We start from the raw sequence: 55,719 nt of genomic DNA, 5'->3' as shown, positions 1-55,719 counted from the left end.
GACCCGGCGTCGACGCGTCCGACGGCGTACAGCGCGCCGAAGGACGGTTCGCGCTGTACACCTCGCCCGACCCGTCGGACGGGGACGCCGCGGCCGATCCCCCGACTCGGCCCGTGTCCGTCACCCGCGCGCACAAACCGGCCGCGAAATCGGCGGTGCCTGCGCCGCCAGTGGCCGACGAGCTCGACTACGAAACGCTGACGCTGGCCCAGCTGCGGGCCAGATTGCAAACGCTCGACGTGGACGAACTCGAGGCCCTGTTGGCCTACGAGGAGGCCACCAAGGCGCGTGCACCGTTCCAGACGCTGCTCGCCAACAGGATCACTCGCGCGACGGCGAAGTGACCCGAGCGGTGCCGGCTCAACCGGCGAATTCGGCCGAGAACCCGTTTCCGGTTCGCGCGGTGGCCATCCGGATCGCGGGCTGGATCGACAAACTGGGCACGGTGTGGGTGGAAGGCCAGTTGGCCCAGATCAACATCCGGCCGGGCGCCAAGACCGTCTTCATGGTGCTGCGTGACCCCGCGGCCGACATGTCACTGACCGTGACCGCCCCACGGGACCTGGTAGACAGTGCACCGGTCAAGCTCGCCGAAGGCGTCCAGGTCGTGGTCTGCGGCAAGCCGAACTTCTTCACCGGACGCGGCACATTCTCGTTGCGGCTCAGCGAGATACGCGCGGTGGGGATCGGCGAACTGCTGGCCCGCATCGAGCGGCTGCGGCGGCTGCTGGACGCCGAAGGGCTGTTCGACCCACGACTCAAGCGGCCGCTGCCGTTCCTGCCCGCCACGGTCGGGCTGATCACCGGGCGGGCCAGCGCCGCCGAGCGGGACGTCACCACGGTGGCCGCCGCGCGGTGGCCCGCGGTGCGATTCGCCGTGCGCAACACCGCCGTTCAGGGGCCCAGTGCCGTCGCCCAGATTGTCGAGGCGCTGCGCGAACTGGACACCGACCCGGCCGTCGACGTGATCGTGGTGGCCCGTGGTGGCGGCAGCGTCGAGGACCTGCTGCCGTTCTCCGACGAGACGCTGTGCCGCGCGATCGCCGCCTGCCGCACCCCGGTGGTCAGTGCGGTCGGTCACGAGCCCGACAACCCGTTGTGCGACCTGGTCGCCGACCTGCGCGCGGCCACTCCCACCGATGCCGCCAAGAAGATCGTCCCGGATACTGCGGCAGAGCAACACCTGCTCGACGACCTGCGCCGGCGCAGCGCTCAGGCGCTGCGCAACTGGGTGGCCCGCGAACAGCGCGTGCTCGCGCAGTTGCGCAGCCGTCCGGTACTGGCCGAGCCCCTGGCGGCACTGACGGTGCGCGCCGAGGAGGTGCACCGCGCCCGGTCTGCGGTCCGCCGAGATATCACCCGCCTGATCGGCGCGGAGACCGAACGCGTCGGCCATTTGTCCGCCCGGCTGGCTACCTTGGGTCCGGCGGCCACCCTGGCCCGCGGCTACGCCGTGGTGCAGACGATTCCGACGGAGGGTCCCTCGGCTGTGCTCCGGTCAATCGACGACGCTCCGGCAGGCACCAAGCTGCGGGTGCGGGTTGCCGATGGCGCCGTCGCGGCGACCAGTGAAGGACCAACCGATGGCCGATAAACCGGAGAAGGTTACACCCATTAGTCAGCTTGGGTACGAAAAATGCCGAGACGAACTGATCGAAGTTGTGCGCCTTCTGGAGCAGGGCGGGCTCGACCTTGATGCGTCGCTAACATTGTGGGAAAGAGGCGAACAACTGGCAAAACGGTGCGAAGATCACTTAGCTGGAGCACGCAAGCGAGTGACCGATGCATTGGCTGCCAGCGAGCCGGAAGATTCTTGAAATCGAAACCGGTTTTGAAGTTTATGTCCGAAACTGGAACACGTTTCAGTTATCCTCGTCGGCATGGCTGACATTTCTGGAACATCGCCGACCACCCAGCTGGGCCGGATCCTGGTCACCGGCGGCTCGGGGTTCGTTGGCGCCAACCTGGTGACCACCCTGCTCGATCGTGGTTACCAGGTGCGGTCCTTCGACCGTGCGCCCTCGCCGCTCCCGGCCCGACCGGGGCTGGAGGTGCTCCAGGGCGACATCTGCGACCCCGGCATGGTCGCGACCACGGTCGACGGCATCGACACCGTCTTCCACACCGCGGCGCTCATCGAGCTGCTGGGCGGTGCCTCAGTGACCGACGAGTACCGGAAGCGCAGTTTCGCCGTCAACGTCGACGGAACCAAGAACCTGGTGCACGCCGCGCGGGCGGCCGGGGTGAAGCGGTTCGTCTACACGTCGTCGAACAGTGTGGTGATGGGCGGCCAAGCCATCGCCGGCGGTGACGAGACGTTCCCCTACACCGACCGGTTTAATGACCTCTACACCGAGACGAAAGTGGTCGCCGAGCGATTTGTGCTGTCGCAGAACGGGATTGATGGCCTGCTGACGTGCGCGGTACGCCCAAGCGGCATCTGGGGCTGTGGCGATCAGACGATGTTCCGCAGGGTGTTCGAAAGCGTGCAGGCCGGCCACGTCAAGATCCTGGTGGGCCGCAAGGCCGCCCGACTGGATAACTCCTACGTGCACAACCTGATTCACGGCTTCATCCTGGCCGCTGAGCACCTAGTGCCCGGCGGCACCGCGCCCGGGCAAGCGTACTTCATCAACGATGCCGAGCCAGTGAACATGTTCGAGTTTGCCCGACCAGTCGTCGCGGTCTGCGGACATCGCCTGCCCCGGTTGCGGATATCCGGCGCCGCGGTGCGCGCGGCGATGTCGGGCTGGCAGCGGCTGCACTTCCGGTTCGGGCTGCCCAAGCCCCCGCTGGAACCGCTGGCTATCGAGCGGTTGTATCTGGACAACTACTTCTCGGTGGCCAAGGCCACCCGCGACCTCGGCTATCGACCGTTGTTCACCACCGAGCAGGCGATGGCCGAATGCCTGCCCTACTACACCGAGCTGTTCGACCAGATGAAAGCCGCCGCACCGCCGCGTAGCCGGCGTTCGAAAGTTGGTGTCCAGCCGGCTGAGGCGACGCTGTAATCATCGCTCGGGTGTGATTGCGCGGCTCGCCCCCTCGCCGCATCGTCGCCGCGGCGCCTGATTGCCCGGCTCCTCCTCAGGCCGTTCCGGCCTGCATCGTCGCCGCGCGGGTGTACCCCCTTGTCGCGCCGCGAATATCGAACTGCAAACATATTCCGCGTCGGCACGTTGCGAAATACACTTTTCGCGAGCTGGGAGGCGCATGCGCGCCAGCGACGATGCAGAGCAAAGCGAGGAGGAGGAGCGGCGCTCAATGTCCGAGACTGTGCTGGTCACCGGGGCGTTCGGACTGGTCGGGTCCGCGACGGTGCGACAGCTGCGCGCCGACGGCCGCCGCGTCGTCGCTACCGACCTTGACATACCGGCCAACCGGAAAGCCGCGGCGGCCCTCCTGCCACCCTCCGACGTCCGGTGGGCCGACCTCACCGATCCGGAAGCCGTCACAGCGCTGCTGCATGCGGTCTCGCCCGCGGCGATCACCCACCTTGCCGCGATCATCCCGCCGGTGTGCTACGCGCGGCCGGCGTTGGCCCGCCGCGTCAACGTCGACGCGACCGGATTTTTGATCGAGGCCGCGAAAACGCTGCCGTCGCCGCCGCGATTCGTTCAAGCCTCCAGCGTGGCCGCCTACGGCGCCCGCAACCCACACCACATCACCGATGTGCTTACCGCGGATACCCCGCTGCGGCCATCCGACATCTACGGCGCCCACAAGGTGGAAGCCGAGCAACTTGTCCGCGGCTCCGGGCTGGAATGGGTGGTGCTGCGGCTGGGCGGCGTGCTCACCGCCGAGCCGCGGTTCGACCTCGACCTGGACACCATTTACTTCGAGGCCTCGCTGCCGGTCGACGGGCGCATCCAGACCGTCGACGTGCGCGACGTGGCCCGCGCCTTCGTCGCCGCCACCACCGCCCCGGTGATCGGCGAGACGTTGCTCATCGGCGGCGACGACTCGCACCGCCACGTCCAAGGTGATATCGCCGCGGCCGCCGCTGCCGCGATGGGCTTGGTCGGCGGGATACCTGCCGGACGCAAAGGCAACCCGGACAGCGACGCCGACTGGTTCGCCACCGACTGGATGGACACCGCGCGCTCGGTGGAAGCGCTGAAATTCCAACGGGTTTCGTGGGCGCAACTGCTTGCCGAGACAGCCGACCGGATGGGCTGGCTGCGCTACCCGGCGCGGCTGGTGGCTCCGCTGGCCCACGCGCTGCTCAAGCGTCGCTCGCCGTACTACCGCTACCCGGGTCGCTATGCCGACCCGTGGGGTGTGATCGGCGCCAAATGGAATGACCCTCGACCCGATCGGAGCCCGGCATGAGCGGACCAAACGCCCGGAACGCGGTCGTCATCGGCGGGGCATCCGGCATCGGCCGAGCGGTCGCCCATGCGCTGGCCGCCGACAACTGCCGAGTGACCGTCGCCGACCGCAATACCGACGGCGCACGTGCCGTCGCCGACGAACTCGGCGACCCACATACCGCCGCGACGGTCGAGGTCACCGACGAGGACTCGGTGCGGGCCCTGTTCGAGCAGGCCGGCGCGCTCGAGGTGGTAGTCAACACCGCCGGTTTCAGCGGCGTCGGGCTGATCACCGAACTGCCGGTGGAAGAGTTCCGCTCCGTCGTCGACGTCTGCCTGACCGGCAGTTTCCTGGTGATCAAGCATGCCGCGCCGCGGCTGCGCGACGGTGGGGCGCTGGTGTCCATCAGTTCGCTCAACGGGCGGCAGCCCGCCGCCGCGATGAGCGCCTACTGCGCGGCCAAGGCCGGGCTGTCGATGCTGACACAAGTCGCGGCGCTCGAACTCGCGCCGCATGGTATCCGGGTCAACGCCGTCGCCCCCGGATTCGTGCACACTCCGCTCACCGAGCCGGCCACCCAGATTCCGGGCGTCGTCGACGAATACCTGGAGAACACACCGCTGGGCCGCGCCGGCACTCCCGAGGACATCGCCGACGCCGTGGTGTTCCTGTGCAAGGCGCCGTGGCTGACCGGTGAGGTGCTCGACCTCAACGGCGGCGCGCACATGCGGCGGTATCCCGACATCTTGAGCCACGTGATGAAGCTGGCCGCGCAATGAATTTCACTGGCAAGCACGCGATCGTCACCGGCGCCGGCTCGGGCATCGGGGCGGCGCTGTGCCGGGCCCTGGTGGCCGCGGGCGCCGACGTTGTCTGCACCGATGTCGACGGCGCCTCGGCGGCGCGCACCGCCGAGGGCCTGCACGGTCCGGGTACCGCGACGTCGGCCACCTTGGACGTGACCGACGCGGCCGCGGTGGCGGCGGCCGTCGACGCTGTGGTCACCCGCACCGGGCGCCTCGACCTGATGTTCAACAACGCCGGAATCGCTTGGGGCGGCGACACCGAACTGCTCACGCTGGACCAGTGGAACGCCATCATCGACGTCAACATTCGCGGCGTTGTGCACGGCGTCACCGCCGCCTATCCGGTGATGCTGCGGCAGGGGCACGGCCACATCGTCAACACCGCGTCGATGGCCGGGCTGACCGCGGCCGGCCAGATCACCAGTTACGTGATGACGAAGCACGCGATTGTGGGGCTGTCGCTGGCGCTGCGCTCGGAGGCCGTCTCCCGCGGGGTGGGCGTGCTGGCCGTCTGCCCGGGCGCCGTCGAGACGCCGATCCTGGACAAAGGCGCCATCGGGGGCTTTGTCGGCCGCGACTACTACCTGCGCGGCCAGGGCATGAAGACCGGGTATGACCCCGACCGTCTGGCCCGCGACACGTTGAAGGCGATCAAGCGCAACAAGGCGCTGCTGGTCGCGCCGAAGCAGGCCTACGCGTCATGGGTGTTCGCCCGGCTGGCGCCAGGTCTACTACAGCGTTTCTCGATCCGCTTCATCGCCGACCAGCGCAAGCGGCAAGCTAGAGCAGCCGCTGCACGCTAACGTTCATGACGGTAGAGACGCGGAGGGCCGGTGATGAACACGGAATTTACCCTCACCCAGAAACGGGCCCTTGCGGTCGTCACCATTATCAGCCTGCTGTTCGCTGGGTACTTCCTCCGCAATTACTTCGTCCTCATCGTGGTGGCCGCCGTCGGGGCGTATTTGTTTACGCCGCTTTTCAATTGGTTCGGCCGTCGGCTGAATACCGGCCTAGCGGCCACTTGCACGCTGCTCTCGGCTCTGGCCGTCGTGATCGTGCCGGTCGGCTTGACGGTGCTGCTGGCGATCGTCCAGCTCTCTCGGATGGTGACTCATGTCGCGGGCTGGGTGCAGAGGACCGGCCTTAGTGGGCTCGGCGACAAGAGTCTCCATGTCGTCAACCAGCTCTTGGCACGGGTGCCTTTCCTGCACATGACGGTCACCGCAGAGTCGCTCAGACAAACGATGGTGACCGTCGCGCAGAAAACGGGTCAGTGGGCCCTGCACTTTCTGCAAGACACGGCCGGCGGTCTCCCCGGCGCGGTCACCGCAGCCATCATCTTCCTGTACGTGTTTGTCGCACTGCTGACCAACCGCGAGAAACTGCTCACCTTGATCCGCCAACTCAATCCGCTCGGCGAAGACGTCACCGATTTGTACCTGCGGAAAATGGGCTCCATGGTGCGCGGAACGGTGATCGGCCAGTTCGTCATCGCATTGTGCCAAGGGATGGCCGGAGCCGCGTCCGTCTACGTCGCCGGATTCCACCACGGGTTCTTCATATTCGCGATTCTGTTGACGGCGCTGTCCATCATTCCGCTGGGCGGCGGTATCGTCACCATCCCGTTCGGCATCGGGATGATCTTCTACGGCAACATCATCGGCGGCGTATTCGTCATCGCTTGGCATCTCGTGGTGGTCACCAACCTCGACAAATTTTTGCGCCCGATCCTGGTTCCACGCGATGCACGGCTCAATCCCGCGCTCATGTTGCTTGCCGTGTTCGGGGGCATCGCGATGTTCGGCCCGTGGGGCATCGTCATCGGCCCGGTGCTGATGATCGTCATCGTCACCACCATCGACGTCTACCTGGCGGTGTATAAGGGCGTAGAGCTCGAAGAACACGACGACGACGACGACGACCACAAACCCGGTTGGCGCACGCGCTGGAAGGCACGCCAAGCAGCTAGACCAGCCGCTCCTTAAAGAACTCGACCACCCGCTTGCGCGCTTCGTAGGCCGGATGACCGTCGACCTCGCGGACCTCCAGGGTCAGCACCGAATGCGCCGCCCTCGAAAAGCCGTGTTCGTTGCCCGGGGCCGAGTTAATCTCGATCACCTCGAACGCGTCGCCGAGCCGCTCTTTGAGGGTGGCGAATCGTTCGCCCGGCGCCAGCTTGTCCTCGCTGAACCGCAGGCCCATCGCGCACACGCCGTCCTTCTTGGCACGGTCTTTGAACGCGTTCAGCTCCACGTCGCTCAGTCCAGGATCGCGGCGGTGACGCAGTGTCAGCGGCATCGGCGCCGACGGCTGGCTGAGCACCGGGGCGAGCACACTGTCGTCGACCGCGGCTGCCAGCGCGAAGCCGCCGGTGAAACACTGGCCGATCACCCCGACGCCCTTGCCCGGTGTGGATGCGTTGAGGTCGCGAGCCAGTGCACGCAAGAAGACCGACACCGGCCGCTGCTTGTTGGTCGCAAACGCTGCGAATTCCCTTGCCACACAGGCCCGCGCGACGGTAGGCACCAGGTAGCCCACCGACACGGGCCGACCCGGCTCGCCGAACAACGACGGTATGGCGACGGTGAACCCGTTGTCCACCAGGTGATTACCCAGCGCCAACACACCGGGATGAATGCCCGGTAGCTCGGGGATCAGCACCACGCCGGGTCCTTCGCCCTTGCGGTAGACGTCGTGGGTGTAGCCGCCGCCGCTGAACGGGGCAACCGACCAGCCGGTGAGGTCGGCTTCCGGTGCGGTCATAAAGTGTCCCTTCTAGCGGCGCGCCGGTAACGGCGGCTGTGATTGAGTGGCCGTCGCCAGCGTACGGAACTGGTCGACGCCACCGGCACCGGTGACCGCGACCTGAGCCGGACCGGCCGGACTGCCCAGCCGGGTGGTCCACACCGTCTCGACGCCGTCGCCCTCGTAGACGATCCACCGGGTGCCGTCGACGTCGACGGTTCCGGTGGGGTACATCGATGGGTGGATCGAGCCAACCAGCTTGTCCTCGTCGGCGTTGCCTTGGGTCAGGCTCAGGTACATGCCGGTGGGGCTGATGTATCCGACGGTCGAGGTGACCGCGCGGACCCGCTGACCGGTCGCTGGGTCGGTTCGGCCGTCTCCGATACCCCCGCGGCTGCCGGAGTTGGGCTGCCAGCCTTCGGGCAGCCGCGGCAGCCGGACCGGGAACCCCAGCGTCTGCGCATCGGCCCGCAGCGCGCCGGCCGCGTCGTACGACGGCACCGGTCCGCGGTTGGTCCCGCCAGGGGCAAACGTGCACATCCCGACCACGCCCGCCAGCACAATGCAGGCCACTACCAGAGGCGCGATTGACCAGAACATATCCCGGCCGTCCTGCAGCAGCCGTGGCTTGGCCGGCTTGACCGTCGGCTGCGGCTGCATCGTCACACCACGAGTATCCCAGCTCCGGAGCACCAACCCGCTTCTGGGACAATCAGCAACCATGAGCGCGAGTCGACGTGAAGCCCCGGACCGTAACCTCGCTCTGGAACTGGTACGGGTCACCGAAGCCGGTGCTATGGCTGCCGGGCGCTGGGTGGGTCGCGGAGACAAGGAAGGTGGCGACGGGGCGGCCGTCGATGCGATCCGCCAACTGGTGAATTCGGTGTCGATGCGCGGCGTGGTGGTGATCGGCGAGGGTGAGAAAGACCACGCGCCGATGCTCTACAACGGCGAGGAGGTCGGCAACGGCGACGGCCCGGACTGCGACTTCGCCGTCGACCCCATTGACGGCACCACGCTGATGAGCAAGGGCATGCCCAACGCCATCTCGGTGCTCGCGGTGGCTGATCGCGGCTCGATGTTCGACCCGTCGGCGGTGTTCTACATGAACAAGATCGCCGTCGGCCCTGACGCGGCTCACGTGCTGGACATCACCGCGCCGGTCGCCGACAACATCCGCGCGGTCGCCAAGGTCAAGGGCCTGTCGGTGCCCGACATGACGGTGTGCATCCTGGACCGGCCGCGGCACGCGCAGCTGATCGAGGATGTCCGCGCCACCGGGGCGCGAATCCGGTTGATCACCGACGGCGACGTGGCCGGCGCGATCTCGGCGTGCCGACCGGGCTCTGGCACCGACATGCTGGCCGGGATCGGCGGGACCCCGGAGGGCATCATCACCGCGGCGGCGATCCGCTGCATGGGCGGCGAGATCCAGGCGCAGCTGGCGCCCAAGGACGACGCCGAACGACGAAAGGCACTCGACGCCGGCTACGACCTCGACCAGGTCCTGACCACCGAGGACCTGGTGTCGGGTGAGAACGTCTTCTTCTGTGCGACCGGCGTCACCGACGGGGACCTGCTCAAGGGAGTCCGCTATCAGCCCGGCGGGTGTACCACCCAGTCGATCGTGATGCGTTCGAAGTCCGGCACCCTGCGGATGATCGAGGCCTACCACCGGCTGTCCAAGCTCAACGAATACTCGGCCATCGACTTCACCGGCGACAGCAACGCCGCATACCCCCTGCCGTAACCACCCGAGCCCGCAACAAGAAGGACCCATCTATGGCCGCCCACGCCGTCGAGAACGACACCGAATACCGCATCGAACACGACACCATGGGCGAAGTCCGGGTGCCGGCAAAAGCATTGTGGCGCGCGCAGACTCAGCGTGCAGTGGAGAACTTCCCGATCTCCGGCCGCGGACTGGAGCGCACTCAGATCAGGGCGTTGGGTCTGCTGAAAGGGGCTTGCGCGCAAGTCAACAAGAACCTCGGACTGCTTGCACCGGAGAAGGCCGATGCGATCATCGCCGCCGCCGCCGAGATCGCCGACGGGCGCCACGACGACCAGTTCCCCATCGACGTCTTCCAAACCGGGTCGGGCACCAGCTCCAACATGAACACCAACGAGGTGATCGCGTCGATCGCGGCCGCCAACGGTGTGACCGTGCATCCCAACGACGACGTGAACATGTCGCAGTCGTCCAACGATACCTTCCCGACCGCCACCCACATCGCGGCCACCGAAGCCGCTGTGCGCCACCTCATCCCGGCGTTGCAGGTGCTGCACGACGCGTTGGCGGCCAAGGCCCGCGAGTGGCGCACGGTGGTGAAATCGGGCCGCACGCATCTGATGGATGCCGTCCCGGTCACACTCGGTCAGGAGTTCTCCGGATACGCCCGTCAGATCGAGGCCGGTATCGAGCGAGTCCGCGCCACACTGCCCCGGTTGGGTGAGCTGGCGATCGGCGGCACTGCGGTAGGCACCGGCCTCAATGCGCCCGACGGCTTTGGCGCCAAGGTGGTCGAGGTGCTGGTGGCAGAGACCGGGTTGACCGAATTACGCACGGCAGTCAATGCTTTCGAAGCTCAGGCGGCCCGCGACGGGCTGGTGGAGGCGTCCGGTGCGCTACGCACCATCGCGGTGTCGTTGACCAAGATCGCCAACGATGTCCGCTGGATGGGGTCGGGTCCGTTGACCGGTCTGGCCGAAATTCATCTGCCGGATCTGCAGCCGGGCAGCTCGATCATGCCGGGCAAGGTCAATCCTGTTCTGTGCGAGGCTGTTACGCAGGTCGCCGCTCAGGTGGTCGGTAACGACGCGGCAATCGCGTGGGGTGGCGCGGGCGGCGCCTTCGAGCTCAACGTCTACATCCCGATGATGGCGCGCAACCTATTGGAGTCGTTCAAGCTGCTGACCAACGTGTCCACGCTGTTCGCTGAGCGTTGCATCAGCGGACTGACTGCGCGCGTCGAGCACTTGCGCGAGCTGGCCGAGTCATCGCCGTCGATCGTGACACCGCTGAATTCGGCGATCGGCTACGAGGAGGCCGCTGCAGTGGCCAAGCAAGCCCTCAAGGAGCGCAAGACAATCCGCCAGACGGTGATCGATCGCGGGCTGATCGGCGACAAACTGTCCGAAGAGGAACTCGACCGTCGCCTCGACGTGCTCGCGATGACCAAGGTGCACGACGAGCCGACATGATCAGCGACGAACTCCGGCAACGCCGACTGGCCACCGTCGAAGAGCACATGAGCACCGAGGTGACCAAGGAGTTCGACCGCACCCTGGCGACCTTCAACGGGCACCCTCGCTACGAGATCATGGCCACCGGCCAGGTCTTCGACGGCGACGACGAGGTGATGGGTTACTACCTGACCACCCGGACGGCGTTCCCCGACCAGCGCCACGAAAACGTTCGATACCACTTCAGCGACGACGCGGTGATCACCGAATTCGACCTGCTGGGCACCAATCTCGGTGAGTTCTACGGTCTGCCACCCACCGGCAAGGCGTTCCGGGTGCCGATCATCGCGGTGTTCTTCTTCGACGACGATCGAATCACCAACGAACGCATCTACTTCGACTCGGCCAGCCTGGTCGGCCAGATCGGTCGCGGTGAGCTGCTGGCAGTCGCCGCCGCAGGTGAGCTACCGGATCAACGCCCGACAGGAAACCGTCAGTGAGCGACTCGACGGAAGCGACTAGAGACGCGCTGGACTTCGGGACATCCGGTCGTTGGGGGATCGGTTGCACGGCAGAGCTATTGGTCCCTCCGCACGCAGACAGCATGATGCGAATCAATCGGTGACTGCGGTTGAGGTCGAGTTTCGTCCTTGAACCGTTCTGCCTCACCGAGCGGAACTGGCTGGCGGCTGGCGTTTCCCGGCGATCCCCGCGAGTATCCGGTCGAGTGCGCGCATCGCGTCGTTACGTGTGTTGTTCGGGTTTGCTGACCGACCGATGAGCATTGCAGCCTCGTTCAAGGCGCTGACTAGCATGTGAGCGAGCGTGTCGACTGGGCCGGACTCGATGGCTCCCTCCTGGATCGCGCGCTGGATACCTAGCTTGACCAATCCCAATCCGTGGCGGGTATCCAGTTCGCGCAACTCAGCCCAGCCGAGTACTGACGGGGCATCGGTGAGCAGGATCTGGCGCACGTCGTCCTGTGCGGACACCTCAAGGAACGCGCGGCATCCCGCAACCAGGCGCAGCCACGCATCAGGCTTTGTCTGTGCTGCGGCCGCCACTCGTGCGGTGACGTCTGTCGCGACCTGTTCGCATACGGCGCGGAACAGTCCGTCCTTGCCTGGGAAGTGGTGGTACAGCGCACCCCTGGTGACCTCCGCCTCTGTACAGACGTCCTGCATCGCCACGCCGGAGTGTCCGTTGCGGGCGAACATCTCCCGGGCCACGGCGACCAGCCTGGCCTTGGTCTGCTCGCCGTGCGCCGGCGTGGTGCGGTGCATCGGCCGCCGGCCTGGTTCGGTTGTCATGTCGAGGATGATGATATCGGGCTTGCGCTACCTACATACTGTACGTAGGGTGGCGATATGGATACGGTGGAGCTGACGCACGAGTCTCTGGCCTTCCCGGCGATCGCAGCCGGTCCAGCGGACGGTGACCTTGTGTTGCTGCTGCACGGCTTCCCGCAGACGGCGCAAGCCTGGAACGGCCAGGTCGAAGCGCTAGGTGCCGCTGGGTGGCGAGCAGTGGCGCCAGACCTGCGCGGCTTCGCAGCCGGAGCTCTGCCTGAGACGGTGGCCCGATACACCCAGGAACGCATCAGGGCCGATGTCTTCGCCATGGCCGACCAGCTGGGAGCCGACAGGTTCCATCTGGTCGGTCACGATCTTGGCGGCATCATCGCGTGGGACCTCGCCTGCCGCTGCCCGGACCGGGTCCGCACCCTGGCCGTTGCGTCCACCCCGCACTTGGCGCCGTTCGCTGCTGCCCTTGAATCCCGCCAGCAGCCACTGCCCCCATTCGATCTGTTCCGCCAGCCCGGGATCGCCGAACAGCTGATGCTGGCCGACGACGCGGCCGCGCTGCGCGCCTCCTATAGCGGCCTCAACCCGGCAGCCATCGACCGCTACGTCACTCACTTCAGCTCACCTGGATTTCTGACCGGGGCGCTAAATCACTTCCGCGCCTTCAATTTCGCCGACTGGCTGACATTGCCGGCCGCCCCGATACCGACGTTGTTCGTCTGGGGCGCGGATGACCCGTTCCTTGGCCAATCCACCGCTCGCGCCACGCGCGAACACGTGACCGGCACCTACACGGAGGTAGAACTCAGCGGAGTCGGACACTGGGTACCCGAGCTTGCCCTCGGGCGACTTACCGATCTGCTCGTTCACCACCTGCAAACCTCGACCAGCTGATCCACAAGCATGTAGGTCGGCAAGATGTCAACGGCCAGGATCCGTTACAACAAGCCATGAACACCAAACGCGATCAAAGTTCAACGACACCGGTATTGGTCGAGGATAGTTTCCTACCCCCATGGGTGCGCGAAATGTGGACGACTGCAACGATTGCCATCGAGACCGGTATACACGCCCCCATAATCCGAGGCGGTCGCCCACGTCGAGGAAATAATCCTGACGCCTTCCAGTCGTCGACAGCTAGTTGCCGTTGTTCGATCCGCCTAAGTTCTGGCCCGCAACATCGGTGATCGGGAAGTTGGGCATCGGCTGCGGCGACGGGGTGTTAGGCAAGGACGGAATCTCGGCAACCGGGATGTCATGCAGGTCATTGGCCGGTGGCCCGTTCTCCCGGCTGCCGTACACGCTGCCCGCTGCTCGCTGCCCGAGCAGCTGGCTGACCGTCACCAGGTGATAGTTGTTGGCTTTCAGCACCGGGATGAACTGGTAGACCAGATCAACCGTGCTGGAGTAGGTGTCGTGCAGCAACACCACCGATCCTGGCTTGATCTGAGTCATCAGCAGGTATCTGCTGGCCGCGATGTTCGAGTCGTTGATCCAGTCGTAAGGGATGACGTCCCAAAGGATTCCGGCCAGATCGATCTTTGCGGCCTGTTCATTGACTCCCGCATCGGTGAGCCCGCCGGGAGGCCGCCACAGCTTGGGCGTCACCCCGGTGGCCGCGGCGATCGCATCGTTGGCTCTGGACAACTGGCCGGGAACATCGGCCGGCGGCAGCGTCGTCATGTTGGGGTGTTCCCAGGTGTGGTTGCCGATCTCCATACCGGCGTCGACGACACGTTTGGCGCCGGCCGGGTTGGCCGCGACCTTGTTGCCGATCTCGAAGAAGGTCGCCTTGGCCTTGTTGGCGGTCAGGATGTCCAGCAGCCGATCGGTGTACGGGGTGGGGCCGTCGTCGAACGTCAACGCGACGCATTTGACTTGTGCGCAGTCGACGACATCTTTGGCGTGAGCGAACCTGACGTGCCCGGTGAACGCACCGATCGCGACGACGGCGGCGGCTGCCACCACACCGGCGACCGTGCGCCAGTACCGCCATGCAAGGGTGTCTGGTCGTCTCGGCACGGCCGGAAGCTTACCCGCGGCGAACGCAAGCGCGGCAAAGCCGGGCGCAGCGGTTCGCTGCGCGACAATCCAGGCCTAGGGCAGCGGGGCCCGGGTGATCTCCTCCAGCATCTCGGTGACCAGCGCGGCGATCGGCGACCGCTCGCTGCGCAACAGCGTGATGTGCGCGAAAAGCGGGTGCCCCTTGAGCTTCTCGACCACGGCCGCGACCCCGTCGTGACGGCCCACTCGGAGGTTGTCGCGCTGAGCGACGTCGTGGGTCAACACCACCCGCGAGCCCGCGCCCAGCCGTGACAGCACGGTCAGCAGCACATTGCGTTCCAGCGATTGCGCCTCATCGACGATGACGAACGAGTCGTGCAGCGAGCGGCCGCGGATATGGGTCAGCGGCAGCACCTCGAGCATTCCGCGCGACAGCACCTCTTCGAGCACCGCCGGGCTGGCCAGACCTTCGAGGGTGTCGAAGACGGCCTGCGCCCACGGTCCCATTTTTTCGCTTTCGCTGCCGGGCAGATAGCCCAACTCCTGGCCGCCGACCGCGTAGAGCGGGCGGAATACCACCACCTTGCGCTGGGTGCGTCGCTCCAGCACCGCTTCCAGGCCAGCGCACAGCGCCAGCGCCGATTTGCCGGTGCCGGCTTTGCCGCCCAGCGACACGATGCCCACCGACTCGTCGAGCAGCAGATCCAGGGCCACCCGCTGCTCGGCGGAGCGACCACGCAGTCCGAAGACCTCGCGATCGCCGCGGACCAGTTGAACCCGCTTGTGGGCGTTAACCCGGCCGAGCGCGTGCGAGCTGCCGGCGAGCAGCCGAATACCGGTGTGGCACGGCAGGTCTCGGGCCGCAGACAAATCGACTTCGCCGTCGGCGAACAATGCGTCGATGTCCTCGGCGGTGACTTCCATCTCCGTCATCCCGGTCCAGCCGGAGGTGACGACGTCCTGCGCGTGGTACTCGTCGGCGCGCAGACCCACCGCTCCCGCTTTGACGCGCAGCGGAATGTCTTTGCTCACCAACGTGACTTGCTTGCCCTCTGCGGCGAGGTTGGCGGCACAGCACAGGATGCGCGAGTCGTTGGTGTCGGTGCGAAACCCGGCAGGCAGCACGTCCGGATCGCTGTGGTTGAGTTCGACGTGCAGCGTGCCGCCTTGTGTCCCAACGGGAATGGGCTGATCCAGCCGTCCGTGCTCAAGCCGAAGATCGTCGAACAGCCGCAACGCCTGGCGGGCGAACCAGCCCAGTTCATGGTGGTGCCGTTTGGCTTCCAGCTCACTGATCACCACCAGCGGAACCACCACTTCGTGTTCGGCGAAGCGGGAACATGCCCACGGGTCGGACAACAACACGGAGGTGTCGAGCACGTACGTCCGTGAGGTGTCCTGTGGAACCGCCGGGAAATCAGTCACGAGCGCTCCTCGAGCTCATCGCCCGGTTCGCTGCCGCGTGCGGGCGGTGGCCCCACCGCCACCCATGCACGCAGGGCGTCATAACCGGACTGAAGCCCGTGCGGCCCGCACGGACGATTCGGCGGGGGCCGCGGCGCCAGGACCGGGGCCGGCGGTCCTGTCGAAGTCGAGACGAGAGGCGCCGCCCGGACAGCAGAGCATGTCGCTAGCCATCGAATGCGACGCTACTCCCGTCTTCGCATGTGCGCCGCACAGGCGCGCCGACGAGGCTAGCCGATGACGAACTGCCGCAACGCCGGCTCGTCGGCGACTCCCCATGCGGTGATGCGCTCGGAGATCACCTGCCGCAGCTGATCCGGGCCGAAAATGCCTGCGTCGGCGACGTTTCGCAGCTTGTCCTGGTAGGCGTCGATGTCGGCGCCGATGACTTGAAGGTCGGCCGCGCGGGCGGCAATCGCGGCGATCGTCTCGTCGCGGGTGTAGTCGAGGCAGTGCGCGACGAGGTTCGAGAAGAACTCCTCGTGTCGCTCTTCATCTCGCGCGATGTGGGCAATGAGTCCGGCCAGCACCGGTTCTTCGATCTCGGCCGCCAGGTTGTTGCAGTACACGGCGTGGGCGCGCTCGAAGAAAGCCATGAAAACCAGGGTTTCAACCTGGGAATATTGGTCGGCGCGATACCCCTTCAGCGACACGTGCTCGAAGCGTACGTGCTCGTTGGCAACCGGGTCGACCTCGCGGGTCACCACGAAGTACTCGCGTAGTGCAGTGGCGTGCAGGTGTTCTTCGGCAGTCCACCGGCCCAGCCACTGGGCCCACATATCTTCGAGAATGAAGTGCTCGACGAGTTCGCGATGATAACCGGCCACGTTGTCTTTGGTTATGAGCAGAATCTCGCACGCGTCGGTGATGACTTTGGGCAGCGTGACCTGCGACGGATCCCAATCACGCCCGCCGAGGAAGGCGAAGTTCTCGCCCTGCTCGAACGGCACGAAGTCGTGCGCGAACCACAAGTTCTCGGTGTCGAGGTAGCGGTCCAGGTTCTCGCCGACGACCGGCTCGAGTTCGAGGATCAACGCATTAGCGACAGCTTTCTGTGCCATGAGGTAACTGTAACCCGCGTACACAGGTTCCGTGAAATCCGCCCCAAGGAGGAGTCAGCGGCCGACCAGCGACCAGTCTTCCAGTCCCTCGTACAGCGGGAACTCCCTGGCCAGCCCCGTCACCCGGTCACGCAGCCCGGACACATCCGCGGAGCTGCCCGCCGCCAGGGCGGTCGCAATGATGTCGGCGACCTCGGTGAACTCGGCTTCGCCGAAGCCGCGTGTCGCCAGCGCGGGAGTCCCGATCCGCAGGCCCGAGGTCACCATCGGCGGACGCGGGTCGTTCGGGACAGCGTTGCGGTTGACGGTGATGCCGGCCTCGTGCAACAGGTCCTCGGCGGCCTGGCCGTCCAGCGGGGAGTTGCGCAGGTCCACCAGCACCAGGTGCACGTCGGTGCCACCGCTGACCACCGACACACCGGCCTTGGCGACGTCGGCGGCCAGCAGTCGATCGGCGAGGATCCGGGCGCCGGACAGCGTGCGCTGCTGGCGGTCGGCGAATTCGGGTGTGCCGGCGATCTTCAGCGCGACGGCCTTGCCGGCGATGACGTGCATCAGCGGGCCGCCCTGCTGGCCGGGGAACACCGCCGAGTTGATGGACTTGGCGTACTCCTGCTTGCCCAGGATCATGCCGGAGCGGCCCCCACCCAGCGTCTTGTGGATGGTGGTGGACACCACGTCCGCGTGCGGCACCGGGCTCGGGTGCAGCCCCACGGCGACCAGGCCCGCGAAGTGCGCCATGTCGACCCACAGCTTGGCGTCCACCTCGTCGGCGATCGACCGGAACGCCGCGAAGTCCAGAATCCGCGGGTAGGCCGACCAGCCGGCGATGATCACCTTGGGGCGGAACTCACGCGCGTGAGCGCGCACCACGTCCATGTCGATCAGATGCGTCGTCGGGTCAACGCCATAGAAGCCGTTCTCGTACAACTTGCCGGAGAAATTGAGCTTCATGCCGTGCGTCAGGTGACCGCCGTTGGCGAGGTCGAGGCCCAGCAGCCGCTCCCCCGGTGACATGAGCGCATGCAGCACTGCGGCGTTGGCCTGCGCGCCCGAATGCGGTTGCACGTTGGCGAAGTCGGCGCCGAACAGCGCCTTGGCCCGGTCGCGGGCGATGTTCTCCACCACGTCGACGTATTCGCAGCCGCCGTAGTAGCGCCGGCCGGGCAGGCCCTCGGCGTATTTGTTGGTCAGCACGCTGCCCTGGGCCTGCAATACCGAACGCGGTACGAAGTTCTCCGACGCGATCATCTCCAGGGTGTCGCGCTGGCGGCCCAATTCCTTGCCCAGCAGCTCGGCGATGTCGGGATCAACCTCGGCTAACGGGGCCGACATGAGGGATGCAGCGGTACGGGCGTCAGGTGCAGCAGTCACGGACGCCAGTCTATCGAGACGCCGAACTCGCACTACTCGGGCAGCGCCGACGGGATCAGCGGTTCGTCAAGCAGCCGACCGAACCGTTCGGCCAGGCTCACACTGGCAGGGCGGTCGTCCAGCCAGGCTCGCAGCAACCGGTATCCCTCGACATAGGTGCTGGTGTAGGCGCGCCACAGCGGCGAGGACAAGAACCGCAGCATCTGCCGGGCGCGGGTGTCGTCGACCAGCAACCAGCGTCGCAGGAACGCCGTCACCTCGTCGCCGTCGCGATGCTCGTCGTGCAGCATCAACGCCGCATCCTGACGGACTCCGGCCAGCGCCGCGGACGCCTCGGACACCGCCTCGGCGCGCTCGCCGTCAAACCTCAGCCCCAGGTCGGCGTAGATTTCGGACGCCCAGTGCCCCCATCCCGGGCCGATCGCCGCGTAGAGCGCCAGGTCGGCCAGGCCCTCGGCCATCAGGCACTGCGGGGTGTTCACCAGGAAAATGGTTTGCTCGGCCTGGCCTTTCCGGTTGACCAGCCCGGCCTCTTTACGGCAGTGCTCGGTGTGGTGCCCCGGATAGGATTCGTGCGCCACCAGCCGCGGCAGGTTCGACATCAGTTGTTTGACGTCGGCGTTGACGGCCACCGTGGAGCGGTAGTCGCCCAGGTAATAGTTGAATCCCGACCACGGCTGGTCGGTCACCACTTGATAGACAACCGTTTCGGTGTCGGGCAGCGGATACTCGGCGCGCACCCGGTCGCGCAGCGCGCTGGAGAACGCCTCGATGGACTCGGCCAACCGATCGGACGGGATCTCCTCGGCGGCGCGGTCGGCCTCCATCCGGTCGGCCAGCGGTCCGCCGCCGCCGAGGACTTCGTCGAGCCGGGCATGCGCCTGCCGGTACGTCTCCCCCTCACCTTTGGCGATGTGGACGTCGAAGTAGTCGTGTACCTCGTCGACGAAGCCGATGTCTTCTCCGGCGAACTTGCGCCCGGCGCAGGCCAGCGCACGCAGATGAGCGCCGATGTAGTCGGCGCGGGCTTGGTCGAATCCGTTGCGGCGCAGCACATCTGGCAGCGCTGCGAGCAGCCGCTGGGCCTGGTGGACCAGATCGGCCGGGTCAGGCGCGGGCTCGGCCAACACCGCTTGGCGCAGCGCCGGATCGCCGGTGAATGCATCGACGTAACCCGACTCGATCCGGTCGAAGCGCAAACCGAGCGACAGGTACTCGCGGATCAGCGCGGCGGGTTCCAGACTGAGCTCCACGCCCGCTAACGCTATCGGCTCGTGGCCCCAGCCGCCCACAGCGCGCGCAAGGCTGCAAGACTGACAGTCATGTCGCGGCTGAGCGAGCCGAGCCCCTACGTCGAGTTCGACCGGGGTCAGTGGCGCGCGCTACGCATGTCAACGCCGCAGCCGCTGACCGAAGAAGAAGTCGTTGGCTTGCGCGGATTGGGCGAGCAGATCGACCTGCTCGAAGTCGAAGAGGTCTACCTGCCGCTGGCCCGGCTTTTGCACCTCCAAGTCGCGGCCCGGCAAGGGTTGTTCGCTGCCACCGCGGAATTCCTCGGCGAGCCTCGGCAACATCCCGATCGGCCGGTGCCGTTCATCATCGGAGTGGCCGGCAGTGTGGCGGTCGGTAAGTCGACGACGGCCCGCGTGCTGCAGGCGCTGCTGGCCCGCTGGGATCACCATCCCCGGGTCGACCTGGTGACCACCGACGGGTTCCTCTACCCGAACGCCGAGTTGAACCGACGAAACCTGATGCACCGCAAGGGCTTTCCGGAGAGCTATGACCGACGGGCACTGATGAGATTCGTCACCTCGGTGAAGTCCGGCTCGGATTACGTATGCGCGCCGGTGTATTCGCACCTGCACTACGACCGGGTGGCCGGTGCGAAGCAGGTGGTTCGCCACCCTGACATCCTGATCCTCGAGGGCCTCAACGTGTTGCAGACCGGGCCCACGCTGATGGTGTCGGACCTGTTCGACTTCTCGCTGTACGTGGACGCGCGCATCGAGGACATCGAGCAGTGGTATGTCTCGCGGTTTTTAGCGATGCGCTCGACCGCGTTCGCCAACCCGGCTTCGCACTTCCACCACTACGCGGGGCTGGCCGACCAGCAGGCCGTCGTCGCCGCCCGCGAAATCTGGCGTTCGATCAACCGGCCGAACCTCATCGAGAACATCTTGCCCACCCGGCCCAGGGCCACCCTGGTCTTGCGCAAAGACGCCGACCATTCCATCAACCGGCTGCGGCTGCGCAAGCTCTAGAATTCTACAGCGCCTGCGGCGCTACGAATTCTGATTGACGCGCGCTCGCGCAGCTAGTATGCCGATGACGGTGTTCCCGACTCCGAGGGGGTGCAGTGGAAGAGTGGGCAAGCAATAGTCCCCCAGTCGGTTGGCGGTTCACACATGAGCCACACCCGATACCAGCGCGGCCACGCCGGCGGAGCCGCCGAACGGTGATCACCATTGCCGTCGTCGGCGCGGTGATCGCCGCCGTGCTGGGAGTTTTTGAACTCTATCGGTCACCAAGCTCTCCACTGAGCGGGCTGGTCTACTCCAAACAGATCGTATTGCCCTTCACCGGCCTCAACGATCCAACGGGCGTGGCGGTAGACGCGAAAGGCGACGTCTACGTCACCGATACCGGCCACCGCCGAGTGCTGATGGTGGCGGCAGGCTCGACCAGCCAGACCAAACTGCCGTTCACCGGATTAGAGAACCTGACGGGTGTGGCGGTGGACGCCAGGGGCACCGTCTACGTGACCTACCTGGCCGGCGGCGTAGGCAAGGTGGTGACGCTGGCGGCGGGTTCGAGCAGCCAAACCGCGCTGCCCTTCACCGAGCTGGCAGACCCACGGGCGGTGGCGGTGGACTCGGCCGGCAACGTCTATGTCGCCGACCGTGGAAAAAAGCAAGTAGTCAGACTAGGGGCGGGGTCGACCAGCCAGACTGTGCTGCCGTTCACGGGGCTCGAGTCCCCGCAAGGCGTTGCAGTAGACACTGCAGGCGATGTCTACGTGACCGACGACCAGATGTATGACAACAGGGTGGTGAAGCTGGCTCCCGGATCAACCGACCAGACCGTGCTGCCCTTCACCGGCCTGGACCAGCCCTATGGCGTGGCGGTGGGACCTGACGGCGGCGTCTATGTCACCGACTCCAACAGCAGACAAGTGCTGAGTCTGGCTGCGGGGTCCAGCCGCCAGAACGCGCTGCCCGTGAGAAACCTCAATGCCCCACAAGGTGTGGCGGTAGATACGAAAGGCGACGTCTACGTCACCGACGCCATACGCGCGCGGGTGCTGAAACTGCCTGCGGAATAGCCTAGTGCGCACAAGCCGATGCAAAGGCGCGCACCGCAACCTCTGACGGCGGCGCCCCGCACTGGCGGGAAGGGAGTCACGCCGGCAGTCGGCGCACTCCGAGGTATTGCAGGTAGCCGATCAGAGCCGTGTAGACACCGCTGGCCAGTGTCGCGGCGATACCCGTTGCGGTCAGCGGCAATGCACCCGCGGCCACGATGACGACCGCCGCGACGGTGAAGACGATGTTGGCGATGACGACACCGATCCCGGCGCGACGCAGGTCGGGTGCTGCGGCGAGGCCGAAAACAATGAGCCCATACAGCACAAAGAATGCACCGACGCCGTATTCAGTCAGGGAGCTCAGCCCGGACCACGAGGAGATGGGATCGGCAGCGGCGGCGATAAACAGCCCGGCCAATCCGGTCAGCGTTGCGTCGAGCCGCATGGCGAACCGCAACAGCGAGTCGGTGGAGTCGGCGAAGGGTCGGGTGGACAGTCCATAAACGGCGGTCATGTCGAGAACTCCTTGCGATGTCGGGTCGTACACCTTTGAGCGTGCCGGTCTGGGACTGCCAGATCGACGCGTAGCACTGCCAAGCACTGCCATGCGCAGGTCAACAGAGTGACCTAGGCCACGTATTCCTTGGCTAGCCGAGCTAAGTCTTATTGCCCAGCTCCTCCTCGCGCCGCTTCACGGCGCGCATCGTCGCCGGGCGGTCTTATTGCCCGCTAGCTGGAGACGGCCACCCGGCCGCGCAGATCGGCGGCGATGAGTCGGGCCGCGGCGTTCTGCCAGTTGTGCAGCGAACGTTGCGGCACCTCGGTGACGAACCACTGCCAGGCCTGCCGAGCCGTTGCGTCCAGGCCGGCGGCGGTGGCGTTCTGCGCGTACGCGCGCACGCCCACGACGTAGGGGAAATACAGGGCGTTGTAGTAGCGCCACTGCTCGGTGGTGCCGAAGTCGCCGCCGTCGCGTGGCTTGAGCCGGGCGATGCGGTCCGCCAGCAGCGCCTTGAGCTCGATAGCCCGCTCCAGCGGCTGGTCGGGCGCCCCGCGGGCGGCCAGCCGCTCGTCGATGGCCGGCAGCGCGGTCAGCGGGCTGGCGACCAGCTTGGACAGGTCGCCGTAGTGGCCCAACGCCCGACGGGTGAGCCGGGCGAAGGTGTCTTCGTCGAAGTCGTCGAGCGGATCGGCGGAGACCAGCGGCAGCGCGGATTGCGTGCGCCGCAACGTCTCCCGGTGCGCGCGCAGCAACGGCGATCGCGAGAACACCAGCCGGTCCAGCAGCCCGGCCAGGGGGTCGGCCAGCACCTGCACGGAGGTCGCGATCGCCAAGCTGGTGAACAGCAACACCGTCAGCGCGATCTGCGCGGTGGTCTGCTGGCGGGTCAACGCGATGGCGATCAGCATCTGGCCGCCAAGCAGCAAGACGACCGCGCCAGCACCGGTGAACGAGCGCAGCATGTCGGCGCGCAGCGCCTGGCCCTCGTCGAACGCGTCCCACAGCGCCACCGCCACACCCAGGCCCAGCACGTCGCAACCCGTCGACGCCAACGCCAGCCAGCTGGGCACCACGCCCAGCGGAATGATCAAGATGGCGTTGGCCAGCGCAAAGAACATCGTTGCCGTGATGACCAGCCCGACCACCGGGATCTTCTGCGCCCTACGCCGCAGCGCGGCGATCATTGCGCCCAGCGTCGACACCGAGATCACCACGCACATCACGACGTGGCCGAGCCGCAGCGGCCCGCTCACGGTGCCGGCCAGCGTCGCGCCGACCAGCGTCAGCGCACCGACGGCGCCGACCAGCAACACTTCACCGGTGCGTGCCCGCCCGCCGTCACCTGGCCGGGCCAGCTCGACAAGCACCGCAAACCAGGCCACGCCGGGAACGGCAACCAGGTAGATCTCGACGTGGCCGAGCAGCGCGGATTGCGTGACGAGCCGAACCGCATCCAGGGCCACCGCCGTCGCAAAGCTGCACAGGCCGATCGCCGAGAACGCGAGCACCGGCTTGCGCGGGTCGCGGGCCAACAGATACAGCCCCAGCCACCAACTCAGCGAAAACACCAACGCCGACAGCGCAGCCATGCTTTCAGTGTGGCACGCCGTCAGATGCCGTAGCGGCGGTGTCGCAAGCTGTAATCGCGCAATGCACGCAGGAAATCGACCCGGCGGAATGCGGGCCAGTGCGCTTCGGTGAACCACATCTCCGAGTAGGCGCTTTGCCATAGCAAGAACCCGGACAGCCGCTGCTCCCCCGACGTCCGAATGACCAGGTCGGGGTCAGGCTGCCCGGAGGTGTACAGGTTCTCCGAGATCGCGTCCACGGTGACGGCCTCGACGAGTTCCTCGCCGCTGACTCCGTTGGCGATCTCCTTGGCCAGTAGTGCGCGGACGGCGCCGGCGATTTCCTGGCGGCCGCCGTAGCCGACCGCGACGTTGACGTGAAAGCCCGCGTTTGCCGTGGCCGACGTGCGCTCGACGGCGTCACGCAGCCGTCGCGCGGGCTCCTCGCCGATCAGCTCCAAGTCCCCGACAGTGCGCACGCTCCAGCGGTTGGCGGGCGCGCAGATCTCCTCGACGACATCGGTGATGATTTCGATGAGCGCAGCCAGTTCGGCGGGATCGCGGCGCAGGTTTTCGGTGGAAAGCAAATAGACAGTAGCCATTTCGATGCCCGCCTCTTGGCACCAGCGCAGCATTTCGGCGATCTTGGCCGCGCCCATTCGATACCCGTAACTGACGTCGTCGTATCCGGCGCTGCGTGCCCACCGCCGGTTGCCGTCGCACAACACCGCGATGTGGCGTGGCAGCGCGGGTTTGGAGGCGGCCAGGCCTTGCCGCAGCCGCAACTCGTAAAGCCGGTAGAGCGGTTCCTTGAGGCGCGGCGGGATGATCTCCACAGGGATCCAGATTACTGTGGACGGCAGCGCTCACCGGCGATCCGGCCGTAAAGGCAGGGAGGGATCAAGGAGGGATATTGACCCACGAGGCAAACGTGGCCACCGAGCCTGGCACTTCTGGGCCGGCCAAGGCAGTCGAGCAGGTCGCCGGTCAGGCTTTACAGTCTGCTGCGGACGCGCTGACCAAGCCAAGGGCGCGCGGCTGGATCCATTTGGTGTCGGCGGTCGTCGCCGTCGCCGCCGGCGCTTCGCTGATATCGGTGTCCTGGCCGCTGGCAGGGCTCAAAGCCGGTTTGGCGACCTTCGTCTACACCGGAGCCGTGGTGGGGATGTTCACCGTCAGCGCCGTCTATCACCGAGTCACCTGGAAATCGGCGACCGTCCGGACATGGATGAAACGGCTCGACCATTCGATGATCTTCGTGTTGATCGCCGGCACCTATACGCCGTTCGCGCTGTTGGCGATGCCGCATGACGCGGGGATGCTGGTGCTGTACATCGTGTGGGGCGGCGCGATTGCCGGTGTGCTGCTCAAAATGTGCTGGCCGACCGCGCCGCGTTGGGTCGGTGTGCCGCTCTACCTGTTGCTCGGCTGGGTGGCGGCGTTCTACGTCGCGGCGATCATGCACGCGGCCGGGGTGGCGGCGATGGTGCTGCTGGTCGTCGGCGGCGCGCTGTACAGCATCGGCGGAATCCTTTACGCGCTGCGCTGGCCCGACCCGTGGCCGAGCACCTTCGGCTATCACGAGTTCTTCCACGCCTGCACCGCGGTAGCCGCGATCTGCCACTACATCGCCGTGTGGCTCGCGGTGTTCTACGTCGGCCACCCGGCGTGATCGCTTGAGCTAAAGCTGCGTGACATTCTCGGCCGACCAGTAGGCCTTCATCGCGGTCACCTTGCCGTCGTCACCGAACGCCATCACATCGATCGGCTCGATCAGCATCCGGCTCTCTCCGGCAATCACGGTCAACCGGAACTGGAAAGCCGCCTCATTGCCGGCAACCCGCAGCGTCACCAACTCGCATTCGCGTTCCACGTTCTCGACGGCCGAGTAGAAGCCGTGGATCGCCTGCCGGCCGACTTGGACCTCGCCCCCGACCGGGTCCTCGACGGTGGCGTCGTCGGCGAACAACTCGACCAAGTCGTCCGCGCTGCCCTTGGCGATCAGGCCGATATAGCGGTTGACGGTGTCGGCGATCTGCTCAGGGCTCGGCATGACACGCACGCTACCGTGGCGCACAAGCTTATTGCCCGACTTCTCCTCGGGCCGCTTCACGGCCCGCATCGTCGTCGGGCGCCTATTGCCCGACTTCTCCTCGGGCCGCTTCACGGCCCGCATCGTCGTCGGGCCCAAGCGCCGCCGCCAGATCCTCGGCTGTGGTAACCGGCAGGTCGCAGACCCGGCCGCGGCAGACATACGCAGCATCAGCACCGGCTACTCGGTCGCGGCCGACCAGCAGCTCCGACGACCCCGCTGCGCCGCCGACCACAATCGCCCCGCCGGGCGCGAGTCTGCGCGCGTCGGCCAGCAGCGGCGATCCCGTCGGGTCACAGGCCACCGCGATCTGCAACGGCCCGCGCACCGCGGATTCGGCGACCGCCAGCCAATGGCCGGCCGAGCGCGGAGCCCGGGCCAGTAGCGGGGAGCGTGCCTGCAGCGTGTCGGCCGCCGCCTGCCGGTAGCGGTCGGCTCGTTCCGCGCCGACCACATGCGCCGCGGTCAGCAGCGCTTCGGCGATCGAGGACGCGCCCGACGGCGTCGCACCGTCCAGCGGGTCGGCGGGCCGCAACAACAGCCGCTCGGCATCGTCGGCACTGTCGAACCAGCGGCCAGGCCGGTCGCGATCGGCGAAGTGCGCCAACGCAATATCGAGCAGGTCGGCGGCCGTCGTCAGCCCGGCATCGTCGGCGGTCAACTGGTAGAGCGTCAGCAGCCCGGTGGCCAGCATGGCGTGATCTTCCAGGATCGCGGCGCTCTCACCGACCCGCCCGCCCAGGCTGGCCCGGCGCAGCCGGCCATCCACCACGTGCAGCCCGACCAGCGCGGTCGCGCATCGCGCTGCGGCGTAGGCCAACTCGGGCGCGGCCAACGCCACACTGGCCTCGGCCAGCGCGGTGATCGCCAATCCGTTCCAGGCGGTGACGACCTTGTCGTCGCGTCCCGGCTGCGGCCGGGTGAGCCGGGCGGCCAGCAGGGCGGTCCGGATCCGGTCGAACCGGCCCGAGTCGTCGGGATCGCTCGGCAACTGCAGCACCGATGCGCCGGCTTCGAAAGTGCCCGCCTCGGTGACTCCGAAAACCGAAGCGGCCCAGCGGCCGTCGTCGCTCCCGAGCACTTCTGTCAGTAGCGTGGGCGTCCAGACGTAGGTCGAACCCTCCCGGCCGTCGGCGTCGGCGTCCAGCGACGAGGTGAACATGTCGGCCTCGGCCAACTCGTCGAGCAGGAAACGTGCGGTCTCGCCGGCGACCCGGCGCGCCAACTCATCCCCGGTTCGGCGGGCCCAATGCGCGTAGGCACGCAGCAGCAGCGCGTTGTCGTAGAGCATTTTCTCGAAATGCGGTACCACCCAGGCGTTGTCGACGCTGTAGCGGGCGAACCCGCCGGCCAGCTGGTCGTAGATTCCGCCACGGGCCATCGCGGTGCCGGTGCGCCGAACCGCATCCAGCGCGCCCGATGAGCCGGTCCGCTCATAGTTCCGTAGCAGCGCTTCGAGCAACGCCGACGGCGGGAATTTCGGTGCGCCGCCGAAACCGCCGTGCACGGTGTCCTCGTCGCGCAGAACGCCCGCGACGGCGTCATTGCAGAGCGACGCGACCACCTCCGGGCCGCCGGAGGGCTGCCCCGGAGGTGCCCCAGCCATCGATCGCAATTCGCTTGCGATGTGATCGGAGGCCTGCTCGACCTCGTCACGGCGATCACGCCAGGTGCTGCCTACCGCCGAAAGCAGTTGCAGGAAGCTGGCTTTGGGATAGTAAGTGCCGCAGAAGAAGGGGCGCCCGTCGGGCGTCAGGAAACATGTCATGGGCCAGCCGCCCTGCCCAGTCAGCGCAATGGTGGCGTTCATGTAGACGGCGTCGATGTCGGGCCGCTCCTCCCGGTCGACTTTGACGCACACGAACCCCGCGTTCATCGCTGCGGCCACCTCGTCGTCTTCGAACGACTCGTGGGCCATGACGTGACACCAGTGGCATGCGGCGTAGCCGACTGACAGCAGGATCGGCAGGTCGCGTTCGGCGGCCTCGGCCAGCGCCTGCGGCGACCATTGCCGCCAATGCACCGGGTTGTCAGCGTGCTGGCGAAGGTAGGGACTGGCCGCCCCGGCGAGCATGTTCTCCCCGGAAGATTCAGACGGGCTCATGTGGCGATCGATCGTCGGCTTCCCCCTTGGTCGGCTGATCGGCGCCGATCGTCCCGTCGTCGACGGCCTGGTCCGGGCCCGGGTTCTGCGGGTCGAAGGAATCGGGCAGGTTCCGTAGGTGCCGGTTCATCGAGCGCACCAAAAACACCGTGGCGATGAGCAGCAGCACCACCACCAGTAACCCGAACGGGCTGGCTTTGCCGAAATCCGGTCCGCTGTTGTGCGGCGCGCCGTCAGCGTGCAAGTCGGCCAGCACCCGGATGGCGGCAAGCGCAAGCTGGTTCACTGCTCCGCCTCGAGTCCGGCGAACAGATCGTTCTCGGGAAGATGCACCGGAATACGTGAGCGCGCCAGCTCGAACTCTTCGGTGGGCCACAGCCGCTGCTGCCATGCGATCGGGGCCGCGAAGAAATCCCCTTTGGGATCGATCTGGGTGGCGTGGGCCCTCAGCGCGTCGTCACGTTGACTGAAATACGCCGAGCACTCGATGCGGGTGGTCACCCGGTCGGCGTGGACATCGTGCGCGGGATCCCAGTGCTTCAACCACTTCTCGAACGGCCCGGTCTGGCCGCGCTTGGCGAACTCGTCCTGCAGCATCTGCATCCGCTGCCGCAGGAAGCCGTGGTTGTAGTACAGCTTGGGCACCGTCCACACCGGGCCCGCGTCCGCGAACCGCCGATAGTCACCGGCCGCTTCGTATGCGGCGACCGACACCTGATGGCAGCGGATGTGGTCGGGGTGCGGGTAGCCGCCGTTCTCGTCGTAGGTCGTCATCACGTGCGGGCGGAACTCACGCACCACCCGCACCAGCGCCTCGGTGGACACCTCCAGCGGGGTCAGCGCAAAGCAGTCCTCGGGCAGCGGCGGCGGCGGGTCCCCCTTCGGCAGCCCGGAGTCGACGAAGCCCAGCCAGGTGTGCTCGACGCCGAGGATTTCGGCTGCCTTGGCCATCTCGTCGCGGCGGATGTCGGCGATGCGTCCGTGCACTTCGGGCAGGTCCATCGCCGGGTTGAGGATTTCGCCGCGCTCGCCTCCGGTGAGGGTCACCACCAGCATGCGGTGGCCCTCGTCCGCGTAGCGGGCGAGGGTGGCAGCGCCCTTGCTGGACTCGTCGTCCGGGTGGGCGTGCACCGCCATCAAACGCAGTTCGCTCACGTGCTCCCTGTCCCGCGTGCTGTTCTTTGTTCGTCGACCTGATTTAAGGCTCTATAGTTCCAGTCCTAATAGTTTCATCCCGGGTGCCGGGGCCCGAAACCTGATCACCTGGCACGTACCGCGAGACACATGACCGAAGGTTCACTGCAGCAGCCGCAGGCCCGCTACGGGCGGGGCGGGTTGCCCCGCGCATCGCGAAGTCGGGTCGTCATTGCCCTGGCTGTGCTGGGTCTCGCCGCCGGGATCGTCGTCGCCGTCATCGGCTATCAACGGCTGGGCCGCAGCGATGTCCGGGGCACGCTGGCCGGCTATCGGCTGATCGACCAGGAGACGGTATCGGTAACGATCAGCGTGACGCGATCGGATCCGTCGCGGCCGGTTGACTGCATCGTGCGGGTGCGCGCGAAAGACGGCAGTGAGACGGGTCGGCGTGAGGTGCTGGTTCCCCCGGCGTCCGAGACAACGGTGCAGGTGACGACCATCGTCAAGTCCAGCAAGCCGCCGGCGATGGGCGACGTTTACGGCTGCGGCACCGACGTGCCGGGCTACCTGCGCGCTCCCTGACCGCGCGGGATGCTTGCAACCTCTGGCAAACGCTCAACTGCGAAAATGTATTCGGCGTCCGCAGCGGCGGTGGTAAGGTGTTCGGACGCACGGTTCCAGCTGGGACCGTGTATTGCTGCATTAGCGGCCATGTGCGCCGCGCAGGGGGTCCGCCCGATTACTGGGGTCGGCAGGACACGCGGTGGAACCGCCCGGCAGCAAGACGGACAACCTAACGACGCGGATGCCGCGGAACCGACGCAAGGAGCACGACGAGATGATGGACACTCAGGTGACCTGGTTGACCCAGGAATCACATGATCGACTCAAGGCTGAGCTCGATCAGTTGATCGCGAACCGTCCGGTCATCGCCGAGGAAATCAACGACCGCCGCGAGGAGGGGGACCTGCGCGAGAACGGCGGATACCACGCCGCTCGCGAGGAGCAGGGCCAGCAGGAGGCCCGCATCCGTCAACTGCAGGACCTGCTGAACAACGCGAAGGTCGGTGAGGCTCCCGAGCAGTCCGGCGTGGCACTACCCGGTTCGGTGGTCAAGGTCTACTACGACGGCGACAAGTCCGACAGCGAGACGTTCCTGATCGCCACCCGCCAGGAAGGCGTCAACGACGGCAAGCTTGAGGTTTATTCGCCCAATTCACCGCTGGGTGGTGCCTTGATCGACGCCAAGGTGGGCGAGACCCGCAGCTACACCGTGCCCAACGGCAACACCGTGAAGGTCACGTTGATCAGCGCGGAGCCGTACCACGCCTGATTAGGGCACCGGTCGGAAATATAGAGCGAGATCAAATCGGCTGATGGCGCGCATCGCCGAGGATTTGGTCTTGCTGTTGCTCGACAACGCCTCGGCGCAGCCAACATTGGACCGGGCGCGCCACGGGCGCGTCGTCAGCGCTGCAGTGTTGCTGGACCTGGCGCACGCCTGCCGGATCCGGCCGGCGGTCGACAGCGAACCGGTGGAAGCGGGACGGCTGGTCGTGCTGAGCGGGCCGGATCCGGCCGATCCGGTGATGGCACCGGCGCTGAACCTGCTGCTGCGTCGTCCGATCACTCCGGCCGCGGCGATTGCCAAGCTGCGACGCGGCATTCCGGCGGCGGTGCTGTGGCAGCTGGAGCGCAGCGGTCAGATACAGCAGGTTCGCCTGCAGACCAAGGGAATTCGGCGTCCACGGGCGTGGCCGTTGGTCGATCGCACCCGGGTGACTCAGATTCGTGCGGCGATGATGTCCGCGCTGTTCGACGACAACAAGCCGGACCCGGCGACGGCGACCGTGATCTCGCTGCTGTACACGATCGCTGGGCTGGGTGCGGTTCTGAGCCTCAACGACCGCGGTTGGGAGTGGGTGCTGAGCCGGGCGGGTGATATCGCCAGCGGTAGTTGGGTGCGCGAGTCTGAACCGGAACTGGCCGAAGTCAACTTGGCTGTGACAACAGCAGCCATCCGTGATGCGTTGAAATACCCTCCACCCGGATGAGCGGCGACTAGCGCAGCGCCTGGTCGAGATCGGCTATCAGGTCGGCGATGTCCTCGATGCCCACCGATAGCCGCACCAGATCGTCAGGCACCTCCAACTGGGAACCCGCGGTCGATGCATGGGTCATCGCACCGGGACGCTCGATCAGCGACTCCACTCCACCGAGCGACTCGGCCAGGATGAACACTTTGGTGTTGGCGCACAGCGCCTCGGCGGCGCTGCGTCCGCCCCGCATCCGCACCGACACCATGCCGCCGAAATCGTGCATCTGCCGCGCCGCGATCTGGTGGCCGGGATGAGTGGGCAGACCCGGATACAACACCCCGCTCACCGATGGCTGCCCGGCGAGGAATTCCGCTATCGCGGCGGCGTTTTCGCTGTGCCGCTGCATGCGCAGCACCAGCGTCTTGAGGCCGCGCATGGTCAGGTAGGCGTCGAACGGTCCCGGCACCGCGCCGGCCCCATTCTGCAAGAACGCGAACGCCGCGTCCAACTCCTCGTCGTTGGTGATCAGGGCGCCGCCCACCACATCGGAGTGGCCGCCGATGTACTTGGTGGTCGAGTGCAACACGATGTCGGCGCCGAGCGTCAACGGCTGCTGCAGCGCCGGTGACGCAAACGTGTTGTCCACCAACACTTTCGCAGAGTGCTCGGTGCCAAGCTCGGCGATGGCCGCGATATCGGCGATGGACAGCAGCGGGTTGGTGGGTGTTTCCACCCAGATCAACCGGGTGCGCGGGGTGACCGCCGCACGGACCGCGTCGAGATCGGACAGCGCGACCGGGGTGTGCTGCACACCCCACCCGGTGAACACCTTGTCGATCAGCCGGAACGTCCCGCCGTAGGCGTCGTCGGGAATCACCACGTGGTCTCCGGGGCGCAGCACCGCCCGCAGCGCACAGTCGCTGGCCGCCATTCCGGAACCGAACGCCCGGCCGAACCTACCGGCCTCGACGGCGGCCAACGCGGTCTCCAGCGCGGCCCGGGTCGGGTTGCCGGTGCGCGCGTACTCGAATCCACTGCGCAGACCACCGACCCCGTCCTGGGCGAAGGTGCTGCTGGCGTAGATCGGCGCGTTGACCGCGCCGGTCAACGGATCAGGTCGGTAGCCGGCATGGATGGCCTTGGTGGCGAGCCCGGCGGTTTCGAAATGCTCGTTGTCGCCTGCGGGTGCGCTGCGCTGGTTGCTCATCGACGATCAGCCTAGCCATCACGATCATGCCGGCCGGGCGCGATGCCAAGCCCATTGGGCGCCAACGTGATGGCGGCGGCTACCCCAGCTCGAATTCGGACGTCGCGTCGGGCGCCGTCTGCTCGAGGGGCAGGCACACCGTCGCCATGATCCTGTCAGCCAGCGTCTGGCGCTTGGCGGTCCACAGCGGAAACAGGTAGCCGAGGTAGAAGATGACGCCATCGACGGTGTGGGTGATCTGGCGCAGCACGGACAATCCAAAACCGATCGGTTGCCCGGTGTTTTCGCTGACGACTTTGAACTTCAGCACCGACTTACCGATGCTCGATCCGGTGGTGCCCTGACGGTAGCCGTAGTTCCAGACCAAATAGGCGAACCCCACCAGCACTGCCCCCCACATCACCGTCACACCCACCGTGGAGTACCCGATGGAGCAGATCTGGTCGACGTCGTACTGCGTGATGTCGGTCAGACATGCGGTGTCGACCGAATTCTGCAGGATCAGCCAGCCGGCGCCGAGGATGACCGCGAACGGCAGGTTGTCGATCAGGTATGCCCCAACCCGAGTCAACCACGGCGTATAGGCCGCCTTCGGCAGACTGCGAATTGCCGGCCCGGGCGGCGGCGGCGCGTACCCGCCGGCGGACGGCGGCGGCGGCGGGTACTCGCCACCACGCGGCGGAGGCGGCGGGAACGGTTGGTCGGTCATGGACGGCTTTCCCTCTGCGCAGGATTTGCTGGACTGGGCTGCATTACGGTACCCGAGAACCGGGGCGACCGGGCTGCCGCCAGGAACGCTTCGGCGGGCCGCGATGTGTGGCGGCCGTCGACCGCCGTCGCCGAGCCACGCCACGGGCGCAGTGGTTTGCTACCCGAAGTAATTTGCCTGTCGGCCGTCCCGCTACTTGCGTCGCGAGCCATCGGAGAGGAAACCCAACAAGTCATACCGGGTGATGACCCCCACGGGCTTGCCCTCCTCGACCACCATGACGGCGTCCAAGTCCCGCAGCGCCTTGGCCAGCGAGCTGACCAGATCGCCGGCTCCGATGATCGGCAGCGGCGGACTCATGTGCATCCCGACGGCGTCGGCCAGGTTGGCGCGGCCCTCGAAGACGGCGGAAAGCAGTTCGCGCTCAGACACACTGCCGGCCACCTCGCCGGCCATCACCGGCGGCTCGGCGCCGACGACGGGCATCTGGGACACCCCGTATTCGCGCAGGATGCCGATCGCGTCGCGGACCGTCTCCGACGGGTGGGTGTGCACCAGGTCGGGCAGCACGCCGGTTTTCCCGCGCAGCACATCCCCTACCGTCGACTGTTGGATCGAGCCGTCCAGCCTGGTGCGCAGGAACCCGTACGACGACATCCAGGCGTCGTTGAAAATCTTCGACATGTAGCCGCGACCGCCATCGGGCAGCAACACCACGACCAGTGCGTCGGGCCCGGCTTGCTCAGCCACCTTCAGCGCGGCCACCACCGCCATCCCGCAGGAGCCGCCGACGAGCATGGCCTCCTCGCGGGCCAGCCTTCTGGTCATGTTGAACGAATCGGAGTCGGACACCGCGATGATCTCGTCGGGGACGCTGCGGTCGTAGGCCGCCGGCCAGAAGTCCTCCCCTACCCCTTCGACGAGATACGGCCGGCCGGTGCCGCCGGAGTACACCGAACCTTCCGGATCGGCGCCGATGACGCGGACGCCCCCACCCGAGACCTCCTTGAGGTAGCGACCGGCGCCGGTGATCGTCCCGCCGGTCCCGATGCCGGCAACGAAATGGGTGACCTGGCCGTCGGTGTCGGCCCAGATCTCCGGGCCGGTGGTCTCGTAGTGGCTGGCCGGGCCCTGCGGATTGGAATACTGATCGGGCTTCCAAGCACCGTCGATTTCGGTGACCAGCCGATCGGACACGCTGTAGTAGCTGTCCGGATGGTCGGGCGGTACCGCCGTCGGGCATACCACCACTTCAGCGCCGTAGGCGCGCAACACGTTCCGCTTGTCCTCGCTGACCTTGTCGGGGCAGACGAACACGCAACGGTAGCCGCGATACTGGGCGACCAGAGCCAATCCGACGCCGGTGTTTCCGGAGGTGGGCTCGACGATGGTGCCGCCCGGCTTCAGCTGGCCACTGGCCTCGGCGGCGTCGATCATCTTCACCGCGATCCGGTCCTTGCTGCTCAGGCCCGGGTTGAGGTACTCGACCTTGGCCACGACCCTGCCGGACCCCGGCGGCACGACCGAGTTCAGCTGAACTAGTGGAGTATTGCCGATGAGTTCACTGATGTGGCGCGCGATCCGCATGCGTTCATGGTCTCAGGTGCTGCGACGCCGCGCGCGAGCACGCCCGGCAACGGTGCGGGCCGGGCACCGGTCCGAGGTGGGGGCGAGCCGGGCAATCGGCACTAGCCGGTGGCTTCGCGGATGTACTCGCCGATCTGCCGCAGCGAGCGCGTCGCCTCGGGCACCACCGGTGCCGCCAATTGGAAGTCATGCATCTGGCCGCGCCAGACCCGGACCTCGGTCGGCACGCCGGCCGCCGCCAGCCGGCGGGCGGCCAAACGCGCGTCGTGCAGCAACACCTCGGATCCGGACACGTGGATCAACGTCCGGGGCAGGCCGGGCTCGATGTGGTCAAGCGGCTCATAGAGCTGCTCGGGCTTTCCGTCGACGACGCGCTTGGCCGCGGCCCTGGCGACCAGCGCGATCAATGCATCGAACGCCTTCGATCCAAACATCGCATCGGTCTTGATGTTGGGGTGCGCCTGCTTGGGCTCCTTGGCCAGCTGCAGCAACGGCGAGATCGCCACCAGCGCAGCCGGTTCCTCGTGGAGCTGCTGCAGCCGTTGCGCCAGTGCAAGAGCGAGATAACCGCCGGCCGAGTCGCCGGCCAGCACGATCTGCTCCGGCTGGTATCCGCGCAGCCGCAGCCAACGGTAGGCATCGTGGCAGTCGTCCAGCGCCATACCGACCGAATGCTTCGGGATCAGCCGATAGTTGACCACCAGTACCGGCGAGTCGGCGTACTTCGACAATGCGTTGACGATTCTGCTGTGCGAGTTGACCCCGCAGGTCAAAAACGCGCCGCCGTGCAGGTAGAGCACCACACGTCGCTTGCCGTCGGCCGGTAACACGCCGGGCGCGCGCACCAGCTGCGCGGTGGCGTGCGGAAACTCGACCGTCGCTCGAATGGTTCCTGGGGCGGGAAGCAACACCCGGGACGCGAAGTCGACGAGACCGAACGGCCACGGCATATGCGGGATATAGCTGCACACCGCCAACGCGGGCCGGATGGTCAGACGACATGCCAGCGACGCGACCATTCCGGGAAGGCTGGGGCCGCTCTCGACGACCTCGACGGGTGCGCCATCGCTGACTGGAAACCTGTATGCCCGCAACGCATCACGGGCGCGAATTGCGTTACGGGGCGAGCCCGAAACCTTGCTAGGTGCGGTCATGCTCAACACTTCCTACGTCGTTGTAGTCAGTCGACGAAGTAGCGGAGCATCAGGTTCAGCTGCTAGCCCAGTGGGCGTAGCCAGCCTAGCACTCAGCCAACCTCGCAAACTTAGCTTGACACCTCTGAGAAGTTCAACAATCAAAGAGTCTGATTCGATACCGGAATTGATCCGTCCCGTAATCGTGTCGACCCTCCGCTCCCTGGACCCCGGCCGCGGGCGACATAAACTGATCACGTGGTACTACGCGCGCCGCGAGGCTCTATGGTTGCGCTGGCCGCCGCGGGCGCGCTGGCGTCGACCGGCACGGCCTACTTAGGCGCCCGCAACCTGCTGATCGGCCAGGCCGAGAAAGCGCGCAGCGTCATCCCGAAATCGTGGGACGTTCCGCCCCGGGCGGACGGCGTCTACGCCCCGGATGGCGGTCCCGTGCAGCGCTGGGAACGCGGGACGCCCTTCGACCTGCACCTGATGATTTTCGGCGACTCGACGGCAACCGGGTATGGCTGTCGCACCACGGAGGAAGTTCCCGGTGTGCTGATCGCGCGCGGACTCGCTGACCACAGCGGCAAATGCATCCGGTTGAGCACCAAAGCGATCGTCGGAGCCACATCGAAGGGCTTGTCCGGCCAGGTCGACGCGATGTTTGTGGCCGGTCCGCCGCCGGACGCGGCGGTGATCTTGATCGGCGCCAACGACGTCACCGCAGTCAACGGCATCGGCGCCTCCGCACGGCGGCTCGGCGCAGCGGTGCGGCGGCTGTGCGCCAGCGGCGCGGTTGTCGTCGTCGCCACCTGCCCCGATTTCGGGGTGGTCACGGCCATCCCACAGCCGCTGCGGTGGACGGTACGCACCCGGGGTCTGCGGCTGGCCCGCGCCCAGTCCGCTGCGGTCAGGGCGGCGGGTGGGGTGCCGGTGCCGCTGGCCTCATTGCTCAGCGCAGAGTTTCGGCATGCACCCGAATTGATGCTGTCCGAAGATCAGTTTCATCCGTCGGCGGCCGGATATGCGCTCGCCGCGAGCCAGCTGCTGCCGGCGCTGTGTAATGCGCTCGGCGAATGGGCCGGCGAGCCGGCTCTGCTGTCGGCAGCCGCCACCGAGGCCGGTTCCGGCTCTCCGACTCTCGCGCTGATCTCGCGGCTGTGGCGACGGCCCACGACCGGTGTGCCGGCACCCCTCGTCGTACCTGCCTCCGGCTAGATCCGATCCCCGAGCTAGAACTGATTGCCCGGCTCTCCCCCGCAAGCGGGTGGGGGTACCCCCAGCCGCGCAGCGGCGAGGGGCGTGCCCCACCTCAGGCCGCTACGCGGCCCGCGTCGTCACCGGGCTAGATTCGGGTCCAGACCACACCCCACCGGAGGAAGCCGTCATGCCCGAAGCCGTCATCGTCTCAACCGCCCGTTCGCCGATCGGCCGCGCCATGAAAGGGTCGCTGGTCAGCATGCGGCCCGACGACCTGGCGGCGCAGATGGTGCGGGCCGCATTGGACAAGGTTCCCGCGCTGAACCCGCACCAAATCGAGGACCTGATCTTGGGCTGCGGCCTGCCGGGCGGTGAGCAGGGCTTCAACATGGCCCGCGTCGTGGCCGTCGAACTCGGCTACGACTTCCTGCCCGGCACCACCGTCAACCGATACTGCTCGTCGTCGCTGCAGACCATCCGGATGGCCTTCCACGCGATCAAGGCCGGTGAGGGCGACGCCTTCATCTCCGCCGGCGTGGAGACGGTTTCCCGGTTCGCCAAGGGCAACTCGGACTCCTGGCCGGATACCAAGAACCCGGTGTTCGACGAGGCCCAGCAGCGCACGGTCGAAGCGGCCGAGGGCGCCGACGACTGGCACGATCCCCGCAAAGATGAGGCACTGCCCGATATCTACATCGCGATGGGTCAAACCGCCGAAAACGTCGCCATACTCACCGGAGTCAGCCGAGAAGACCAGGACCACTGGGGGGTGCGCAGCCAGAACCGGGCCGAGGAAGCGATCAAGAGCGGGTTCTTCGAGCGCGAGATCGAACCGGTCACCCTCCCCGACGGCACCACGGTCAGCACCGATGACGGTCCGCGACCGGGAACCACCTACGAGAAGGTCAGCGAGCTCAAACCGGTGTTCCGACCCAACGGCACCGTGACCGCGGGTAATGCCTGCCCACTCAACGACGGCGCCGCCGCGGTGGTGATCACCAGCGACACCAAGGCCAAAGAACTCGGCCTAACTCCACTGGCGCGCATCGTGGCCACCGGGGTGAGCGGCCTGTCCCCGGAGATCATGGGCCTCGGACCGATCGAGGCGAGCAAGAAGGCGCTGGCGAATGCGGGGTTGTCGATCAAAGACATCGATCTGTTCGAGATCAACGAGGCCTTCGCGGTGCAAGTGCTCGGCTCCGCCCGCGAACTGGGCATCGACGAGGACAAGCTGAACGTGTCGGGCGGAGCGATCGCTCTGGGCCACCCGTTCGGCATGACCGGCGCCAGGATCGCGACCACGCTGCTGAACAACCTGACCACCGACGACAAGACGTTCGGCCTGGAGACCATGTGCGTCGGCGGCGGCCAGGGCATGGCGATGGTGATCGAGCGGCTCGGCTAAACCCCGCACGGCTAAACCCCGCGCACGAAAAAGCCGGCACGTGACCCCGTGCCGGCTTTTTCCGGTCGCTAGTCGTTCTGTAGGTAACTGAGCAGGCGCAGGATCTCGATGTAGAGCCAGACCAGCGTCACGGTCAGGCCCAACGCGATACCCCAGGCCGCCTTCTCGGGAGCCCCGGCGCGGATCATCTGGTCGGCAGCGTCGAAGTCGATGAGGAAGCTGAACGCGGCCAAACCGATGCAGACCAGCGAGAAGATGATGGCCAACGGACCACCGCTGCGCAGCCCCAGCCCCTCGCCGTGGCCGACGCCGAACATCCCCAGCACCAGGTTGCCGAGCATGAGGACCACTACACCGAAGAGGCCGGCGACGATCATCCGGGTGAACTTCGGGGTGACCCGGATGGCGCCGGTTTTGTAGACCACGAGCATCCCTACGAAAACGCCGAGAGTGCCCAGGATCGCCTGTCCGATCAACACACCGGCATTTGTGGTCGACACCGAGAAGTGGGCGAGCAGGAAGGAGATGGCTCCCAGGAACAGCCCCTCCAAGGCCGCGTACGTCAGCACGATCGCGGGGCTGTCCTGCTTGCGCCCGAAGGTGGCGATCAGCACCAGCGCCAGCCCACCGAAAGCACCGATGAAGGTGAACGGGCCGGCCAGCGCGAGGTTGGCCTCCACCATGAAGTAGGAGACGACAGCCACCGCCGAGAGCACAGCCAGGGTGATCCCGGTCTTGGTGACGACGTCGTCAATGGTCAGCGGCCGGGCAACGCCTGCCCGCTGGTCGACATACGGAGCATAGGGGTCCGCCTCATGCCCATATTGGGTCGCGGCGCCCGCGACGCCAGTCCCGAACTGCGCATATCCGCCCCGCTGCTTGGGCAGCGAGCGAAATACCGGGTTACTAGTCTCCCGCACCGTCGGATCCTCTCTTGAGCTGTGACTTCGAGCTGCGTGAACAACTGATCAACGAACCGTAGTCCAGCCGTGTTCCCGGCGGAGGCTTTACTCGGTGACGGCTGGACCTACTCTAGATAAACCTTACCCGCGAGCGCTCCGATGCGGGTAACGATCTAGATTGCTGGTCAAGTCCTGACCAGCAATGAACCGGCATTCATCGAGGGGAGACGACACGCGTGACCGACGAATCCGACGATATTTTGAGCCGCGTCGAAGATGGTGTCGGTTTTGTGACGCTCAATCGCCCCAAGGCGATCAACTCGCTGAACCAGGGCATGGTCGACGAGCTGAGCACGGTTCTTGCCGGATGGGAGCAGGACGCGACAGTCGGTGTGGTGGTGCTTTCCGGCGCCGGGGAGCGCGGCCTGTGTGCCGGCGGGGACGTGGTGGCGATCTATCACAGCGCCCGCGCCGACGGGGTCGCGGCGCGGCGGTTCTGGCGCGACGAGTACCTGCTCAACGCTCAGATCGGCCGTTTCCCGAAGGCTTACGTGTCGTTGATGGACGGCATCGTGATGGGCGGGGGTGTGGGTGTGGGCGCACACGCGAACACCCGGGTGGTGACCGACACGTCCAAGATCGCCATGCCCGAGGTGGGTATTGGCTTCATCCCCGACGTCGGCGGCGCTTATCTGCTGTCGCGCGCGCCGGGGTCGCTGGGTTTGCACGCCGCACTCACCGGTGCGCCGTTCTTCGGCGCCGACGCCATCGCACTGGGATTCGCCGATCACTTTGTTCCGCACGACAAACTCGACGCATTCAGCCACGCCATCGTCGCCGACGGCGTCGAGCGGGCTCTGGCCGCCCATGCCATCGAACCAGCGCCGAGTAGCCTTATTTCGCAACGTGATTGGATCGACCAGTGCTATGCCGGTGACACCGTTGCCGACATCGTCGCCGCACTGCGTGGCCATGACGCCGGGCCCGCCAACGACGCTGCTAACCTAATCGCCACCCGCTCCCCCATCGCGCTGTCGGTGACGCTGGAGGCGGTGCGCCGTGCCGCCAAGATGGACACGCTGGAAGATGTTCTGACCCAGGACTATCGGGTGTCGTGCGCGTCGCTGCGTTCAGATGATCTGGTGGAGGGCATCCGGGCTCAGCTGGTCGACAAGGATCGCAATCCGAAGTGGTCGCCGGCATCGCTGGGGCAGGTGACCGCGGCCGACGTCGACGCATACTTCGCACCGGTCGACGACGATCTGAAGTTTTAGAAGGGCAGCTCCAGTGACTGAAAAGGCGTATGAAACCATCCTGGTCGAACGCGACGAGCGGGTCGGCACCATCACGCTGAACCGGCCGCAGGCGCTGAATGCGCTCAACAGCCAGGTGATGCATGAAGTCACCAGCGCTGCAGCGGAATTCGACGCCGATTCGGGCATCGGCGCGATCATCATCACCGGTTCGGCGAAAGCATTCGCCGCCGGCGCCGACATCAAGGAAATGTCGCACCTGGCGTTCGCCGACGTCTTCGACGGCGACTTCTTCGCGCCCTGGGCCAAGCTGGCCGCCGTCCGCACGCCGACGATCGCCGCGGTGGCCGGACACGCGCTGGGCGGTGGCTGCGAACTGGCGATGATGTGCGACCTGCTGATCGCAGCCGACACAGCGAAATTCGGCCAACCGGAGATCAAACTCGGCGTGCTGCCCGGCATGGGCGGTTCGCAGCGGCTGACCCGGGCGATCGGCAAAGCCAAGGCCATGGACCTGGTTCTGACCGGCCGCACCATCGACGCCGCCGAGGCCGAGCGCAGCGGCCTGGTGTCGCGGGTAGTGCCCGCCGACGATTTGCTCACCGAGGCAAAAGCCGTCGCTACCACGATTTCGCAGATGTCGCGGTCGGCGGCCCGGATGGCCAAGGAGGCGGTCAACCGCGCCTTCGAGTCCACGTTGGCCGAGGGGCTGCTCTACGAACGTCGACTGTTCCATTCGGCATTCGCCACCGACGACCAGTCCGAAGGGATGGCGGCATTCATCGAAAAACGGCCTGCCAACTTCACCCATCGCTGAGAATGCTGTGATGAGCGAGCCGGCCGGCGGGCCCAGCGGCGCAGCGGACGTAGCCGAGCCACCACCGGCCGCCCCCGTGGCCGGCAAGAAACCGTGGTGGATTCGGCACTACACCTTCACCGGCACCGCGGTCGGCTTGGTGTTCCTGTGGTTTTCGATGACGCCGTCGCTGTTGCCACGCGGGCCGCTGTTTCAGGGTTTGGTCAGCGGCCTGTCCGGGGCGACCGGGTATGCCCTCGGGGTTTTCGGGGTATGGCTGGTCCGCTACATGCGGTCACAAGACTCCAGCCCACCAGCACCGCGCCGGGCGTGGCTGGTCCTGCTCGTCGCCGGTGCGGTCGGCATAGTCGCGATGGTGATTTCGTTTCACGTCTGGCAGGACCGGGTGCGCGATTTGATGGGAGTTGCGCACCTGAAATGGTTCGACTACCCACTGTCCGCCGCGCTGTCGTTGATCGTACTGTTCGCAGTGGTCGAGATCGGCCAGCTCATCCGACGATTGATCCGATTCCTGGATCTCCGACTGGATCGCTTTGTGCCGCCGCGGGTTTCAGCCGTCGTCGTGGTGTTCTTGTTGGTGGCGTTGACGATCGCGTTGCTCAACGGCGTGGTGGTGAAATTCGCGATGCGGACACTGAACAACACATTCGAGACGGTCAACAACGAAATGAATCCCGACACCGCCGCGCCGAAGACGCCGCTGCGTTCCGGCGGGCCGCAGTCGCTGGTGTCCTGGGAATCGCTGGGACATCAGGGCCGCATCTTCGTCGAGGGCGGGCCCACCGTCGCCCAGCTCACCGCTTTCAACGGCGCCCCGGCAACCGAACCGATCCGCGCCTACGCCGGACTGGAATCCGCCGACGGCCTCACCGCCACCGCGGAGGAGGCCGCGCGGGAGTTGCAGCGCACCGGCGGACTGCGCCGCGCCGTCGTCGCGGTCGGAACCACCACCGGCACCGGCTGGATCAACGAGGCGGAAGCCGATGCGCTCGAGTACATGTACAACGGCAACACCGCGATCGTGAGCATGCAGTACTCGTTCCTGCCCAGCTGGCTGTCGTTTCTGGTGGACAAACAGAACGCCCGCCACGCCGGCCAGGCGCTGTTCGAGGCGGTGGACCGGCTGGTGCGCGAGCTGCCGGAAGCACAGCGCCCCAAGCTTGTCGTGTTCGGCGAAAGCCTGGGTTCATTCGGCGGCGAAGCGCCGTTCATGAGCCTGAACAATGTGCTGGCCCGCTCCGACGGTGCGCTGTTTTCCGGGCCGACCTTCCAGAACACCATCTGGACCGACCTCACCAAGACCCGCGATCGCGGCTCGCCGGAATGGCTGCCGATCTACGACGACGGAGGCAACGTGCGGTTCGTAGCCCGTCCGGACACCCTGGGTCGCCCGGACGCGACGTGGCATCACCCGCGGGTGGTCTATCTGCAACACGCATCCGACCCCATTGCGTGGTGGAATCCCGACTTGCTGTTCCGCAAACCCGACTGGTTACGCGAAAAACGTGGCTACGACGTGCTTCCCGAGACCGCGTGGATCCCGGTGGTGACGTTTTTGCAGGTGTCGGCCGACATGGCGGTGGCCGTCGACGTACCGCAGGGGCACGGTCATGTCTACGTCGCCGACGTGGCCAACGGCTGGGCGGCGGTGCTGGAGCCGCCGGGGTGGACGCCGGCCAAGACCGAGAAACTGCGCCCGCTGCTGCACGCCAGCGACACCTGACGTTCGGCGAGTAGTCGCTGGGTGTGGGACGGGTGTCGGATGTCTGAAAGACGTTACGCCTTGATGAATTCTTATCGAATCGACCCGTTACGTGGAAACATCAGTAATTCGGGGCCCGATTAAGGAATGTTATTCGGGACACGGTGAAGGGAGTGAGCTATGACTTGGACACGGTCATCAGGAGTCCGCAGCAGCATCACGAAAATCGCGGTGGCGGGGGTGCTAATCGGCATACCCGTGGCCGCTGTCAGTTTTCCGGCGTGTGCGACGCCCGATCTCGGTGGCGCCTCGATTGTGCTTCCGGCGCCGTTGCCAGCGGATCCGCCCACCAATGAGCCGGCGCCGCCTCCTGCCCCGGTGCAGTCAAATTCGGCCGAGGACTACTGGTACAACTGGTACAACCTCGGCGCCGACGGCGGCGGCGGTGGCGGCGGGGGCGGCTGAGACGAACTAACGTCCTGCCGGGACTCCGCGGCGGCCAGCGCGTGGTAGCCGCCGATGACGTCCGTGGCCCGGTGCAGGCCGAGGTCGTGCAGCGCGGCAGCGGCAAGGCTGGACGTGTAGCCCTCCGAGCAGAGGATCACCCACTCCACGTCGTCACCGATGGCCTGCGGCAGTCGGGCTTCGCTGGTGGGATCGCACCGCCACTCCAGCACGTTGCGTTCGATGACTAAGGCCTTTAAAGCCTCGGGCACCTCCCCTTCACGTGTCCGCTGGGCCTGTGGCCGGATGTCGACGAGCAATGCGCCGCGGCCCAGCGCGGCGGGCACCTCGTCGGCGGCCAGCCGGCGCAACCGGGCCCGGGCCACGTCCAATACCTGATCGATGCGGCTCATAGGTTTTCCGGTTGGTCGGTCAACTCGGTGCGCTGGCGGCGCAAGGTGTGCTGCTCGGTGACCTCGTAGTACGACATCACGGCCAGCGGCGGCGAATACGCATGCACGCTCAGGGTGGGGCACGCGGGAGACGGCACGGATGCGACCGCGAGGGGCGGGGCCCACACCACGTCGTGCACCCAGCCCAGCGGGAACCCGGCCTGGTCGCCGGCCTCGAGACGCCGGCGGCGCAGCCGCTCGCCGTCCCAGCGGAATTCATCGAGCGACCCGGACAACAACGTCAGCGCACCCAGCGATCCACCGTGGTCGTGCAGCTCGGTGCGATGCCCGGGCGCCCAGCTGATCAGCCAGACGTCGACTTCGTCGTCACCGAGCAGCCGAGCGAACCAGCGGTCGTCGGTGGGCACGCCACCCGGCGGAACCACGTGGTCGTAGCGCCCGCTGAGCAGCTCGTCGGCCGTTCGGTCGGTGATATGCAGCAGGTCGGCCAGCCGCAGCCGGGTGGGGCCGGAGGCCGACCGGACAGCTGAGGGGCGGGACAGGACGCGGTCAGCAACAAGGTTGGCGGAAACCATGCAAGAACTCCAGAACGAACGAGCGGACCAGGGGGCGTGGGCGCGTTAGGGCCGACAACACTCCCAAAATCCGGTTCGCTGGGTCACGGCCGTCAGTGTTGCATAGATTGACGGGGTGCGCTGGCACCCATGTCATCCCCTGGTGTGGGGCATGGTTGTCGTCGCGGCCGCCGTGTCGGCGGCGACGGGCTGCTCGGCGGGGAACAACACGGCCGCGCCCACGGCGGTAACAGTGTCCAGCAGGCCCGCCACCAAGCAGGCTGCGGCGGCACCCACGCCCGCGGTCGTCGCCGTCTCCCCCGCCGGTGTGACGACCAAGGTCAATGTGCCTGCGCGGTCCACCGAAGACGAGTATTTCCAGGCCTGCCATGCCGCGAAGACGTGGATGCAGGGCCGGCAAGGCGACCGCCAGGTGCTGATCGAGGCCTACTTGGCGGCGGTCCAGGCGCCGGGTGCAGCCGGACCGGGCACCTGGAACACGCCGTGGGGCGCACTGCCGTTAGCGCGCCAGGCGGCGGTGATCGTCGCGGCCCAAGCGGCGGCCAACGACGAGTGCGGCTGACGCCGAGCCGCCTGGCGACCGCAATTCGGATCACGGCTGACAAAACCCGCCCACATCCGCGTGCCGAAGCCGCGCGACGGTGAATCCGGTGTCTGTCGCCGAAGGCATATCCCGCGCAAGATTGAAGGCATGCCGGACTTCGACGCCGACCGCGATTCGTCCCGGCCCCGGGTCGCGCTGGCGCTTGGCAGCGGCGGCGCACGCGGATACGCCCATATCGGGGTGATTCACGAACTGCATGACCGCGGGTACCAGATCGTCGGGATCGCCGGTTCGTCGATGGGCGCACTCGTCGGTGGTCTGCAGGCAGCAGAACGGCTCGACGAGTTCGCCGACTGGGCACGGTCATTGACGCAGCGCGCCATCCTGCGGCTGCTGGATCCGTCGATCACCGCGGCGGGTGTGCTGCGAGCTGAAAAAATCCTCGACGCGGTGCGTGACATCCTCGGCGCGGCCACCATCGAGCAACTGTCGATCCCCTACACGGCGGTGGCAACTGACCTGTTGGCCGGCAAGTCGGTGTGGTTGCAGCGCGGGCCGGTCGACGAGGCCATCCGGGCGTCGATCGCCATCCCGGGGGTGATCGCGCCGCACGTCGTCGATGGTCGGCTGCTCGCCGACGGCGGGATCCTCGATCCGCTGCCGATGGCGCCGATCGCCGCGGTCAACGCCGATCTGACCATCGCCGTCAGCCTGTGCGGCAGCGACGCCGGCGGCAACGCCGAGCCCGAACCCCGACCCACGACCGAGTGGCTGAACCGCATGCTCCGCAGCACCTCCGCGATGTTCGACACCGCCGCCGCCCGTTCGCTGCTCGATCGGCCCACCGCGCGGGCGGTGCTCAACCGGTTCGGCGCGACGATTCCGGAGGCTGCAGAGAACTCCGAGAGCCTTGCGGACCTGGAAGTCCCAGCGTCCGATACCGAGCCCGACGCCGACGAGGAACCCGACGTACCGAAGCTCGGTGGTTTCGAGGTGATGAACCGCACCATCGACATCGCACAGGCCGCTTTGGCGCGCCACACGCTGGCCGCCTACCCGCCCGACTTGCTGATCGAGGTGCCCCGGTCGGCCTGCCGCGGCTTGGAATTCCATCGTGCGGCGGAGGTCATCGACACCGGCCGGACGCTGGCCGCCCAGGCGCTGGACGCCATCGACCCACCCGATCCTGACTCGGCGACGACCGTGTCCGACGACGTCTCCCGAAGGAACCAGCCATGACACGACGGCCTTCACCCGACGCCGCGGCTCCAGACCGACCCTGGCGACGGCCCGGTGCTGCGCGCTATGCGCTCGAGCGACTGCGCGGTTTCGCGCGATCGTCGGTCGACGTCTACGCCGCCGAGCCAACCGCGCTGGTGATCGACAATAACGTGGCGATCCCCACTCGTGACGGAACCGTATTGCGCGCCAACGTGTATCGTCCACCCGACGCCGGCCCGTTCGCGGTCTTGCTGTGCGCACATCCCTACGGCAAGGACAACCTTCCCCTCAAGAAGAAGCGCGGCCGTGGCTATTCGGTGTCCATTCAGTACCGGGTGCTGCGTCAACCGACGCGGCTGCGGTTTTCGGATCTGACCGGCTGGGAGGCTCCCGACCCGGTGTGGTGGACCGAGCGTGGGTTCGCGGTGGTCAACTGCGACCTGCGTGGGGCGGGCCGATCGGGCGGAGTCGGCTCGTTGCTGTCCGATCAAGAGGCCGAGGACGTTTACGACGTTATCGAGTGGGTGGCACGCCAACCGTGGTCCACCGGCGCAGTCGGCATGATCGGTGTCTCGTATCTCGCGATCTCGCAATGGAAAGCGGCCGCACTACGACCACCTCACCTCAAGGCGATCGTCCCGTGGGAAGGATTTACCGACGCGTACCGCGACTTCGCCCGCACAGGCGGCGTCCGTGAGAACGGATTCCTTAGGGTGTGGAGTCGCAACTTGAGCAGTGTCCGGTTGAAGTACAGCCTGGCTGACGAGAACGCCAAGCGCCCGCTGCGCGACGACTGGTGGCAGGCGCTGGTGCCCGATTTGCCGAAAATCGAAGTGCCGGCGCTGATTTGCGGCAGCTTCTCGGACAACAACCTGCACAGCCGCGGATCGGTGCGCGCCTTTGAGCAGATCAGTTCACCCGAACGCCATCTCTACACCCACCGGGGTGGCAAGTGGACCACGTTCTATTCACAGGCGGCGCTCGACACCCAGTTGGCATTCCTCGACCGGCATCTCCGCGATGGGACGGGCACATCGCAGCCCAGGGTCCGCCTGGAAGTCCGTGAAGACCGCGACCATATCGTCGAGGTCCGCGAAGAAACCGGCTGGCCGCTGGAGTCGACCAGATGGACGCCGCTGTACCTGACCAATGCCGGCCTGCGCGCTTCACCGGCCGAACAAGCAGGATCCATCACCTTCGATACCTATTCGGGCGGAGCACGTTTCGGCTGGACGCTGGGGGCCGGCACCGAAATCACCGGACCGATGGCGGTGCGACTGTTCGCCGAAGTGCACGGCAGCGACGACGTAGACCTTTTCGTCGGTGTCGAAAAGTGGCGTGGCGGCGGGTATGTGCCGTTCGAGGGTTCTTACGGCTTTGGACGCGATCGAATCACCTCCGGGTGGTTGAAGGCGTCGTTGCGCACCCTTCTGGAAACCACAGAAGTCCGCTCCCGTCCGTTCGAGCCGGTGCCGACACTTGACGCACGCCGTCCGCTGCAGCCCGGACAGATCGTGCAGGTCGACATCCCGCTCGGCCCGTCGGCCACGCTGTTTAGGGCCGGCGAGCAGCTTCGGCTTGTCGTGGCGGGCCGGTGGCTGTGGCCGAGAAACCCGCTCACCGGCCAGTTCCCGTCGGCCTACGAGCCCGGCCCACACTGCAGATGCACGCTGCACTGGGGCCCGGATCACGCCGCCCGGTTGCTCATTCCGGTGATCGGCTAGGCAGGGCCTACGCCGAGGAATGCGGCGACGCCGCCCGCTTCGCGCCTGCCCTGCACACGCCCGGCCTCTGCTGAGGCGATGCGGCAGCGCGGGTCCAGCGCGTTCGGCCCGAAGGCTGCCAGCGACTCGCGGTCGGCGAACACGTCCAACGTCGTACCACGAAACGTGGCGATCTCAGGGACGGGTCCGGGGCCGAACGGCGACGGTGCCGACACGCCCGCGGGTACCAGCACCACGGCCATGTCACAGTCGTCGGCGACTTCCAAATTGATTGTGCTGCCGATACCGCCGTCCATATACCGCCTGTCACCGATCGTGACCGGCGGCCACGCTCCGGGCACCGCGCAACTGGCGGCCACCGCGTCGACCAGGTCGACACCCGAGTTGCGGTCGAACACAACCAGTTCGCCCGTCGCGATGTCGATAGCGGTCACGCGCAGCACCCGGTCGGGCCAGGTGTGCGTCGGCAGTCGCTGAGCTATCACGTTGCGCCGGACCGGTTCGGCCACCGTTTCGGTTGCCAGCGCGACCGCCCCGATCCGTTGCCGCTGCTGCGCCACCGTGGTGTCCGGTTGCGACAGGGCGGCCAGGAAGAGGTCGGTGATGGCATCAACCCCGACGCCGGGATCGATTTCCGACGAGGCTTCCTGGACTTGCCGCGCGAACAGATCCTGGATGCTCGAGCCGCTGCCGATCTGTGCGACCACCGCCGAACCGGCCGAAGTGCCCACCAGCACATCAGAATCCAGCAGCGCGCGTGCCGCAGTGGGCGACTCATCAGCGATACCCTGCAGAATACCTGTCGCCCAAGCGATTCCAGCCACACCGCCGCCGCCGAGCACTAGCGCCCGTTTGATCGTCACGCCGACGCAGTGTGCTGCGCCGCCTGCGCCGTCGCGTTCAGATCCCCAGCGCGCAGCTGGTGTCGAGGCGGATCCGGCAATACCACGTCACTGGTGATCTGCAGCGCCGAGTCGACATGGACCAGCTCGCCCGGTGCCAGCAGCCGCCATCGCGGATCGTGGTCCATCCGCTCGCTGGCGAACACCACCGACGGCCGTGACCGCAGATGGTCGCTCTCCGCGCGAATGCGATTGGTGCGCAGCTGGAATCGGTGATCCCCCAGGGTACCGCGGCGGTCCAATATGTACAGTTCGTTGGGCTCCGGGTAGCGCAGTGCCCACAGGTCGGTGGCGGTGCTCAGCAACACATTGATGGCATAGATCGGGACGTTTGCGGCCAGCCAGCCCAAGGCGTCAACCAAGCCGCCCCGCACATCGCCACCGCGCGCCCGGATCGAGGCGGTGATCAACGCGAACACCCGCTCGGAGTCGGTCTGCCCCAATACCAGGTCAGCGGTGCCGAGGTCGGCCAGTCGCTGGTCGAGCACATCCAGACCTTCCACCACGCCGTTGTGCGCGAAGATCCGGCCGTCTTGCAGGAACGGATGGGTGTTGACCACCTCGTGCGCTCCCGTGGTTGCGTAGCGCACATGCGCGATGAAGGTGGTGCCGGTCAGGTCGTGCGCTTCGGTCGCGAAGTCGGCGTCCTGCCAGGCCGCGATCGCCTGCTTGTGTATCTGCGGGCGGCCTTGGCCGTCGAAAACACCGAGCCCGGTGCCGTCGGGGTTTTTCCTACTCTGAGCAGCCAGGTTGTCCGGCGCGTCCAGCAGCCAAAACGTGGCGGTGACAACGTTGGTCCCGGCATGCAGCCCGAAAAGTCGGCACATCGTCGTCAGCCCGTCAGCAGGGCTGACAGGGTTTCCAACGACTGGCGCGCGTAGCCCTTCCAGAGCATGCCCAACACCGGCAGCAACGGCGCGGTTAGCGCTGATCGGGCATGAATGTTCCAGCGCCAGGTGACGGTGGTCGCCGGACCGCTCGCGGCGAAGCTCCACTTGCCGTCAGCGCTGCCGACCAGCAGTCCCAGCGGGCCGGTGATCCCGGTCAAGGCGTAGCCGAACGAGTGCGGTGGGTCGAGGCTGGTCAGCTCTTCGTGCATACTTCCCCCGCCGGTCAGCACCACCACTCGGGTCTGCCCGGGCGCATCCCACTCGCCGGTCTGATCGCGGACTTCTTTGATCGGCGGGATGGGTCCGTACCGGCGATTGAAAATCGTCGCAAGAGGCAGCGGCAATGTGCCGGCGAAGGCCTCATCCACTCCGACAGGTATCACGCGGGACTGCTCGACGGCCAAGGAGCTTGTCATGACGGCAGGCTACCGCGCCAGCCCGGGGGCGGCCCGAGCGGTAATCAGCGGCAGGTCGAAGAAGCTTTGGATGCCGGCCGGGGCCGCGCACGTCGCCGGGATGGCGTTCACACAGTGCGCCGCGGTCGCGACGATGCCGGGGTTGCTCTTCAGCCCGGCCGCGACGCTTTCCGGCTGCCAGCCCTTGACCGTGATGAAGGCGTCCGGGTTGCCGCGGACTTCGATTTCATAGCGTTCGCCGGCCGGCCCGAACGACCAAGGCGGGTCGAGGTTTTCCTGACCCATCAACCAGTTCACCGTGATCTGGACGACCACGGTATCGCCGACCAGCGCCTCCCAGTGGAAACGGCGCCCGGCGACCTGCCCCGGCTCGATCACCCCGATCGGCGAGTCGATCGGCGCGCTCGCCACGGCGATCTCCTGCGATGTTCGGACCTCGGGTTCGGCGGCGAAGCCCAACCGGTCGACACACAGCCGCACCGATTGGATGAATCCGCCGTCGAGAATTTTCTGCATCGGTCCGGTCAACGCGCGATCCGGTGTCCCGCCGAAACCCATCACATGGCGCAGCACATCCGGCGCGCCGTAGGTCCGCAGATCCGAAAACTCCTCGGAGCGAACGAAAGTTACACCGGTAGACATCACACAGAGCAGCAACGGAAACAGCTCAGTCGCCGCACCCGGACCGATACCGGCGCCGTGCAGGGTCGCGTTGCCGGCCTGCGCGGCAACCTCCAGCGGCGCGGCGTCCCGCTCGCTCGGGTAGAACCAGCCAACCGGGGTGACGACATTCTTGCCGGAGCGCAGCAGTGCCGCGACTTCATCGGCATTGGGCAACAACGGCGCGTAGATCACCGCATCGGCATCGAGTGCGAGGATGTCGTCGAGACTGTTGGTTGCGGTCACGCCCAGCGCCGGTGTGCCGATGATGTCGCCGACGTCCTTGCCGCTCTTGGCCTCCGAATGCACCCAGCAACCGGCGAGTTCGAGTTCAGGGTGCTCGAGCACGCCCTTGATCGCGGCCACACCGACCGACCCCGTTGCCCATTGAACGACCCGCAGGCTCATACTTCTCCTTTCCTCTCCTTTCCTCGCGAGCCTTCCTCGCACGCTTTCCCCGCGAGCAGACGCGACTAGCCTCGCGCTTCGCTGACCTGATAGACGTCGTCGGCGTACCGGGACCGGATGGTCTTCTTGTCGTATTTGCCGACGCTGGTGCGGGGAATCTCGTCGACGAACGTCCAGCGCTCTGGCAACCACCATCGAACGACCTTGTCGGCCAGGAAGTTTCGCAGATCACCAGCATTGACGGCGGAGCCTTCTTTGGCGACGACGACGGCCAGGGGCCTTTCCTGCCAGCGCTCGTCGGGAACCCCGACGACCGCAGCCTCGACCACGTCTGGGTGCGCGATCAGGCAGTTCTCCAATTCGACCGACGAAATCCATTCCCCGCCAGACTTGATCACGTCTTTGGCGCGATCGGTCAGCGTGATGAAGCCTCGTTCGTCGATGCGGCCCACGTCGCCGGTGCGCAGCCAGCCGGAGTCGAATTTCGACTCGTCATGTCCCCGGTAGTAGGAACTGGTGATCCACGGACCCCGAACTTCCACCTCCCCAACAGCATTGTTGTCGTTGGGCAGCACCTTCCCGTGGTCGTCGACGATCCGGGCTTCCACGCCACATATCGGTTGGCCCTGGGTCGCCCGAAACGCCCAGTGCTGTTCGTCGGATGTGCCCGGCGGCGGCCAGGCCATGGTGGCCATCGGGGAGGTTTCGGTCATCCCCCACAACTGCCGGATTTGGACGCCGTGTTTTTCCTCGAAGGTGCGCATCATCGACACCGGCACGGCCGAGCCACCGCACGGGACTATCCGCAGCGACGACACATCGTGGCCGGGATTCTTGTCCAGGTAGTGCATGACGTCGTTCCAGATAGTCGGTACCGCGCCGGCCACGGTGGGGTGCAGCTTCTCGATCATGTCGATCAGTGACTTGGCGTCGAGATGGCAATCGGGCAGCACCAGGTCGGCGCCCGCCATCAGCGCCGCGTACGGCAGCCCCCACCCGTTGGCGTGGAACATCGGCACGATCGGCAACACGCAATCGCTGGAACCGACGCCAATGCCGTTGCTGGTACACGTCGCCATGGTGTGCAGATAGCTCGAACGGTGGCTGTAGACAACACCTTTGGGGTTACCGGTGGTGCCGCTGGTGTAGCACATTGCGGCCGCGCAGTTCTCGTCGATGTCAGGCCAGTCGAACTCGGTTGGTTCGTCGGCGATCACGTCGGCGTAGCGCAGCACCGTCTTACCCGATTCACCCAATGCCGCCAGGTCGCCCTCCCCGACCGCGATCACGGTGTGCACGGTGTCGAGGTCGGCCAAGATCGGCGCGAGCAGTTTGGCCAACGACAGATCGACCAACACGACCTGGTCTTCGGCCTCATTGGCGACGTAGACGATCTGCTCGGGAAATAGCCGGATGTTGAGCGTGTGCAACACCGCACCCATCGCCGGCACGGCCATATACGCCGTCAGATGCTCGGCGTTGTTCCACATGAAGGTGGCGACCCGCTGGTCGCCGGTAATACCGACGCGCCGCAATGCGTTCGCCAGCTGAGCTGCCTGGCGACCGAGTTCGGCGTAGCTGCAGTCGCGGTAGCCGGTCCCGGTCGCCGTGGTGACCTTGCGAGCCCCGTGGACGCTGGAGGCGTGTCGCAGGATGGCGGTGATCGTCAGGGGAAAGCTCTGCATGGTGCTGTACATCGATGGACCGCCCTATGGTTCGCACTACCTGCTGTTCCGGGCCAGCCCGTGAAACGGCCGCCCGCGTGGCGATCATCGCACGCCGAAGCAACCGCCTTGGCGGCGATGTGGCGCGGGCGCCGACTAGGCCAGCGTCGGCTCGAGTCCCAGCAAGTTGGCGAATGCCCATTGGTGTGGGGCGGTGGGCACCTCGTCCGGGGTCAGCGCGTCCGCCGACGCGGTGGTCGATGCGACCGTCAGGACGGTGATCGCGCCGCCGTAGTCGGCGATGTACAGCCGGTTCCCATCCGGGCTCTCGGTCGCGCAGGACGGCTGCGCGCCGGTCACGATGCTGCCGATGACGTCATGCGTAGCGGTGGACCACACCGTCACGCTGCTGTCGCCGACGAGATATGCCCGCCGACCGTCGCGACTCAATGCCAATTGGGTCAGGTAGCCAGCGATCTCGCCGATCTTGTAAGTGTTGGCGATGGCGCCGGTCCGGGTGTCCAAGACGTCGAGCACCGCCCCGAAGTCGGGACTGCAGCTGCCGACATACGCGGTGGCGCCGTCCGGGCTCAGCGCGATATCCCGGATCGGCGAACCGATTTCGACGGTGTTCAGCACGCCCTTGGATTGCGTGTCGATCACGACAAGCTCTGCAGCGGATGGTCCGTTGGCCGCGACGTACAGCCGGCGGCCGTCCGGGCTGACGCGGACACACTCGGCGGTGGTGCCCGCGGTGGCCGCGATGCCGATGGCGTCTTCCTTGCCCGTCGCGGTGTCGAGGATCGCGACGTCGGCGCCGTTCACCGCAGTCCGGCTGGCGTAGACGTGCCGTCCGTCCGGGCTGACCGCCAGATCGGTCACGCTATGCGCCACCGGGTGCGCTGCGACGATCCGGTTGGCATCCATGTCGAATGCCAAAACCGAGTCATACGCCGTCGACACGGTGCTGATGTAGGCACGGCGTCGCGGCGTCTCCGACACGGCCACAGCGAATGGTTCGGCGATGTCGACGACTGTTTGCGCGACGGCGCTACTCACCGTGTCGATGGACGAAAAACTGTCGTCGCCGTAGTGGGTGACCGTCAGCAGCGTGCCGTCGGGACTGACGGCGATGCCGCTGATGGCACCACGCTGCACAGCGATCTCGGCCGTCACCGTGAAGCCAGGGGCAATACCGATTTCGTTCGCACCGCTCACATCGTTCACAGTGACACCAGCCTCTTCTCGTTGGTCCGCGGCGAGCGGACCTTTGACATCCGAGCGGTGAAACGCTTCCGCCGGTCAATCGCTTCCGCAACGCAAACCCGGAATCCTCGGATCAGGCCCGTCGGGGCGCCGCTTTCGAGCGAGTCTACCGGCCGAATTTGGGCCAAAAAAGCACAGTTTGACCAATTGTTACGCACGTGACGTGAGCACCTTAGCGTGCCCTTAAGCAAGGTTTATTGCGCTCCGGTCCCTGCCTCAAACAGCAAACGGAACCGTCGGTGTAGCCAGGTGTTTCGCGACCTTCGCTAACCGAGAACGGATCACGAGCCGATTATTTTTGAATAAGATCTTCTTAATCTTCGCGACCGAAAAGAGGCCCAAATCACATTCGTCCAAAGCGCCGCTCGGTGAGGTCGTGGTGATTTTCGCGGAAATGGACAGGCCGCGCGGCGCAGCGGGGCGCGTCGCCTGGCCGCAACGTTGGTCGCGACCTAGAGCGGCGAGTTGGGTACTCTGATTTGATCCGACGACTCCCCCGAGGAGCTGCGACAACGGGGAGCCGACACGCTCCTGGCGTTCCTGGTCGCACTGCTCGACACCACTGCGACCACACCGGAGTTAAACCAGGCGATGAACGACAACGACGTGCCTGCAAGTGGCAGCGTGACTTCGCCTCCGCTACACCACAAGGAGAGTCCGTTCTTCGCCGCAGACCGCGCCGCCTACTGGCGCCACCTTCGCGAGTTGGGCCCAGTGGTGAAGATAGACACCGGCGATCCGACGCTGCACGGCTACTACCTGACCCGCCGGGACGACGTGCGTGCGGCGTTGCTCGACCCGCAAACATTTGCGTCGCCGCCGAAGACCTTCGCGATCCAGTTGTTCGGCGCACCGCTTCGTCAGGTGCCGCTCTCATGCGCTACGCGATCGGAGCATGCCCGCTTCGGCAGCGTCTTGCACCCGCTCTTCAGCCCCAGAGCGTTGGCTCCCTTCGCTCCGGAGTTGCGGGCCCGGGCCGCGAAACTGGTCGAGACCGTCGCTGCTCGAAGGCAGTGCGATGCAGTCAGCGTCGCCGACACCTATGCGTGCCAAGCGTTATTCATGGTGTGTGGGCTGCCGTCTGACGACGCTCGGGCGCACGAGATGACCAGGGCCGCGGTAATCGGCGACACCACCGGGCAAGCCCAACTTGAACTCGTCAGGTGGCTTAACACCAGCCTCGACGCCGGGCTGAGCGATCCCGAGCGGCCGCCCGGTATTCTGTGGCCGCTACTGGAACGACTCGCCGGTGATAAAGATTTTCCGCTCACCAACGTCGAAGTGGCGTCGGTCATCCTTTTATTGTTCTCTGTTGCAGGCATTGAAATGGTGGCCTCGGCAATCACTTTCGCCCTTCTCCATCTCGCACGCGACCCGCAACTGCGGGCCCAGCTGCGCGAGGACCCAGCACAGATCCCCGCGTTCGCCGAGGAAATCTTCCGGTTGGAGCCGCCAGGGCCGGGCATTCCGCGCGTAACCACGAGAAAAATCGAGATCGGCGGTGTCGCAATCCCGGCGCACAGTTCGGTGTGGCTGGCTCTGGAAGCCGCGGGCAGAACAAACGGCGGCGATGAGATATCGAGGGACAGCCACGGAGAGGTCCGGCGCCAACGCCACTGGGCATTCGGCGGCGGCATGCACAGATGCTTGGGCATGCACCTGGCTCG

Annotated in this window: 55 protein-coding genes (1 of these 55 only partly in view); 27 read left to right on the top strand and 28 right to left on the bottom strand. The window is 66.5% G+C overall.

The features are described 5' to 3' along the window. The 8 genes from ACLQI9_RS03630 to ACLQI9_RS03595 form a co-directional block, all read left to right on the top strand. Positions 1–344: the 3' portion of a lipid droplet-associated protein gene (locus tag ACLQI9_RS03630; RefSeq protein ID WP_442382190.1), read on the top strand. 280 nt of this gene lie to the left of the window's left edge; only the last 344 of its 624 coding nucleotides appear in the window; its start codon lies off the left edge, out of view; its stop codon occupies positions 342–344. Positions 345–352: 8 nt separating this feature from the next. Beyond that, positions 353–1,594, top strand: coding sequence for an exodeoxyribonuclease VII large subunit (xseA, locus tag ACLQI9_RS03625; protein WP_442382191.1), 1,242 nt, complete (start codon positions 353–355; stop codon positions 1,592–1,594). Then, positions 1,584–1,817, top strand: coding sequence for an exodeoxyribonuclease VII small subunit (locus ACLQI9_RS03620; RefSeq protein WP_442382192.1), 234 nt, complete (start codon positions 1,584–1,586; stop codon positions 1,815–1,817). The genes xseA and ACLQI9_RS03620 overlap by 11 nt, the downstream gene beginning before the upstream one ends. A gap of 63 nt (positions 1,818–1,880) precedes the next feature. Further along, the gene (locus tag ACLQI9_RS03615) at positions 1,881–3,011 is read left to right on the top strand and encodes a 3-beta-hydroxysteroid dehydrogenase (RefSeq protein ID WP_442382193.1); all 1,131 of its coding nucleotides are present in this window, start codon (positions 1,881–1,883) and stop codon (positions 3,009–3,011) included. Between the two features lie 253 nt (positions 3,012–3,264). Beyond that, on the top strand, positions 3,265–4,332 hold the full coding sequence (locus ACLQI9_RS03610; RefSeq protein WP_442382223.1) for an NAD-dependent epimerase/dehydratase family protein: 1,068 nt from the start codon (positions 3,265–3,267) through the stop codon (positions 4,330–4,332). Further along, entirely contained in the window at positions 4,329–5,093 is a 765-nt protein-coding gene (locus ACLQI9_RS03605; protein ID WP_442382194.1) for an SDR family NAD(P)-dependent oxidoreductase, read from the top strand. The genes ACLQI9_RS03610 and ACLQI9_RS03605 overlap by 4 nt, the downstream gene beginning before the upstream one ends. Beyond that, positions 5,090–5,923: an SDR family NAD(P)-dependent oxidoreductase gene (locus tag ACLQI9_RS03600; RefSeq protein ID WP_442382195.1), complete on the top strand. Its 834-nt coding sequence runs from the start codon at positions 5,090–5,092 to the stop codon at positions 5,921–5,923. Before ACLQI9_RS03605 ends, ACLQI9_RS03600 begins: the two co-directional genes overlap by 4 nt. 33 nt (positions 5,924–5,956) lie before the next feature. Then, complete coding sequence (locus ACLQI9_RS03595; protein WP_442382196.1) at positions 5,957–7,108, top strand: AI-2E family transporter; 1,152 nt, start codon at positions 5,957–5,959, stop codon at positions 7,106–7,108. On the opposite strand, the gene ACLQI9_RS03590 is transcribed toward ACLQI9_RS03595, so the two are convergent. Further along, on the bottom strand, positions 7,089–7,886 hold the full coding sequence (locus ACLQI9_RS03590; protein WP_442391051.1) for a dienelactone hydrolase family protein: 798 nt from the start codon (positions 7,884–7,886) through the stop codon (positions 7,089–7,091). The two genes, ACLQI9_RS03595 and ACLQI9_RS03590, sit on opposite strands and share 20 nt — an antisense overlap. Before the next feature lie 12 nt (positions 7,887–7,898). Further along, a complete protein-coding gene (locus ACLQI9_RS03585) occupies positions 7,899–8,528 on the bottom strand; it encodes a DUF4245 domain-containing protein (protein ID WP_442391070.1) in 630 nt (209 codons plus the stop codon). A gap of 61 nt (positions 8,529–8,589) precedes the next feature. Between ACLQI9_RS03585 and glpX the strand changes: the two genes are divergently transcribed. Genes glpX through ACLQI9_RS03570 form a run of 3 tightly spaced genes read left to right on the top strand, consistent with a single transcriptional unit; the run spans position 8,590 to position 11,554 of the window. Next, complete coding sequence (gene glpX / locus ACLQI9_RS03580) at positions 8,590–9,618, top strand: class II fructose-bisphosphatase (protein WP_442382198.1); 1,029 nt, start codon at positions 8,590–8,592, stop codon at positions 9,616–9,618. Positions 9,619–9,650: 32 nt separating this feature from the next. Then, complete coding sequence (locus tag ACLQI9_RS03575; RefSeq protein WP_442382199.1) at positions 9,651–11,072, top strand: class II fumarate hydratase; 1,422 nt, start codon at positions 9,651–9,653, stop codon at positions 11,070–11,072. Then, positions 11,069–11,554: an ester cyclase gene (locus ACLQI9_RS03570; RefSeq protein WP_442382200.1), complete on the top strand. Its 486-nt coding sequence runs from the start codon at positions 11,069–11,071 to the stop codon at positions 11,552–11,554. Before ACLQI9_RS03575 ends, ACLQI9_RS03570 begins: the two co-directional genes overlap by 4 nt. Positions 11,555–11,719: 165 nt before the next feature. On the opposite strand, the gene ACLQI9_RS03565 is transcribed toward ACLQI9_RS03570, so the two are convergent. Continuing rightward, on the bottom strand, positions 11,720–12,364 hold the full coding sequence (locus ACLQI9_RS03565; RefSeq protein WP_442391049.1) for a TetR/AcrR family transcriptional regulator: 645 nt from the start codon (positions 12,362–12,364) through the stop codon (positions 11,720–11,722). A 57-nt stretch (positions 12,365–12,421) separates the two neighbouring features. Here ACLQI9_RS03565 and ACLQI9_RS03560 point away from each other — a divergent pair, with 57 nt between their 5' ends. Next, positions 12,422–13,252, top strand: coding sequence for an alpha/beta fold hydrolase (locus ACLQI9_RS03560; protein WP_442391047.1), 831 nt, complete (start codon positions 12,422–12,424; stop codon positions 13,250–13,252). Between the two features lie 243 nt (positions 13,253–13,495). Here the strand turns inward: ACLQI9_RS03560 and ACLQI9_RS03555 are convergent, their stop codons facing one another. From ACLQI9_RS03555 to ACLQI9_RS03535, 5 genes are all read right to left on the bottom strand, one after another. After that, positions 13,496–14,380 carry a polysaccharide deacetylase family protein gene (locus tag ACLQI9_RS03555; protein ID WP_442391045.1) on the bottom strand — a complete coding sequence of 295 codons (885 nt, stop codon included), beginning with the start codon at positions 14,378–14,380 and terminating at the stop codon, positions 13,496–13,498. A gap of 75 nt (positions 14,381–14,455) precedes the next feature. Next, the gene (locus ACLQI9_RS03550) at positions 14,456–15,787 is read right to left on the bottom strand and encodes a PhoH family protein (RefSeq protein WP_442391043.1); all 1,332 of its coding nucleotides are present in this window, start codon (positions 15,785–15,787) and stop codon (positions 14,456–14,458) included. 269 nt (positions 15,788–16,056) lie between these two features. Continuing rightward, a complete protein-coding gene (locus ACLQI9_RS03545) occupies positions 16,057–16,887 on the bottom strand; it encodes an acyl-ACP desaturase (protein WP_442391041.1) in 831 nt (276 codons plus the stop codon). Between the two features lie 54 nt (positions 16,888–16,941). Next, entirely contained in the window at positions 16,942–18,222 is a 1,281-nt protein-coding gene (gene glyA, locus ACLQI9_RS03540) for a serine hydroxymethyltransferase (protein ID WP_442382205.1), read from the bottom strand. 71 nt (positions 18,223–18,293) lie between these two features. Next, the gene (locus ACLQI9_RS03535; RefSeq protein WP_442391068.1) at positions 18,294–19,502 is read right to left on the bottom strand and encodes a DUF885 domain-containing protein; all 1,209 of its coding nucleotides are present in this window, start codon (positions 19,500–19,502) and stop codon (positions 18,294–18,296) included. Between the two features lie 81 nt (positions 19,503–19,583). Between ACLQI9_RS03535 and coaA the strand changes: the two genes are divergently transcribed. Next, positions 19,584–20,522, top strand: coding sequence for a type I pantothenate kinase (gene coaA / locus ACLQI9_RS03530; RefSeq protein WP_442382206.1), 939 nt, complete (start codon positions 19,584–19,586; stop codon positions 20,520–20,522). Positions 20,523–20,716: 194 nt separating this feature from the next. Then, the gene (locus ACLQI9_RS03525) at positions 20,717–21,583 is read left to right on the top strand and encodes an NHL repeat-containing protein (RefSeq protein ID WP_442382207.1); all 867 of its coding nucleotides are present in this window, start codon (positions 20,717–20,719) and stop codon (positions 21,581–21,583) included. Positions 21,584–21,659: 76 nt separating this feature from the next. Here ACLQI9_RS03525 and ACLQI9_RS03520 read toward each other — a convergent pair whose 3' ends face one another. The 3 genes from ACLQI9_RS03520 to ACLQI9_RS03510 all read right to left on the bottom strand — a co-directional run bounded on the left by ACLQI9_RS03520 (position 21,660) and on the right by ACLQI9_RS03510 (position 24,471). Further along, a complete protein-coding gene (locus ACLQI9_RS03520; protein WP_442382208.1) occupies positions 21,660–22,079 on the bottom strand; it encodes a hypothetical protein in 420 nt (139 codons plus the stop codon). Positions 22,080–22,294: 215 nt separating this feature from the next. Continuing rightward, on the bottom strand, positions 22,295–23,656 hold the full coding sequence (locus ACLQI9_RS03515) for a hypothetical protein (protein ID WP_442391038.1): 1,362 nt from the start codon (positions 23,654–23,656) through the stop codon (positions 22,295–22,297). A 20-nt stretch (positions 23,657–23,676) separates the two neighbouring features. Beyond that, positions 23,677–24,471 carry a (2Z,6E)-farnesyl diphosphate synthase gene (locus ACLQI9_RS03510; RefSeq protein WP_442382210.1) on the bottom strand — a complete coding sequence of 265 codons (795 nt, stop codon included), beginning with the start codon at positions 24,469–24,471 and terminating at the stop codon, positions 23,677–23,679. 77 nt (positions 24,472–24,548) lie between these two features. On the opposite strand from ACLQI9_RS03510, the gene trhA reads away from it, so the two are divergent. Beyond that, positions 24,549–25,307, top strand: a complete 759-nt coding sequence (gene trhA / locus ACLQI9_RS03505) for a PAQR family membrane homeostasis protein TrhA (RefSeq protein WP_442391037.1) — start codon at positions 24,549–24,551, stop codon at positions 25,305–25,307. A 9-nt stretch (positions 25,308–25,316) separates the two neighbouring features. On the opposite strand, the gene ACLQI9_RS03500 is transcribed toward trhA, so the two are convergent. From ACLQI9_RS03500 to mca, 4 genes are all read right to left on the bottom strand, one after another. Continuing rightward, positions 25,317–25,688 (bottom strand): nuclear transport factor 2 family protein, encoded by a 372-nt coding sequence (locus ACLQI9_RS03500; protein WP_442382227.1) that lies wholly within the window; start codon positions 25,686–25,688, stop codon positions 25,317–25,319. A gap of 82 nt (positions 25,689–25,770) precedes the next feature. Continuing rightward, on the bottom strand, positions 25,771–27,831 hold the full coding sequence (locus ACLQI9_RS03495; RefSeq protein ID WP_442382212.1) for a thioredoxin domain-containing protein: 2,061 nt from the start codon (positions 27,829–27,831) through the stop codon (positions 25,771–25,773). Next, positions 27,818–28,117 carry a hypothetical protein gene (locus ACLQI9_RS03490; RefSeq protein WP_442382213.1) on the bottom strand — a complete coding sequence of 100 codons (300 nt, stop codon included), beginning with the start codon at positions 28,115–28,117 and terminating at the stop codon, positions 27,818–27,820. Before ACLQI9_RS03490 ends, ACLQI9_RS03495 begins: the two co-directional genes overlap by 14 nt. Continuing rightward, positions 28,114–28,986 (bottom strand): mycothiol conjugate amidase Mca, encoded by an 873-nt coding sequence (mca, locus tag ACLQI9_RS03485; protein ID WP_442382214.1) that lies wholly within the window; start codon positions 28,984–28,986, stop codon positions 28,114–28,116. The genes ACLQI9_RS03490 and mca overlap by 4 nt, the downstream gene beginning before the upstream one ends. 129 nt (positions 28,987–29,115) lie before the next feature. Between mca and ACLQI9_RS03480 the strand changes: the two genes are divergently transcribed. The 3 genes from ACLQI9_RS03480 (at position 29,116) to ACLQI9_RS03470 (ending at position 31,022) form a co-directional block, all read left to right on the top strand. Then, complete coding sequence (locus tag ACLQI9_RS03480) at positions 29,116–29,550, top strand: DUF4307 domain-containing protein (RefSeq protein ID WP_442382215.1); 435 nt, start codon at positions 29,116–29,118, stop codon at positions 29,548–29,550. A gap of 256 nt (positions 29,551–29,806) precedes the next feature. Next, complete coding sequence (greA, locus tag ACLQI9_RS03475) at positions 29,807–30,301, top strand: transcription elongation factor GreA (protein ID WP_442382228.1); 495 nt, start codon at positions 29,807–29,809, stop codon at positions 30,299–30,301. 43 nt (positions 30,302–30,344) lie between these two features. Then, positions 30,345–31,022, top strand: coding sequence for a GOLPH3/VPS74 family protein (locus tag ACLQI9_RS03470; protein ID WP_442382216.1), 678 nt, complete (start codon positions 30,345–30,347; stop codon positions 31,020–31,022). Between the two features lie 7 nt (positions 31,023–31,029). On the opposite strand, the gene ACLQI9_RS03465 is transcribed toward ACLQI9_RS03470, so the two are convergent. From ACLQI9_RS03465 to ACLQI9_RS03450, 4 genes are all read right to left on the bottom strand, one after another. After that, complete coding sequence (locus ACLQI9_RS03465; protein ID WP_442382217.1) at positions 31,030–32,214, bottom strand: cystathionine gamma-synthase; 1,185 nt, start codon at positions 32,212–32,214, stop codon at positions 31,030–31,032. A gap of 79 nt (positions 32,215–32,293) precedes the next feature. Further along, complete coding sequence (locus tag ACLQI9_RS03460; RefSeq protein ID WP_442382218.1) at positions 32,294–33,067, bottom strand: RDD family protein; 774 nt, start codon at positions 33,065–33,067, stop codon at positions 32,294–32,296. A gap of 48 nt (positions 33,068–33,115) precedes the next feature. Then, positions 33,116–34,510: a cystathionine beta-synthase gene (locus tag ACLQI9_RS03455; protein ID WP_442382219.1), complete on the bottom strand. Its 1,395-nt coding sequence runs from the start codon at positions 34,508–34,510 to the stop codon at positions 33,116–33,118. A 101-nt stretch (positions 34,511–34,611) separates the two neighbouring features. Continuing rightward, on the bottom strand, positions 34,612–35,664 hold the full coding sequence (locus ACLQI9_RS03450) for an alpha/beta hydrolase fold domain-containing protein (RefSeq protein ID WP_442382220.1): 1,053 nt from the start codon (positions 35,662–35,664) through the stop codon (positions 34,612–34,614). Between the two features lie 237 nt (positions 35,665–35,901). Between ACLQI9_RS03450 and ACLQI9_RS03445 the strand changes: the two genes are divergently transcribed. Together ACLQI9_RS03445 and ACLQI9_RS03440 are read left to right on the top strand one after the other, a co-directional pair. Then, the gene (locus tag ACLQI9_RS03445; RefSeq protein WP_442391034.1) at positions 35,902–36,864 is read left to right on the top strand and encodes an SGNH/GDSL hydrolase family protein; all 963 of its coding nucleotides are present in this window, start codon (positions 35,902–35,904) and stop codon (positions 36,862–36,864) included. A 169-nt stretch (positions 36,865–37,033) separates the two neighbouring features. Next, positions 37,034–38,251, top strand: coding sequence for an acetyl-CoA C-acetyltransferase (locus ACLQI9_RS03440; protein WP_442391032.1), 1,218 nt, complete (start codon positions 37,034–37,036; stop codon positions 38,249–38,251). Positions 38,252–38,319: 68 nt separating this feature from the next. Here the strand turns inward: ACLQI9_RS03440 and ACLQI9_RS03435 are convergent, their stop codons facing one another. Further along, complete coding sequence (locus tag ACLQI9_RS03435; protein ID WP_442376754.1) at positions 38,320–39,171, bottom strand: Bax inhibitor-1/YccA family protein; 852 nt, start codon at positions 39,169–39,171, stop codon at positions 38,320–38,322. Between the two features lie 218 nt (positions 39,172–39,389). Here ACLQI9_RS03435 and ACLQI9_RS03430 point away from each other — a divergent pair, with 218 nt between their 5' ends. From ACLQI9_RS03430 to ACLQI9_RS03420, 3 genes are read left to right on the top strand one after another with little or no spacing between them, the layout of a single operon-like run. Beyond that, positions 39,390–40,427, top strand: a complete 1,038-nt coding sequence (locus tag ACLQI9_RS03430) for an enoyl-CoA hydratase/isomerase family protein (protein WP_442376753.1) — start codon at positions 39,390–39,392, stop codon at positions 40,425–40,427. Between the two features lie 13 nt (positions 40,428–40,440). Beyond that, positions 40,441–41,223 (top strand): enoyl-CoA hydratase, encoded by a 783-nt coding sequence (locus ACLQI9_RS03425; protein WP_442376752.1) that lies wholly within the window; start codon positions 40,441–40,443, stop codon positions 41,221–41,223. A 10-nt stretch (positions 41,224–41,233) separates the two neighbouring features. Then, positions 41,234–42,946, top strand: a complete 1,713-nt coding sequence (locus ACLQI9_RS03420) for an alpha/beta hydrolase (RefSeq protein ID WP_442376751.1) — start codon at positions 41,234–41,236, stop codon at positions 42,944–42,946. Positions 42,947–43,326: 380 nt separating this feature from the next. On the opposite strand, the gene ACLQI9_RS03415 is transcribed toward ACLQI9_RS03420, so the two are convergent. Both ACLQI9_RS03415 and ACLQI9_RS03410 read right to left on the bottom strand, forming a co-directional pair. Continuing rightward, the gene (locus ACLQI9_RS03415) at positions 43,327–43,782 is read right to left on the bottom strand and encodes a rhodanese-like domain-containing protein (RefSeq protein WP_442376747.1); all 456 of its coding nucleotides are present in this window, start codon (positions 43,780–43,782) and stop codon (positions 43,327–43,329) included. Next, positions 43,779–44,357 carry a cysteine dioxygenase gene (locus ACLQI9_RS03410; RefSeq protein WP_442376745.1) on the bottom strand — a complete coding sequence of 193 codons (579 nt, stop codon included), beginning with the start codon at positions 44,355–44,357 and terminating at the stop codon, positions 43,779–43,781. Before ACLQI9_RS03410 ends, ACLQI9_RS03415 begins: the two co-directional genes overlap by 4 nt. A gap of 151 nt (positions 44,358–44,508) precedes the next feature. Between ACLQI9_RS03410 and lpqV the strand changes: the two genes are divergently transcribed. The 3 genes from lpqV (at position 44,509) to ACLQI9_RS03395 (ending at position 47,846) form a co-directional block, all read left to right on the top strand. Beyond that, positions 44,509–44,919 carry a lipoprotein LpqV gene (lpqV, locus tag ACLQI9_RS03405; protein ID WP_442376743.1) on the top strand — a complete coding sequence of 137 codons (411 nt, stop codon included), beginning with the start codon at positions 44,509–44,511 and terminating at the stop codon, positions 44,917–44,919. A gap of 129 nt (positions 44,920–45,048) precedes the next feature. After that, the gene (locus tag ACLQI9_RS03400; protein WP_442376741.1) at positions 45,049–46,140 is read left to right on the top strand and encodes a patatin-like phospholipase family protein; all 1,092 of its coding nucleotides are present in this window, start codon (positions 45,049–45,051) and stop codon (positions 46,138–46,140) included. Beyond that, positions 46,137–47,846, top strand: coding sequence for a CocE/NonD family hydrolase (locus ACLQI9_RS03395; protein WP_442376739.1), 1,710 nt, complete (start codon positions 46,137–46,139; stop codon positions 47,844–47,846). Before ACLQI9_RS03400 ends, ACLQI9_RS03395 begins: the two co-directional genes overlap by 4 nt. On the opposite strand, the gene ACLQI9_RS03390 is transcribed toward ACLQI9_RS03395, so the two are convergent. From ACLQI9_RS03390 to ACLQI9_RS03365, 6 genes are all read right to left on the bottom strand, one after another. Beyond that, positions 47,843–48,709, bottom strand: coding sequence for a patatin-like phospholipase family protein (locus ACLQI9_RS03390; RefSeq protein WP_442376737.1), 867 nt, complete (start codon positions 48,707–48,709; stop codon positions 47,843–47,845). The genes ACLQI9_RS03395 and ACLQI9_RS03390 overlap by 4 nt on opposite strands. Next, positions 48,706–49,575, bottom strand: a complete 870-nt coding sequence (locus tag ACLQI9_RS03385) for a class II glutamine amidotransferase (protein ID WP_442376735.1) — start codon at positions 49,573–49,575, stop codon at positions 48,706–48,708. Before ACLQI9_RS03385 ends, ACLQI9_RS03390 begins: the two co-directional genes overlap by 4 nt. A 5-nt stretch (positions 49,576–49,580) precedes the next feature. After that, a complete protein-coding gene (locus tag ACLQI9_RS03380; RefSeq protein ID WP_442376733.1) occupies positions 49,581–50,054 on the bottom strand; it encodes an SRPBCC family protein in 474 nt (157 codons plus the stop codon). 9 nt (positions 50,055–50,063) lie between these two features. After that, positions 50,064–51,122 carry an NAD(P)H-dependent amine dehydrogenase family protein gene (locus tag ACLQI9_RS03375; protein WP_442376732.1) on the bottom strand — a complete coding sequence of 353 codons (1,059 nt, stop codon included), beginning with the start codon at positions 51,120–51,122 and terminating at the stop codon, positions 50,064–50,066. A 65-nt stretch (positions 51,123–51,187) separates the two neighbouring features. Continuing rightward, entirely contained in the window at positions 51,188–52,819 is a 1,632-nt protein-coding gene (locus ACLQI9_RS03370) for a long-chain fatty acid--CoA ligase (protein WP_442376730.1), read from the bottom strand. Between the two features lie 123 nt (positions 52,820–52,942). After that, positions 52,943–54,004 carry a YncE family protein gene (locus ACLQI9_RS03365; protein WP_442391030.1) on the bottom strand — a complete coding sequence of 354 codons (1,062 nt, stop codon included), beginning with the start codon at positions 54,002–54,004 and terminating at the stop codon, positions 52,943–52,945. 672 nt (positions 54,005–54,676) lie between these two features. On the opposite strand from ACLQI9_RS03365, the gene ACLQI9_RS03360 reads away from it, so the two are divergent. After that, the coding region (locus ACLQI9_RS03360; protein ID WP_442391028.1) for a cytochrome P450 at positions 54,677–55,719 on the top strand (1,043 nt) is incomplete at its 3' end.

The organism is Mycobacterium sp. (assembly GCF_052143115.1).
Classification (GTDB): domain Bacteria; phylum Actinomycetota; class Actinomycetes; order Mycobacteriales; family Mycobacteriaceae; genus Mycobacterium.
This window is presented reverse-complemented; position numbering and strand designations above follow the sequence as displayed.

Excerpts from the sequence above, each read along its gene's own strand:
- ACLQI9_RS03465 (WP_442382217.1), bottom strand. The coding sequence starts at position 32,214 with ATGAGCAACCAGCGCAGCGCACCCGCAGGCGACAACGAGCATTTCGAA.
- glpX (WP_442382198.1), top strand. The coding sequence starts at position 8,590 with ATGAGCGCGAGTCGACGTGAAGCCCCGGACCGTAACCTCGCTCTGGAA.
- ACLQI9_RS03440 (WP_442391032.1), top strand. The coding sequence starts at position 37,034 with ATGCCCGAAGCCGTCATCGTCTCAACCGCCCGTTCGCCGATCGGCCGC.
- ACLQI9_RS03570 (WP_442382200.1), top strand. The coding sequence starts at position 11,069 with ATGATCAGCGACGAACTCCGGCAACGCCGACTGGCCACCGTCGAAGAG.
- ACLQI9_RS03545 (WP_442391041.1), bottom strand. The coding sequence starts at position 16,887 with ATGGCACAGAAAGCTGTCGCTAATGCGTTGATCCTCGAACTCGAGCCG.
- ACLQI9_RS03595 (WP_442382196.1), top strand. The coding sequence starts at position 5,957 with ATGAACACGGAATTTACCCTCACCCAGAAACGGGCCCTTGCGGTCGTC.
- ACLQI9_RS03600 (WP_442382195.1), top strand. The coding sequence starts at position 5,090 with ATGAATTTCACTGGCAAGCACGCGATCGTCACCGGCGCCGGCTCGGGC.
- ACLQI9_RS03515 (WP_442391038.1), bottom strand. The coding sequence starts at position 23,656 with ATGGCTGCGCTGTCGGCGTTGGTGTTTTCGCTGAGTTGGTGGCTGGGG.
- ACLQI9_RS03450 (WP_442382220.1), bottom strand. The coding sequence starts at position 35,664 with ATGACCGCACCTAGCAAGGTTTCGGGCTCGCCCCGTAACGCAATTCGC.
- ACLQI9_RS03410 (WP_442376745.1), bottom strand. The coding sequence starts at position 44,357 with ATGGTTTCCGCCAACCTTGTTGCTGACCGCGTCCTGTCCCGCCCCTCA.
- ACLQI9_RS03395 (WP_442376739.1), top strand. The coding sequence starts at position 46,137 with ATGACACGACGGCCTTCACCCGACGCCGCGGCTCCAGACCGACCCTGG.
- ACLQI9_RS03480 (WP_442382215.1), top strand. The coding sequence starts at position 29,116 with ATGACCGAAGGTTCACTGCAGCAGCCGCAGGCCCGCTACGGGCGGGGC.
- ACLQI9_RS03400 (WP_442376741.1), top strand. The coding sequence starts at position 45,049 with ATGCCGGACTTCGACGCCGACCGCGATTCGTCCCGGCCCCGGGTCGCG.
- ACLQI9_RS03605 (WP_442382194.1), top strand. The coding sequence starts at position 4,329 with ATGAGCGGACCAAACGCCCGGAACGCGGTCGTCATCGGCGGGGCATCC.
- ACLQI9_RS03585 (WP_442391070.1), bottom strand. The coding sequence starts at position 8,528 with ATGCAGCCGCAGCCGACGGTCAAGCCGGCCAAGCCACGGCTGCTGCAG.
- ACLQI9_RS03615 (WP_442382193.1), top strand. The coding sequence starts at position 1,881 with ATGGCTGACATTTCTGGAACATCGCCGACCACCCAGCTGGGCCGGATC.
- ACLQI9_RS03520 (WP_442382208.1), bottom strand. The coding sequence starts at position 22,079 with ATGACCGCCGTTTATGGACTGTCCACCCGACCCTTCGCCGACTCCACC.
- ACLQI9_RS03375 (WP_442376732.1), bottom strand. The coding sequence starts at position 51,122 with ATGAGCCTGCGGGTCGTTCAATGGGCAACGGGGTCGGTCGGTGTGGCC.
- glyA (WP_442382205.1), bottom strand. The coding sequence starts at position 18,222 with ATGTCGGCCCCGTTAGCCGAGGTTGATCCCGACATCGCCGAGCTGCTG.
- ACLQI9_RS03560 (WP_442391047.1), top strand. The coding sequence starts at position 12,422 with ATGGATACGGTGGAGCTGACGCACGAGTCTCTGGCCTTCCCGGCGATC.
- ACLQI9_RS03610 (WP_442382223.1), top strand. The coding sequence starts at position 3,265 with ATGTCCGAGACTGTGCTGGTCACCGGGGCGTTCGGACTGGTCGGGTCC.
- ACLQI9_RS03500 (WP_442382227.1), bottom strand. The coding sequence starts at position 25,688 with ATGCCGAGCCCTGAGCAGATCGCCGACACCGTCAACCGCTATATCGGC.
- ACLQI9_RS03620 (WP_442382192.1), top strand. The coding sequence starts at position 1,584 with ATGGCCGATAAACCGGAGAAGGTTACACCCATTAGTCAGCTTGGGTAC.
- coaA (WP_442382206.1), top strand. The coding sequence starts at position 19,584 with ATGTCGCGGCTGAGCGAGCCGAGCCCCTACGTCGAGTTCGACCGGGGT.
- ACLQI9_RS03470 (WP_442382216.1), top strand. The coding sequence starts at position 30,345 with ATGGCGCGCATCGCCGAGGATTTGGTCTTGCTGTTGCTCGACAACGCC.
- ACLQI9_RS03415 (WP_442376747.1), bottom strand. The coding sequence starts at position 43,782 with ATGAGCCGCATCGATCAGGTATTGGACGTGGCCCGGGCCCGGTTGCGC.
- ACLQI9_RS03370 (WP_442376730.1), bottom strand. The coding sequence starts at position 52,819 with ATGTACAGCACCATGCAGAGCTTTCCCCTGACGATCACCGCCATCCTG.
- ACLQI9_RS03495 (WP_442382212.1), bottom strand. The coding sequence starts at position 27,831 with ATGAGCCCGTCTGAATCTTCCGGGGAGAACATGCTCGCCGGGGCGGCC.
- ACLQI9_RS03420 (WP_442376751.1), top strand. The coding sequence starts at position 41,234 with ATGAGCGAGCCGGCCGGCGGGCCCAGCGGCGCAGCGGACGTAGCCGAG.
- ACLQI9_RS03380 (WP_442376733.1), bottom strand. The coding sequence starts at position 50,054 with ATGACAAGCTCCTTGGCCGTCGAGCAGTCCCGCGTGATACCTGTCGGA.
- ACLQI9_RS03385 (WP_442376735.1), bottom strand. The coding sequence starts at position 49,575 with ATGTGCCGACTTTTCGGGCTGCATGCCGGGACCAACGTTGTCACCGCC.
- lpqV (WP_442376743.1), top strand. The coding sequence starts at position 44,509 with ATGGTTGTCGTCGCGGCCGCCGTGTCGGCGGCGACGGGCTGCTCGGCG.
- ACLQI9_RS03455 (WP_442382219.1), bottom strand. The coding sequence starts at position 34,510 with ATGCGGATCGCGCGCCACATCAGTGAACTCATCGGCAATACTCCACTA.
- ACLQI9_RS03575 (WP_442382199.1), top strand. The coding sequence starts at position 9,651 with ATGGCCGCCCACGCCGTCGAGAACGACACCGAATACCGCATCGAACAC.
- ACLQI9_RS03590 (WP_442391051.1), bottom strand. The coding sequence starts at position 7,886 with ATGACCGCACCGGAAGCCGACCTCACCGGCTGGTCGGTTGCCCCGTTC.
- ACLQI9_RS03565 (WP_442391049.1), bottom strand. The coding sequence starts at position 12,364 with ATGACAACCGAACCAGGCCGGCGGCCGATGCACCGCACCACGCCGGCG.
- greA (WP_442382228.1), top strand. The coding sequence starts at position 29,807 with ATGATGGACACTCAGGTGACCTGGTTGACCCAGGAATCACATGATCGA.